At 71.3% G+C, this 57671-nt stretch carries 55 protein-coding genes (2 of these 55 cut by a window edge); 44 read left to right on the top strand and 11 right to left on the bottom strand.

The features are described from left to right. The 3 genes in view from JOD54_RS12680 to JOD54_RS12690 are tightly spaced (at most 51 nt apart) and all read left to right on the top strand, a layout consistent with a single transcriptional unit that may run on beyond the window. Window positions 1-498: the 3' portion of a metallophosphoesterase gene (locus JOD54_RS12680; RefSeq protein ID WP_204450727.1), read on the top strand. 1224 nt of this gene lie to the left of the window's left edge; only the last 498 of its 1722 coding nucleotides appear in the window; the start codon falls outside the window, past its left edge; its stop codon occupies window positions 496-498. Window positions 499-549: 51 nt separating this feature from the next. Further along, entirely contained in the window at window positions 550-1680 is a 1131-nt protein-coding gene (locus JOD54_RS12685) for an MFS transporter (RefSeq protein WP_204456241.1), read from the top strand. Continuing rightward, window positions 1677-2591, top strand: a complete 915-nt coding sequence (locus tag JOD54_RS12690) for a TolB family protein (protein WP_204450728.1) — start codon at window positions 1677-1679, stop codon at window positions 2589-2591. Before JOD54_RS12685 ends, JOD54_RS12690 begins: the two co-directional genes overlap by 4 nt. Here the strand turns inward: JOD54_RS12690 and JOD54_RS12695 are convergent. From JOD54_RS12695 to JOD54_RS12710, 4 genes are all read right to left on the bottom strand, one after another. Next, a complete protein-coding gene (locus JOD54_RS12695; protein ID WP_204450729.1) occupies window positions 2580-5000 on the bottom strand; it encodes an ABC transporter permease in 2421 nt (806 codons plus the stop codon). The genes JOD54_RS12690 and JOD54_RS12695 overlap by 12 nt on opposite strands. Then, the gene (locus tag JOD54_RS12700) at window positions 5000-5785 is read right to left on the bottom strand and encodes an ABC transporter ATP-binding protein (protein ID WP_204450730.1); all 786 of its coding nucleotides are present in this window, start codon (window positions 5783-5785) and stop codon (window positions 5000-5002) included. Before JOD54_RS12700 ends, JOD54_RS12695 begins: the two co-directional genes overlap by 1 nt. Before the next feature lie 79 nt (window positions 5786-5864). Then, window positions 5865-7067 (bottom strand): DUF6923 family protein, encoded by a 1203-nt coding sequence (locus JOD54_RS12705; RefSeq protein WP_204450731.1) that lies wholly within the window; start codon window positions 7065-7067, stop codon window positions 5865-5867. Then, window positions 7064-7825: a bestrophin-like domain gene (locus JOD54_RS12710; RefSeq protein ID WP_204450732.1), complete on the bottom strand. Its 762-nt coding sequence runs from the start codon at window positions 7823-7825 to the stop codon at window positions 7064-7066. The genes JOD54_RS12705 and JOD54_RS12710 overlap by 4 nt, the downstream gene beginning before the upstream one ends. Window positions 7826-8276: 451 nt before the next feature. Between JOD54_RS12710 and JOD54_RS12715 the strand changes: the two genes are divergently transcribed. The 4 genes from JOD54_RS12715 to JOD54_RS12730 are packed head-to-tail and all read left to right on the top strand — an operon-like array spanning window position 8277 to window position 12905. Next, complete coding sequence (locus JOD54_RS12715) at window positions 8277-9587, top strand: DUF2252 domain-containing protein (protein ID WP_204450733.1); 1311 nt, start codon at window positions 8277-8279, stop codon at window positions 9585-9587. A gap of 51 nt (window positions 9588-9638) precedes the next feature. After that, the gene (locus tag JOD54_RS12720) at window positions 9639-11270 is read left to right on the top strand and encodes an alkaline phosphatase D family protein (RefSeq protein ID WP_204450734.1); all 1632 of its coding nucleotides are present in this window, start codon (window positions 9639-9641) and stop codon (window positions 11268-11270) included. A 29-nt stretch (window positions 11271-11299) separates the two neighbouring features. Further along, window positions 11300-12355, top strand: coding sequence for a hypothetical protein (locus tag JOD54_RS12725; RefSeq protein ID WP_204450735.1), 1056 nt, complete (start codon window positions 11300-11302; stop codon window positions 12353-12355). 55 nt (window positions 12356-12410) lie between these two features. Continuing rightward, window positions 12411-12905 carry a winged helix-turn-helix domain-containing protein gene (locus JOD54_RS12730; RefSeq protein WP_307859977.1) on the top strand — a complete coding sequence of 165 codons (495 nt, stop codon included), beginning with the start codon at window positions 12411-12413 and terminating at the stop codon, window positions 12903-12905. A gap of 4 nt (window positions 12906-12909) precedes the next feature. Here the strand turns inward: JOD54_RS12730 and JOD54_RS12735 are convergent, their stop codons facing one another. Together JOD54_RS12735 and JOD54_RS12740 are read right to left on the bottom strand one after the other, a co-directional pair. After that, window positions 12910-13209: a DUF3467 domain-containing protein gene (locus tag JOD54_RS12735; protein WP_204450736.1), complete on the bottom strand. Its 300-nt coding sequence runs from the start codon at window positions 13207-13209 to the stop codon at window positions 12910-12912. Between the two features lie 33 nt (window positions 13210-13242). After that, complete coding sequence (locus JOD54_RS12740) at window positions 13243-14187, bottom strand: helix-turn-helix domain-containing protein (RefSeq protein ID WP_443602208.1); 945 nt, start codon at window positions 14185-14187, stop codon at window positions 13243-13245. Window positions 14188-14258: 71 nt separating this feature from the next. Here JOD54_RS12740 and JOD54_RS12745 point away from each other — a divergent pair, with 71 nt between their 5' ends. From JOD54_RS12745 to JOD54_RS12765, 5 genes are all read left to right on the top strand, one after another. After that, window positions 14259-14660 carry a rhodanese-like domain-containing protein gene (locus JOD54_RS12745; protein ID WP_204450738.1) on the top strand — a complete coding sequence of 134 codons (402 nt, stop codon included), beginning with the start codon at window positions 14259-14261 and terminating at the stop codon, window positions 14658-14660. Between the two features lie 115 nt (window positions 14661-14775). Continuing rightward, window positions 14776-15399, top strand: a complete 624-nt coding sequence (locus JOD54_RS12750; protein ID WP_204450739.1) for a hypothetical protein — start codon at window positions 14776-14778, stop codon at window positions 15397-15399. 41 nt (window positions 15400-15440) lie between these two features. Further along, window positions 15441-16052: a hypothetical protein gene (locus JOD54_RS12755; protein ID WP_204450740.1), complete on the top strand. Its 612-nt coding sequence runs from the start codon at window positions 15441-15443 to the stop codon at window positions 16050-16052. An 82-nt stretch (window positions 16053-16134) separates the two neighbouring features. Further along, window positions 16135-16662 carry a methylated-DNA--[protein]-cysteine S-methyltransferase gene (locus JOD54_RS12760; RefSeq protein WP_204450741.1) on the top strand — a complete coding sequence of 176 codons (528 nt, stop codon included), beginning with the start codon at window positions 16135-16137 and terminating at the stop codon, window positions 16660-16662. Between the two features lies 1 nt (window position 16663). Beyond that, window positions 16664-17578 (top strand): hypothetical protein, encoded by a 915-nt coding sequence (locus tag JOD54_RS12765; protein WP_204450742.1) that lies wholly within the window; start codon window positions 16664-16666, stop codon window positions 17576-17578. A 3-nt stretch (window positions 17579-17581) separates the two neighbouring features. Here the strand turns inward: JOD54_RS12765 and JOD54_RS12770 are convergent, their stop codons facing one another. Beyond that, window positions 17582-18274, bottom strand: a complete 693-nt coding sequence (locus JOD54_RS12770; protein WP_204450743.1) for a FadR/GntR family transcriptional regulator — start codon at window positions 18272-18274, stop codon at window positions 17582-17584. A gap of 251 nt (window positions 18275-18525) precedes the next feature. Here JOD54_RS12770 and edd point away from each other — a divergent pair, with 251 nt between their 5' ends. The 24 genes from edd (at window position 18526) to JOD54_RS12890 (ending at window position 44543) form a co-directional block, all read left to right on the top strand. Next, window positions 18526-20379, top strand: a complete 1854-nt coding sequence (gene edd, locus JOD54_RS12775) for a phosphogluconate dehydratase (RefSeq protein WP_204450744.1) — start codon at window positions 18526-18528, stop codon at window positions 20377-20379. A gap of 216 nt (window positions 20380-20595) precedes the next feature. Beyond that, a complete protein-coding gene (eda, locus tag JOD54_RS12780) occupies window positions 20596-21192 on the top strand; it encodes a bifunctional 4-hydroxy-2-oxoglutarate aldolase/2-dehydro-3-deoxy-phosphogluconate aldolase (RefSeq protein WP_204450745.1) in 597 nt (198 codons plus the stop codon). 95 nt (window positions 21193-21287) lie between these two features. Further along, complete coding sequence (locus tag JOD54_RS12785) at window positions 21288-22139, top strand: SIS domain-containing protein (protein WP_204450746.1); 852 nt, start codon at window positions 21288-21290, stop codon at window positions 22137-22139. Window position 22140: 1 nt separating this feature from the next. Next, window positions 22141-22995 carry a class II fructose-bisphosphate aldolase gene (locus JOD54_RS12790; RefSeq protein WP_204450747.1) on the top strand — a complete coding sequence of 285 codons (855 nt, stop codon included), beginning with the start codon at window positions 22141-22143 and terminating at the stop codon, window positions 22993-22995. Continuing rightward, window positions 22971-23897, top strand: coding sequence for a 1-phosphofructokinase family hexose kinase (locus JOD54_RS12795; RefSeq protein ID WP_307859978.1), 927 nt, complete (start codon window positions 22971-22973; stop codon window positions 23895-23897). The genes JOD54_RS12790 and JOD54_RS12795 overlap by 25 nt, the downstream gene beginning before the upstream one ends. A gap of 284 nt (window positions 23898-24181) precedes the next feature. Further along, window positions 24182-24526, top strand: a complete 345-nt coding sequence (locus JOD54_RS12800; protein ID WP_204450748.1) for a YidH family protein — start codon at window positions 24182-24184, stop codon at window positions 24524-24526. After that, the gene (locus JOD54_RS12805) at window positions 24523-24795 is read left to right on the top strand and encodes a DUF202 domain-containing protein (RefSeq protein WP_204450749.1); all 273 of its coding nucleotides are present in this window, start codon (window positions 24523-24525) and stop codon (window positions 24793-24795) included. Before JOD54_RS12800 ends, JOD54_RS12805 begins: the two co-directional genes overlap by 4 nt. A gap of 342 nt (window positions 24796-25137) precedes the next feature. After that, entirely contained in the window at window positions 25138-25614 is a 477-nt protein-coding gene (locus tag JOD54_RS12810; protein ID WP_204450750.1) for a helix-turn-helix domain-containing protein, read from the top strand. A 13-nt stretch (window positions 25615-25627) separates the two neighbouring features. Further along, complete coding sequence (locus JOD54_RS12815; protein ID WP_307859979.1) at window positions 25628-26833, top strand: Gfo/Idh/MocA family protein; 1206 nt, start codon at window positions 25628-25630, stop codon at window positions 26831-26833. 251 nt (window positions 26834-27084) lie between these two features. Beyond that, entirely contained in the window at window positions 27085-27438 is a 354-nt protein-coding gene (locus tag JOD54_RS12820; RefSeq protein ID WP_204450751.1) for a hypothetical protein, read from the top strand. A 157-nt stretch (window positions 27439-27595) separates the two neighbouring features. After that, a complete protein-coding gene (pstC, locus tag JOD54_RS12825) occupies window positions 27596-28618 on the top strand; it encodes a phosphate ABC transporter permease subunit PstC (RefSeq protein WP_204450752.1) in 1023 nt (340 codons plus the stop codon). Continuing rightward, entirely contained in the window at window positions 28618-29883 is a 1266-nt protein-coding gene (pstA, locus tag JOD54_RS12830) for a phosphate ABC transporter permease PstA (RefSeq protein WP_204450753.1), read from the top strand. The genes pstC and pstA overlap by 1 nt, the downstream gene beginning before the upstream one ends. Then, window positions 29880-31460, top strand: a complete 1581-nt coding sequence (gene pstS, locus JOD54_RS12835) for a phosphate ABC transporter substrate-binding protein PstS (RefSeq protein ID WP_204450754.1) — start codon at window positions 29880-29882, stop codon at window positions 31458-31460. The genes pstA and pstS overlap by 4 nt, the downstream gene beginning before the upstream one ends. Continuing rightward, entirely contained in the window at window positions 31457-33928 is a 2472-nt protein-coding gene (locus JOD54_RS12840) for a hypothetical protein (protein WP_239573364.1), read from the top strand. Before pstS ends, JOD54_RS12840 begins: the two co-directional genes overlap by 4 nt. Before the next feature lie 408 nt (window positions 33929-34336). Next, window positions 34337-35314 (top strand): substrate-binding domain-containing protein, encoded by a 978-nt coding sequence (locus JOD54_RS12845; RefSeq protein ID WP_204450755.1) that lies wholly within the window; start codon window positions 34337-34339, stop codon window positions 35312-35314. A 49-nt stretch (window positions 35315-35363) separates the two neighbouring features. Next, window positions 35364-36938 (top strand): Ig-like domain-containing protein, encoded by a 1575-nt coding sequence (locus JOD54_RS12850; protein WP_204450756.1) that lies wholly within the window; start codon window positions 35364-35366, stop codon window positions 36936-36938. Window positions 36939-37043: 105 nt separating this feature from the next. Further along, window positions 37044-38069 carry a WxL protein peptidoglycan domain-containing protein gene (locus JOD54_RS12855; RefSeq protein WP_204450757.1) on the top strand — a complete coding sequence of 342 codons (1026 nt, stop codon included), beginning with the start codon at window positions 37044-37046 and terminating at the stop codon, window positions 38067-38069. Continuing rightward, window positions 38059-38793 (top strand): hypothetical protein, encoded by a 735-nt coding sequence (locus JOD54_RS12860; protein ID WP_204450758.1) that lies wholly within the window; start codon window positions 38059-38061, stop codon window positions 38791-38793. Before JOD54_RS12855 ends, JOD54_RS12860 begins: the two co-directional genes overlap by 11 nt. 43 nt (window positions 38794-38836) lie before the next feature. After that, window positions 38837-40402: a hypothetical protein gene (locus tag JOD54_RS12865; RefSeq protein WP_204450759.1), complete on the top strand. Its 1566-nt coding sequence runs from the start codon at window positions 38837-38839 to the stop codon at window positions 40400-40402. A gap of 76 nt (window positions 40403-40478) precedes the next feature. Further along, window positions 40479-41414 carry a sortase gene (locus tag JOD54_RS12870; protein ID WP_204456246.1) on the top strand — a complete coding sequence of 312 codons (936 nt, stop codon included), beginning with the start codon at window positions 40479-40481 and terminating at the stop codon, window positions 41412-41414. A gap of 29 nt (window positions 41415-41443) precedes the next feature. Then, window positions 41444-42250, top strand: coding sequence for a phosphate ABC transporter ATP-binding protein (locus JOD54_RS12875; protein ID WP_372440401.1), 807 nt, complete (start codon window positions 41444-41446; stop codon window positions 42248-42250). A 79-nt stretch (window positions 42251-42329) separates the two neighbouring features. Continuing rightward, complete coding sequence (locus JOD54_RS12880; protein WP_204450761.1) at window positions 42330-42659, top strand: STAS domain-containing protein; 330 nt, start codon at window positions 42330-42332, stop codon at window positions 42657-42659. A gap of 2 nt (window positions 42660-42661) precedes the next feature. After that, window positions 42662-43486, top strand: coding sequence for a hypothetical protein (locus tag JOD54_RS12885; protein ID WP_204450762.1), 825 nt, complete (start codon window positions 42662-42664; stop codon window positions 43484-43486). Between the two features lie 154 nt (window positions 43487-43640). Continuing rightward, on the top strand, window positions 43641-44543 hold the full coding sequence (locus tag JOD54_RS12890; RefSeq protein ID WP_204450763.1) for an RNA polymerase sigma factor: 903 nt from the start codon (window positions 43641-43643) through the stop codon (window positions 44541-44543). Here the strand turns inward: JOD54_RS12890 and JOD54_RS12895 are convergent. Further along, window positions 44540-46873: a Tex family protein gene (locus tag JOD54_RS12895; RefSeq protein WP_204450764.1), complete on the bottom strand. Its 2334-nt coding sequence runs from the start codon at window positions 46871-46873 to the stop codon at window positions 44540-44542. The two genes, JOD54_RS12890 and JOD54_RS12895, sit on opposite strands and share 4 nt — an antisense overlap. 149 nt (window positions 46874-47022) lie before the next feature. Between JOD54_RS12895 and JOD54_RS12900 the strand changes: the two genes are divergently transcribed. From JOD54_RS12900 to JOD54_RS12915, 4 genes are all read left to right on the top strand, one after another. Then, window positions 47023-47712 carry a (Fe-S)-binding protein gene (locus JOD54_RS12900; protein ID WP_204450765.1) on the top strand — a complete coding sequence of 230 codons (690 nt, stop codon included), beginning with the start codon at window positions 47023-47025 and terminating at the stop codon, window positions 47710-47712. After that, complete coding sequence (locus JOD54_RS12905) at window positions 47709-49097, top strand: lactate utilization protein B (RefSeq protein WP_204450766.1); 1389 nt, start codon at window positions 47709-47711, stop codon at window positions 49095-49097. Before JOD54_RS12900 ends, JOD54_RS12905 begins: the two co-directional genes overlap by 4 nt. An 819-nt stretch (window positions 49098-49916) precedes the next feature. Beyond that, window positions 49917-50525 (top strand): LutC/YkgG family protein, encoded by a 609-nt coding sequence (locus JOD54_RS12910; RefSeq protein ID WP_307859980.1) that lies wholly within the window; start codon window positions 49917-49919, stop codon window positions 50523-50525. Between the two features lie 243 nt (window positions 50526-50768). Next, window positions 50769-52682: a Calx-beta domain-containing protein gene (locus tag JOD54_RS12915; protein WP_307859981.1), complete on the top strand. Its 1914-nt coding sequence runs from the start codon at window positions 50769-50771 to the stop codon at window positions 52680-52682. Window positions 52683-52737: 55 nt separating this feature from the next. Here the strand turns inward: JOD54_RS12915 and JOD54_RS12920 are convergent, their stop codons facing one another. The 3 genes from JOD54_RS12920 to JOD54_RS12930 form a co-directional block, all read right to left on the bottom strand. Next, window positions 52738-52941, bottom strand: coding sequence for a cold-shock protein (locus JOD54_RS12920; RefSeq protein ID WP_204450768.1), 204 nt, complete (start codon window positions 52939-52941; stop codon window positions 52738-52740). Between the two features lie 173 nt (window positions 52942-53114). Then, window positions 53115-53504 (bottom strand): hypothetical protein, encoded by a 390-nt coding sequence (locus JOD54_RS12925; RefSeq protein WP_204450769.1) that lies wholly within the window; start codon window positions 53502-53504, stop codon window positions 53115-53117. Between the two features lie 429 nt (window positions 53505-53933). Continuing rightward, window positions 53934-54497, bottom strand: a complete 564-nt coding sequence (locus tag JOD54_RS12930) for a TetR/AcrR family transcriptional regulator (protein ID WP_307859982.1) — start codon at window positions 54495-54497, stop codon at window positions 53934-53936. 47 nt (window positions 54498-54544) lie between these two features. Between JOD54_RS12930 and JOD54_RS12935 the strand changes: the two genes are divergently transcribed. The 4 genes from JOD54_RS12935 to JOD54_RS12950 all read left to right on the top strand — a co-directional run. Then, complete coding sequence (locus JOD54_RS12935; RefSeq protein ID WP_204450770.1) at window positions 54545-55615, top strand: FAD-dependent oxidoreductase; 1071 nt, start codon at window positions 54545-54547, stop codon at window positions 55613-55615. 83 nt (window positions 55616-55698) lie between these two features. Next, on the top strand, window positions 55699-56340 hold the full coding sequence (locus JOD54_RS12940) for a M50 family metallopeptidase (RefSeq protein WP_204456248.1): 642 nt from the start codon (window positions 55699-55701) through the stop codon (window positions 56338-56340). A 76-nt stretch (window positions 56341-56416) separates the two neighbouring features. Continuing rightward, entirely contained in the window at window positions 56417-57043 is a 627-nt protein-coding gene (locus JOD54_RS12945; protein ID WP_204450771.1) for a TetR/AcrR family transcriptional regulator, read from the top strand. 43 nt (window positions 57044-57086) lie between these two features. Next, window positions 57087-57671, top strand: the beginning of a protein-coding gene (locus JOD54_RS12950) for an aldehyde dehydrogenase family protein (protein ID WP_204450772.1). The gene runs 657 nt beyond the window's last position; 585 of the gene's 1242 nt are visible here — the first part of the coding sequence; its start codon is at window positions 57087-57089; its stop codon lies off the right edge, out of view.

A 57671-nucleotide genomic window follows, 5' to 3' on the forward strand; every position in this document is an offset into this window, starting at 1 on the left:
TTCGAGCGCGACACCGGGTGGACGGTCGACCCGGCGGGCACCGCGACGACCGGGGCGTGGGAACGCGGAGACCCGGAGGCGACGGCGGAGAACGGCGACAAGCAGCTCGGCACGACGACCAGCGGGACGAACAACCTGGTCACCGGCCGTCTCGCGGGGTCAGGCGCGGGCAGCTACGACGTCGACGGCGGGTGGACCGCGATGCGCTCGCCCGCGATCTCCCTGCCCAGCGGCGCGCTGCGGCTGTCGTTGCGGTGGAGTGCCGGGCTCGGCGCCAACGCGTCCACAGAGGACTACTTCCGGGTGAAGGTCGGCGACAAGGTGGTGCTGGAGCAGAAGGGGACCGGCGCGCACGTCAACGGGTCGTGGCGCACGGCGTCGGTAGACCTGTCCGCCTTCGCCGGGCAGAGCGTGCGCATCGTCGTCGAGGCGGCCGACGTCGGGGCGACGAGCCTGGTGGAGGCCCAGGTCGACGACGTCCGGATCACCCGGGGCTAGCTGGTGTACACGCGCGAAGTTCCGCGCGGGGGAGCACGGTCGGTGGCTGGCATGCCCTCGACCGTGCTCGCCCTCGGCGTGGTCAGCCTGCTCACCGACATCTCGGCGGAGATGGTCACCGCGTTCCTGCCGATGTACCTGGTCTACGGTCTGGGTGCCGGATACCTGCAGCTCGGCGTCGTCGACGGCGTCTACACCGGTGCCACCGCGCTGTTGCGCCTCGTGGGCGGTCACCTGGCCGACCGCACCGGTCGGCCCAAGTCGGTCGCCCTCGTCGGGTACGGGCTGTCCGCGGTGACCAAGCTCGGCTTCCCGGCGGCGGGGGCGTCGTTGCCGCTGATCGGCGGGTTGGTCGCGCTGGACCGGGCGGGCAAGGGCATCCGCACCGGCCCGCGCGACGCCATGATCACCCTCGTCAGCCCGCCCGCGGTGCTCGGCCGGGCCTTCGGCGTGCACCGGACGTTGGACACGATCGGCGCGCTGCTCGGTCCGGTGGTCGCGTTCGCCCTGATCGCGGCGGCCGCGCCGGGGTCGGTGTTCGTGGTGAGCTTCGCGTTCGCCGTGGCCGGGGTGATCGTGTTGGCCGTGTGGGTGCGGGATCCGGGGGTGCGGGTGCCCCGCGAGAAGGTCGACTTCCGGGTTTTGCTGCGACCGGAGTTCCGGCGCGCGGCGGTGGTGGCGACCGTGCTCGGGTTCGTCACGGTCAGCGACGCGTTCCTGCTTCTGGCGGCCCAGCAGCGCACCGGCGTCGACCCGAGGTGGTTGCCGCTGCTGCCGGTCGGCATCGCGGTGACCTTCCTGACCTGCGCGCTCCCGGTGGGTCGGCTGGCCGACCGGGTCGGCCGGTGGCGGGTGTTCCTCGGCGGCCACCTGCTGTTGCTCGCGGTGTACGCGCTGCTGCTGGTCGGCGGCAACTGGGTCGTGCTGGTTGCCGCCCTCGGTCTGCACGGCTTGTTCTACGCCGCCACCGACGGCGTCCTCATGGCCTGCGTCGGCCCGTTGGTGCCCGACGGCCAGCTCGCCAGCGGGCTGGCGGTGGTGCAGACCGCGCAAGCGCTTGCCAGGACGTGCGCGGCGGTCGTGTTCGGGGCCGTCGCCGCGTACGGCGGGCTCGGTGTGTCCTTTGTGTACTTCGGCATCGCCCTTCTCGGGGCGATCGCGGTCGCCTGGAGGTGGCGGTGAAGAAGCTCATCGGTGTCGGTGCCCTGGTCGCCCTGGTGGCGGCGACGGTGACCTACGTTGTCGTCGCCGCCGACCCCGGGGACCAGATCGACCTCACCGCGCCCGATTCCCTGCTGTACGTGGAGAACGGCCACGTGGGTCGCGCACCGATCGCCCAGCCCGGGTCTGGCCGCTCCAGCGGCATGTCCTGCCTGCGCGTCTACTCCGCCGCCTCCACCACCGTGTGCCTCCGCGCGGTGGCCGTCCCCCCGAGCTTCGAAGCCGCCGTCTACTCCGGTAACGAACTCGAGAAGACCCTGCCGCTGGACGGAACCCCGAGCCGCGCCCGGGTCTCCCCGTCCGGCCGCCTAGTAGCGTGGACGGTCTTCCGTGAAGGCGACTCGTACATGCCCGCGGGCTACTTCTCCACCACAGCGGGCATCTACGACCGTCAGACCGGCACCCTCTACGGCTCCATGGAGGACTTCACCGTCCAGGGCATCGACTCCCACGACCGCAACTTCTGGGGCATCACCTTCACCCCCGATGACAAGGGCTTCTACGCCACCCTCTCCACCAACAACACCACCTGGCTGGTCAAGGGCGACCTGGCCACCCGGACCATGACCCCCATCCGCGAGAACGTGGAGTGCCCGTCCCTTTCACCGGATGGCACCCGCATCGCCTACAAGAAGCGCATAGGCGACCACTGGCGCCTCCACGTCTTGACCCTCGCAACCAACACCGAAGCCCCACTAGGCGAACCTGAGGAGGTCGACGACCAAGCCGCCTGGCTCGACAACGACACCGTGGCGTACTCCCGTTCCTCCGGCGGCAACGGCCCACCCGCCATCTACCGGTTGCCTATAGGCCCCAACGCGACTCCGGTGCTGCTCAAGTCGAACGCCACATCCCCAGCGTTAGTCCGGTAGTCCTGCCGCGTCCACCGGGCGGGTCTTGGTGGCCCGCCAGGTGGGGATAAGAGTGGAGGCGAGGGTAAGAGCGGTCATCACACCCAGGATGGCGAGGTAGATCCAGGCCGGGCCCATGGGGAAGATCGAGTCCGAGACGACCAGGCTGAAGGGGACCAGGGTGCCCGCGGAGACCAAGGTGCCCAAGACCAAGCCGACCAAGGCGACCAGGACGCCTTCGGTGGCCATCATGCGCAAGACCTGGCCTCGGCTCGATCCGGTCAAGCGCTGGAGACCGAACTCGCGGCGGCGGGCGGCGGTGGCCATGACCAGGGTGTTCACCACGGAGATCACCGTGTACGCCATGATCATGCCGACCAGGGTGTAGTTGACCCAGGTACCCACTTCCTGGCCCTCGTTGAAGGCCGCCGTCACCGCCTCGCGGTCCCCGACCACCGCGCCGGGCACAGTCGCGACCGTGGCCGCGACCGCCGCCGGGTCGCCCCGGACGAGGATCTGCTGGGGGAGGCGGTCGGTGGTGTGGGGGAGGACCAGGTCGGCGGGCATGAGGAGGGTCTCGAACCCCGGGACGCCGACGAAAGTCGCGGTGACGGTGACGCCCACATCGGTGCCATCGCCTAGACGGAGGGTGATCCTGTCTCCGGTGCGGTAGCCCATGGACTCAGGGACCGCGATGGAGGTGCCGGACAGGTTGTCTATAGAGCCTGCGGTGACGGTGACCGCGGTTGTCGCCGCGATGTCACCGGAGACGGCGTGGGTGGGGAATCCGTCGTCGTCTTGGCCGTCGTGGAAGGGAGCGATCACGTAGACGTGCGTGCTGCTCAGGTTCGTCGCAGCGGTGATGCCCGGGGTGGCGCGTAGGCGGTCCGCGAGGTCTAGAGGGAGTCCGCCGGTGGTTGAGGTGACGATGGTGTCAGCGCGGAGGGTGGCTGCGTAGGCCTCCCGCGCGACCTCGTTCTGGGTGGTCTGCAGGTAGATGTTGGCGGTAGCGATGCCAGTCGCCAACATGATGGGTGTGACCGCGGCCGCCAAGCGGACCGTGCGGGCCCGGGCGTTAAGAAGGCCCAACTCGCCCGCGACACCGGTCACCGCGCGCAGCGGCCACCGCAGGATCGACACCAGGACGCGCGTGATCCCAGGCGAGAGCAAGGCAAGAGCGATCGCCCACAGGATCACCGACGGACCCGCCGTGCTCGCCGCGATCGGGCCCTCCATGACCGCGACGGTCACGATCGCCAAGGCGATGCCGCCGCCGGTGGCCAAGAACGCCAGGATCCCGCGCGGCACGCTCATCCACCGCGTGTCCAGCGCGGAGTCGGCCAACGCCTCCGTCGGCCGGGTCCGCGCCGCCCGCCTGGCCGCGATCAACGCCGCCCCCACGGTGGTCAGCACGCTCGCCCCGACCGCGACCACCAGCGGGATCCACCCCTGGTGGAACACCACCCCCTCGGCCACGACCCCCTTCTCCACCAACATGTCGAACAGCCACTCGCCGATCCACCGCCCCGGCAGGCACCCCAGCGCCGTCGCCACCACCCCGACCAGCAGCGCCTCGACCAACACCATCCGCCGCAGCTGACCCGGCGTCGTGCCGATCGCCCGCAGCAGGGCCAACTCCCTGGCCCGCTGCCGCACCGACAGCCCCAGCGTCGAGGCGACCACGAACATCGCGGTCATCGTCGCCAGCCCGCCGATCACCCCGGCCAGCGCGATCAGCCCATCCCCCTTGGCCTCCGCGTCCTGGTGCTCCACCAAGCCGCGGTCGTCACCGGTGAGCACCTGGCCGTACCGCCCAAGAGCGGCGGCGAGTGCCTCTATGTCCGTCCCCGGCGAAGCCACCACCGACACGCTGTCCACAGTGGACCTACCAGCGAGCTCGGCCACGTCCTGATCGGCGAACAACGGCACGTCCGAGGTCCCCGCGACCACGAACTCCCGTGACTTCCCGCGATAGGAAACGGTGACCGTCTCGCCCGCTGGAGCACGCAACCACACCTGCCCACGCGGAGTCGTCTTCCCAGCGGACGCGGACCCGTGCCCAGTAGCGGGAACACCGTCGATCGCGACCGGGAACGAGAAGTCCGCGCTGGCCGACTCCACGCCCCGCACGCCCTTGACCTGGTCCACGACGGTCGGCGCCAGCCGCACCCGCTCGGGCAGCAGCGCGGTGTCGGTGTGCTCCTTCCCGTTGTCCTCGTCCGGGTTGTCCCGGTACAGCTCGAACTTGTGCGGCGCGACGACCTGCAGGTCCGCGTGCGCCAACCGCTCCGGCGGGATCGCCGTGCGGATGCCCGTCTCCATCAGGCCCGCGCAGGCCAGGACCAGCGCGGCCCCGAAGAACAGGGCGATGAACGTCCCCAGGAACCCGCCCTTGCGGAACCGCAGGGTGCGCAGGGCCAGCCCGAGCATCACGCCACCGCCCAAGCGCCCAGGTGGGTCATCCGCTCGGCCACCGCGTCCGCCGTCGGCTGGTGCAGTTCCCCGACGAGACCGCCGTCGGCCAGGAACACCACGCGGTCGGCGAAGGACGCCGCCACCGGGTCGTGGGTGACCATCACGATCGTCTGCCCACCGGTGGACACCGCCTGGCGCAACAGGCCGAGCACCTCCCGAGCGGTCCGCGTGTCCAGGGCTCCGGTCGGCTCGTCAGCGAAGATCACCGCCGGTCGGGTGACCAGCGCCCGCGCGATCGCGACCCGCTGCTGCTGCCCGCCGGACAACTGCGCGGGTCGGTGACCCAGCCGGTTGTCCAACCCGACCCGGCGCACCACCTCCGCCATGGCGGCCCGGTTCGGCCGACGCCCGGCCAGCCGCAGCGGCAGCGCGATGTTCTGCGCGACCGTCAACGCGGGCAACAGGTTGAACGCCTGGAAGATGAACCCGATCTTGTCCCGCCGCAGCCGGGTCAGCTGCCGCTCGCCGAGCTTGGTGAGCTCGACACCGTCCAACTCCACAGAACCGCCGGTCGGCCTGTCGAGCCCGGCGGCGCAGTGCAGGAAGGTGCTCTTCCCCGAACCGGACGGCCCCATCACGGCCGTGAAGGTCCCGCGCTGGAACCGCGCGCTCACCCCCGCGAGCGCCTCGACCGCACCGCTGCCCTTCCCGTAGACCTTCCGGACTCCCGAAAGACGCACGGCAACCGCCTGGTCTTCCGCCGCCCACCCACTGACACCCACGCCCGCTCCCCACGCCATGTCGACTTGGGACAAACGCTATGGCCGTGAGCAGCCAGGACCCATGGCGCTGGCTTCAGTCTTGGGGGTGGGGCTAGCCCTACCGCCTACGCCGGTGACCCGCGGCTGCCGCGGCACCAGCGCCCACGATCAGCACGATGGCCGTCAAGCCCCAGCGCCGCTTCTCCTCGGTGCTGCTCCGCGCTCGCGCGCTCACCTGAGGCGCTTCGGTGGTCGGTTGCTGCCTATAGGGCCGCTTGGCCGTCGCAGCGGGTGCAGGTGCCGGCGCCGGTGTTGGAGCTGCCGTGGTGGGCGGCGGCGGTACGACAGGGACCGGCGTCGTGCTGATCACCGGGGACGTCGCGGGCGTCACCACCGGCGCGGGGGCGGGCCGCTGCGGCACGGGAGCCGGTGGTTGCGGCCGCGGCTGGGTCGTGGGCGGCGTCTGCGGTGTGGTGGCGGGCTCGACACCCGGCAGGCACGACGTGGCGTCGGCGGAGACCACAGCGGGCCACGCGGTGATCTCCTGCGCGGCACCGGTGGTCAGGTCGATCCGGAACAGCGGGGAGCGGTTGCCCGCCTGGTTCGCCGCCGCGTAGAGCGCGCCGTCGGGAGCCAGCACCGCGACCCCGAACGACGCCGACGCGGGCAGCGTCGGCGCGTCCACCTGGACCACCTGCCCGGTGGTGATGTTGATCTGGACGACGTGGCTGTGGTCGAACCCCGGCGCCACCCCGTAGGCGTTGCCCGACCGCACGTCGAAGTCGTCGACGTCGTCGACCTGCCCCCTCGGGTGGGTCATCACCGCGTCGACCACGCCGAGGTAGGTCCGGTTCGCCGGGTCGAGGTCGATCCGGTAGATCGCGGACCCGTCCCGCACGAGGAGGGTGGTGCCGACGATCGTGCCCGCGGTCACCGAGGTGAAGTTGTCGTTGGGGAAGTGCAGTTCGTTGACCCGCCGCACCGGGCCGTGGTCGATGACGTCGCCCTCCGTGCCGATGGACACCACGTGCGCGCCGTCGCCGAACACGCCCTCGGTGGACCGCGTCGACAGCCCCCACAACGAGTTCGTGTCCGCGGAGTACGCGATCGCGTTGACCCGGTACCGCAGGGTGGCGATCCGCTGCATGGTGAAATCGCCCAGGCTCACCCGGCTCAGCACCGACATCCCCATGTCCGGGCTGTGCACCCGGAAGAACGTGCACGCCACCGCGGGCGCCGCCTCACCCTCGGCCAGGCCGAGGACAGCGCCCCCGGCCAGCACGACCCCGACAGCGCTGGCGGTCGCCAGAGCGCGTCTCATTGCAGTCGCGCCTGAGCGCTCTCGAATGCCGACGGCTCCACCTTCGCCCCGCCGCTGTACGGGTTCTGCAACTGGTGGGTCGCGAACAACAGCAGGGACAACGTGCCTGCCAGGATCGAGACGATGACGATGTGGGTCACCGGGCGGGGGCCGCCGAACAACAGCGGCAGCGCCACCGACATGACACTTCCGGCCACCAGCGCGAACCACAGCACATCGCTGATGCCGTTGCCCGCCGCGTTCAGCCTTTCCTGCCGCGCCTGGTAGACGTCCCACAGCTTGTTGGCGGCATCGATCTTCTGGTTGTTCTGCCAGTCGTCATTGGCGGGGGCCTTCGCCACGGCCGCCCGCATCCGCTCCAACATCGACCACCCGTTGCCGGAGACGTCGTCGTTGCCCGCGGCCATGTCCGGCCACTCCTGCTCCGCCACGGTGGTCACGTAGTCCGCGCTGAGCGTGCGCACCTCGGCCGCGGTCTCCTCGCCGAGCGAATCCGCCGCCCACCGCGCCGCGATCAGGTTCTCCGCCTCGCGGTAGGAGGTGTCCTCCGCGGCGCTGGTGGCGTCGAACAGCGAGATCAGCACGAAGGCGAGCAGCACCGCGTGCAGGCCGCCCACGATCGTGAACACCTGGCCGGCGGCCTCGTTGTTGTCCACCGTGCCCTGCGTCTCGCCGATGCGGCGGATCAGGTACGCCACCCCCGCGGTGACGATGGCCGCGCCGAAGACCCAGATCAGCCCGGTGAGGTAGATGTTCATCGCTGCTTCAGGTGCCCTTTCCGCAACAACATTCGCGAAATGCCCGCCGAACGGGTCCGTGCCGGTGCAACTGTGCCGGATGGACGGTCACCGATGCGCGTCGAGCGTGACCGATCTACTCGATCGGATTACCTGCCATCGTGATTTCCGAGTTACCCGCGAGTCCACAAGGTAGTGACCCGGTCGTTATTGCCACAAGAGCGGCCACCGAAAGCCCTCATTCGTAGCTCCTGAATGACCGAATAGCGGCATCCGGGCCGCCGCGGGCGCACGCAGGCGAGATCGCCGCCACCCGACCCGGGACTTGATCGGCCGACGGGGTGATGGGAACCTCTGCCGGGGTGACCACGCGTGCTCGCCGGGGCGGTCGGCGATCCCTCCACTGTGGAGTAGCTGCCCGGTTGGGCGCGTCGGTGCTCACCCGCGGCAGTTCACCCGACGAGGAGCACCCATGAGCGACGACCGTCGCCAGCGCATCGTGTCCGTCCTGCACGCGGCCTTCGCCGACCTGATGGCCGCCGACCCCACCGCCTTCCGCAGCAAGTTCCGCAAGATGGCCGCCGAGCCGTTCGCCTTCTACCGGGGCAGCGCCTGCCTGTTCTACGCCGACATGGTGGACGAACCGGACGAATGGGCCGACCCGCGCACCGCCAGGGTCTGGATCCAGGGCGACCTGCACGCGGAGAACTTCGGCACCTACATGGACGCCGAGGGCACCCTGGTCTTCGACGTCAACGACTTCGACGAGGCCTACCTGGGCGCCTTCACCTGGGACGTGCGCCGCTTCGCCGCGAGCATGGCGCTGCTGGGCTGGCGCAAGGCATTCCCGGACGAGGCGATCACCCGGCTGGTGCGCGGCTACACCGAGGCCTACGTGCACCAGGTCCGCGAGTTCGCCTCCAAGTCCGGCGACGAGCTGTTCAGCCTGCGCCTGGACAACACCGATGGCGCCATCAACCAGGTGCTGCTGCAGGCCAAGCTCGCGACCAGGGTCGCACTGCTCAACGAGACCACCAGCGTGCGCGACTTCGACCGAGTGTTCCGCGTCGGCCCCGGCGTGCGCGAGCTCGAAGACGAGGAGCGCGCCAAGGTCGAGGCCGCCTTCGAGAGCTACCTCGACACCATCCCCAGCGGCAAGCGCGCCGCGAGCAGCCTCAGCTACAAGGTGAAGGACGTGGTGGGGCGCAGCGGGTTCGGCATCGGCTCCGCGGGTCTGCCCGCGTACAACGTGCTGGTCGAAGGCCGTTCGCAGGCGCTGGAGAACGACGTCGTGCTGTCGATGAAGCAGGCCAACGTCGCCGCCCCCAGCCGGGTGGTCGACGACGAGGGCGTCCGCTCGTACTTCCACCACCACGGCCACCGGACCGCGGTCTCGCAGCGCGCGCTGCAGGCGCACGCCGACCCGTGGCTCGGCTACACCGAGCTCGACGGCACCGGCTTCGTGGTCGCCGAGCTCTCGCCGTACGTCACCGACCTCGACTGGTCCGACCTCACCGAACCGGCCGACATCCTGCCGGTCGTGACCTACCTCGGCCGGGCGAGCGCCAAGGCGCACTGCGTGTCGGACTCCGACTCCGAGCAGACCCTGGTCGACTTCCAGGTCGAGGAGGCCATCGCGGGGGCGATCGGCGACCGCGAGGGCCCGTTCGTCGACTCGGTGGTCGAGTTCGCGCACCGCTACGCCGAGCAGACCCGCCTCGACCACCGGCTCTTCGTGGAGGCCTTCCGCGGTGGTGAGATCAAGGGCGTGGAATCCGTGTGACGCCGTAGCCGGATCGGGGTACGTAGCGCCGGGCGGAGACGAGGAGGATTCATGCCTGATCTGCTGCTCGGTCCGGTGCTGCGGCACGTGGACTCGACTTCGGCGACGGTGTGGGTGGAGACCGACGCGGCCTGCGATGTCGCCATCGCGGGCCGCGTGGCCAGCACCTTCGAGGTGGCCGGGCACCACTACGCGCTGGTGGTGATCACCGACCTGGAGCCGGGGTCGGTCACCGAGTACGACGTGCGCCTCGACGGCGCCGTGCGCTGGCCAGAACCCGGCGACGACCTGCCGCCGAGCCGGATCCGGACGCTGCCCGACGGCGGCGACTCGGACTTCCTGCTGCTGTTCGGCTCCTGCCGCAAGCCCGAGAGCGACGACCCCAAGGAGCACGCGCTCTGGGGCACCGACGCGCTCGCCGCCTACGCGCTGCGCATGGCCACCCAGGAGGAGATCCGCTGGCCCGACTCGCTGGTGCTGCTCGGTGACCAGGTCTACGCCGACGAGACCAGCAAGGCGACCCAGGAGTGGATCAGGGGCAGGCGCGACACCAGCAGGCCGCCGGGCACCGAGGTCATCGACTTCACCGAGTACGTCCGGCTCTACCACGAGTCCTGGTCGACCCGGCTGGTGCGCTGGCTGTTCGCCACCGTCCCGGTGTCGATGATCTTCGACGACCACGACGTGCGTGACGACTGGAACACCTCGCAGACCTGGCGCGACGAGATCGAGCGCACCGACTGGTGGGCGGGCCGCGAACGCGCCGCCATCGTCACGTACTGGATCTACCAGCACATCGGCAACCTCTCGCCTGCGGAACTGGCCGAGGACGAGACCTTCCGCAAGGTCACCGCCGCAGGCGGCGACGCGACCCCGGTGCTCAGCGACTTCGCCGACGTGGCCACCCAGGAGTTCAACGGCCGCAAGGGCACCAGGTGGAGCTACCGGCGCGACTTCGGCAACGTGCGGCTGCTGGTCATCGACACCCGGTCCGGCCGCATCCTCAAGGACGGCCACCGGTCCATGGTCGGCGACGGCGAGTTCGAGTGGATCGAGGACAACGCCGACGGCGACTACGACCACCTGCTCATCGGCTCGTCGCTGCCCTGGCTCATGCCGCACGTGATCTCGCACGTGCAGTCCATGAACGAGGTCGCCTGCAGGCGCACCGACTGGCGCGGTCGGCTGGCGGAGAAGCTGCGCCAGGCCGCCGACCTGGAGCACTGGCCCTCGTTCCGCAAGTCCTCCGACCGGCTCACCCGGCTGATCCGGCGGATCGCCGAGGGCGACGCGGCCACCGTCTGCGTGCTCTCCGGCGACGTCCACCACGTCTACGCCGCCGAGGCCACCTTCGACCGCCCGGTCAACGCCCGGGTCTACCAGCTGACCTGCTCGCCGCTGCACAACGCCGTCGAGCGGTTCATGCGACCGCTGTTCCGGGTCGGGTGGTCGCGGACCCTCGCCGGGCTCCTGCGGCGGTGGATGTACCGGTCGCCCGAGATCGAGCCGCTGCCGGTGGACTGGCGCAAGGTGGCCGGACCGTACTTCGGCAACGCCGTGGCCACGCTGCGGGTGCGCGGCCGGGACGCGGATGTGGTGATCGAACAGGCGGGCGACGGCCCCGACGGGCCGTGGCTGCGGCCGCTGCCCAACGTCGCCCTCACGGCGGGGCGCCCGCGCTGAGCCGGGCGGTCGCTCCTAGACTTCCCGGTGTGGAATACCAGCTCACCGCCGATGTGAACCCGCCGTCGAACACCGACCTCGACCCGCTGCAGCGGCACGGTGTCGCCGCCCTGCTCGACGAGCAGTTGGACCTGCTGGCGGGCATCGAGGGGCCCGACGGCGTCGAGGTCGAGCCGCTGGACCACCGGGTCGTCGTGCACCCCACCGGGGCGGTCATCACCTGGGTGCTCGACGCGCCCGCGCTCTCGTTCGCCGAGGAGGCGGCCAGGCACGTGCTCACCGAGCTGCTGGCCACCAGCGAGCTGCTCGAGGGCTGGACGGTCGGCCGCTGCGAGGTCATCGCCTCCGACGACGACCTCGCCGCCGCGCTCGGCGAGGAGCGGCCCGAGCTGGAGGACGAGGACGACGACGGCGAGCTGACCGAGGAGGAGATCGCCGCGCTGCGCGACGAGCTGCTGGTCTCGGCAGACGCACTGCGCGCCTTCGGCCCCGAGGCGTTCGGCCACAACCCGGCCGACCCGGACTCGCCGGTCTCCGCCGAGGCCGCTCGCCTGGTCGCCGGTGCCCTGGTGCAGGCCATGGAGATCCTCACCGACGAGCTGTTCGCCGACGTGCAGGAACTGGAGGACGCCGAGGGCGCCGCCAGCGACGTCGAGGCGCTCAGCGTGCTCAACCAGCTCCCGCTGCGCTACGCCGAGCACTACGGCGCCCTGTTCGCCAAGCAGTTCCTGGTGGTCAGCGCGATCCTGGGCTACCGGCTGGCCCAGCCGGGCTGGACCCCGCCGCTGTGCACCGCCGAGGCGCTGGCCCTGCACGTGCTCAAGGCCGAGGCGGGCGTCCAGCTCGACCTGGCCGGTCTGCTCGACGAACTGCCGGTCAAGCAGATCTTCGCCGCCTTCGACGAGCACGCCTTCGCCGACCACGACCACGAGCGCCTCTACGACCTCGACGAGGAGACCGGCGAGGACGAGATCGACCTCCTGGGCACCCCCGGCCTCGACATCGACGAGTGGTTCCTGCCCAAGGGCACCGACGTGCTGCACCCCTACCTGGCGGCGGAGCCCTCGGCCAGTCACGCCGAGTAGTCCCACCCTCCGGACGCCGTTGACCAGCCACCCCCCGGCTGGTCGACTGATCGCCGTGCGTCCCTCACCGGTCACCGCGGGTACCGAACCGGCCCGCGTCACCCTCACCGTCCACGTGACCGCCGAGGCCGACCGCATCCCGGAACTGACCGCGGGCCTGGTCAACGCGCTCACCACGCTGGGCCGCGACGAGCTCGCCGTGACGGTCGACGGGCCGGTCGCCCCGGTGGTCTCGCTGCCCCGCCGCAGCGCCCCGCTGGTCGTGCAGGCCGACGCCAGGCGCGTCCTGTGGCAGGGCCGCGAGGTGGTCCTCACCCGGCTGGAGTTCGACCTGCTGCTCTACCTGGCGACCCACCCGAGCCGGGTGCACCGCCGGCGGGCGCTGATGACCCAGGTCTGGCGGACGACCTACGTCAGCGAACGCACCGTCGACGTCCACGTGCGGCGGCTGCGCGGGAAGATCGGCTTGGGCGAGGACCTGATCCGGACCGTGCGCGGCGTCGGCTACCAGTTCGCCGACGCCGGGCTCGTCGCGGTGGAGCGCGGTTAGTCCGCTACTGGCCCTGCTTGCGCCCGGTCTCCTCTTCCCACTTCGACAGCTGCTGCTCCAGCGCCTTCATGATCTCGAAGACCTGCGACGGCGGGATCCGCACGCGCGAGACGATCCGGGCCGGGGTGGCGATGAAGGCGGCGCCGTTGTCGTCCTGGCTGGGGTGGTTGGGGCCGACGACGGTGGCGAAGTCCAGCACGAAGGACTCCTTGTCGTGCCAGACCACGGCGAACGAGGCGTAGTGGCCGACCTCCTGCTCCGGGGGCAGGTTGACCATGAAGCGGGCGTCGAGCGGCTGGTTCATCTGGCGATCCTCCCGGGGTGCGTGGCCCCGATGCTAACCACGTTCGTGGAAAGCGCGGCGGTAGGCCGAAGGGGAGGTGCGCATCGCCCTGGTGAAGTGGTGCCGGTAGGTCACCGGCGACTCGAACCCGACGGCGGCGGCGATCTCCGGGATCGGGTGTCCGCCGGTCTCCAGCAGCGCCAGGCTGGCCTGCACCCGCTGGGTGATCAACCAGCGGATCGGGCTGGTGCCGGTGGCCTGCTTGAACCGGCGCAGGTAGGTGCGCGGCGACAGGTGCGACCGGCGGGCCAGCGACTCGACGGTGATCGGTTCGGCCAGGTTCGCCAGCGCCCAGGTCATGCTGTCGGCCACCGCGTCCACCGACACCGCGGGCACCGGTGCCTCGATGAACTGCGCCTGCCCGCCGTCGCGGTGCGGGGCGACCACCAGTCGGCGGGCGACGGCGTTGGCGACGGTGGCGCCGTGGTCGGTGCGCACCAGGTGCACGCACAGGTCGATGCCCGCCGCGCTCCCCGCGCTGGTGAGGATGTCGCCGTCATCGACGTAGAGCACTTCGGCGTCCACCTCCACCCGCGGGTGGCGTTCGGCGAGCAGCGGTGCGTAGCGCCAGTGCGTCGCCGCGCGCCGACCGTCCAGCAGGCCCGCGGCGGCGAGCGCGAACGCGCCGCTGCAGATGGAGACCAGGCGCGCGCCGCGGGAGTGGGCCGATCGCAGCGCCGCGACCACCGGCTCCGGCACCGGGGCGCGCACGTCGGAGACACCGGGGACGATCACCGTGTCGGCCGCCGCGAGGGCCGTCAGGTCGTTCTCCGCGTGCATCGTCGCGCCGCCGACCACCCGCACCGGGCCGTCCGCGCAGATCAGCAGCCGGTACCAGTCGATGTCGAGTTCGGGCCGGTGCAGGCCGAAGACCTCGGTCACGATGCCGAGTTCGAACGGTGACATGCCGTCGTAGGCCAAGACGCTCACGGTGTGGATGGCGAGATATTAGCGCATGGCGGCGTTGGCGCCACTTCCTCGACGTCCGGCCTGGCCGCAGGATCACAGCCATGGACGCCATCACCCACTTCAGCACCCGCCTCACCTTCGAGACCGACGCCAGCGACGTGCACGCCGCCATGGGCACCGGGGCGCTGACCCTGGTCGACACCCGCTCCACCGAGGCGTGGGCGCAGGGCCACGTGCTCGGCGCGATCCACCTGCCGACCCGCGACATCGCCGCCCGCGCGGCCGAGGTCGTGCCCGAGGGCGCCGCGGTCGTCACCTACTGCTGGGGTCCTGGGTGTAACGGGGCGACCAAGGCCGCCCTGGAGTTCGCCAAGCTCGGCTACTCGGTGCGCGAGATGCTCGGCGGCTTCGAGTACTGGGCCCGCGAGGGGTTCCCGGTCGAGGGCCGCTCGGTGCCGGTCGACCCGCTCACCACGGTGGTCACCGGCGGCTGCGGCTGCTGACACTCCACAGTGGACGCGTTGGGCCCAATGGCCCAACGCGCACCGGAAACCGTTTCACGCCCCGACGGCCAGGGTATCTACCCGGCATCACGCGATGTCCGGGAAGGAGAACCCGATGTCAACAGGCGCGATCATCGGCATCGTCGTCGCGGTCGTCGTTGTAGTTGCCCTGGTAGCGGTGGCACTGCGCGCCCAAGCGCGCAGCAAGCACCTGCGGGAGCGGTTCGGCGGGGAGTACGAGCGCGCGGTGCACGCCAGCTCCAAGCGCGAAGCCGAGCGCGAGCTGCTGCAGCGCGAACGCCGCCACGCCGAGCTCGACATCCAGCCGCTGTCAGCGGCCGAGCGGGAGAGCTACACGGCGCGCTGGTCGTTGGTGCAGGCCAAGTTCGTCGACCAGCCGGGTGCCGCCGTCGAGGAGGCCGACCAGCTGGTCAGCGCCGTGATGGCCAAGCGCGGCTACCCCGTCGACGGCGACCAGGACCAGCGCGTCGCCGACCTGTCGGTCCGCCACTCGTCCACTGTGGAGCACTACCGGCTGGCCCGTTCGGTGCGCGGCAAGCACACCGGCGACGGTGACGCCTCGACCGAGGAGCTGCGCGAGGCGATCGTGCGCTACCGCGCGCTGTTCGACGAGCTGCTCGCCGACGGCGCCGATGAGTCCCGTGTAGACGGTCAGGCCGACGGGCGGGCGCACCACGCACCCCGGCGCGACACCGCCACCCGCCCGGCCACCCAGTGACCCGAGCGAGCCAACCCCCAGTCCCCACGGAAGGCCCAGTCGTGACCAAGCCGCAAGACGACCGCAGGCTGCAGACCGAGGACCTGCTCGTCGCCCCCGACAACGACCCCGCCACCAACTCGCCCTACCACGACACCACCCACGACTCGGGCTACCACGACAGCGGCACCGCCCGGACCGACCAGGACACCGCGCCCGCCGCCGACGAGCCGTTCGACCAGGACCGCGACGTGGACCGGCAGCCGGTGGACCAGGAACCCGCGGACCAGGAGCCCAGAGGCGCCGACCCCGACTACACCGAGAACGCGCCGACCGAGGCGATCCCGGAGCAGCAGGTCGTCCGCGAGTCCGGTGTCCCGGTCGCGACCGACGCCGAGGAGCCCGCCGCGCAGCTGTTCACCGAGGCGGAGGTCGAGCGCTTCCGCGAGCAGTGGCAGGCGATCCAGGGCACCTTCGTCGACGACCCGCGCGACGCCGTGCGCGGTGCCGACCACCTGGTGGCCGAGGTGATGCAGGTGCTGGCGGCGACCTTCACCGAGCACAAGCGCGGCCTCGAGGAGCAGTGGCAGCACGGCGAGGACGCGCAGACCGAAGACCTGCGCCAGGCGCTGCGCCGCTACCGGTCGTTCTTCAACCAACTGCTGCACACCTGAGCTGTTCCGAGGTCCCCGCGTCCGGCACACTTGCTGGTCGCGGGGATTTCGGCGTCCCCGGAGGTGGACGGAGGCGTTCGGTTTGGGCGGGTACGCACTGTTCGACACGGCGATCGGCCGCTGCGGCGTCGCCTGGGGCGACAACGGGATCACCGCGGTCCAACTCCCCGAGCGCACCGAGGCCGCGACCGTCGCCCGCCTTGGCCGCTACGGCAGCGCCGCCGAACCACCCGCCGCCGTGACCGCCGCGATCACCCGGATGACCGCCCTGCTGCGCGGCGACCACGACGACCTCACCGACATCGCCGTCGACCCCGAGGGCATCCCCGAGTTCGACGGCCGGGTCTACGCGATCGCCCGCGCGATCCCGCCGGGCGAGACCCTCACCTACGGCGAGGTCGCCACCCGCCTCGGCCTCCCCGGTTCGGCCCAAGCGGTCGGCCAAGCCCTGGGCAGGAACCCGTACCCGATCGTCGTCCCCTGCCACCGGGTGCTGGGCGCGAACGGCAGGGTCGGCGGTTTCTCGGCGGGCGACGGCGCGGTGACCAAGCTGCGCATCCTGGGCATCGAGGGCGCCGCCCCCGGCGGTCAACCGTCCCTCTTCGACTGAGATGACCGACCAAGCCCGACTGCGGGAGGCCCTGGCGACGGGGCCGTTCAGCCTCGCTTTGCGCTTGGCGTTGCGGGCCAGCGGGCTCAGCCTGGACCGGGTGCAGTACCGGCTGCGCGAGCGCGACGTCCCGATCAGCAAGACCGCGTTGAGCAACTGGCAGAGCGGCCGCACCCGTCCCGAGCGCCCGGAGTCGTTGCGCGCCTTGGCAGTCCTGGAGGACGTCCTCGGTCTGCCGGAGGCCGCGCTGTCGGCGTTGCTCGGCCCGCCGCGCCCCCGGGGCCGGTGGTTGACCAGGGCGCCGAACGACATGCGGGCCGACCAGGCCTGGGCCCGACCCGACGGTCTCCTGCGCACCCTCGACAGCCTCGGCACGACGTTGTCCGCCGTCGACCGCTTGTCCAAGGTGGCCTTGCAGATCACCGGCGACGTCGGACCCGACCGGGTGCTGCGCCGCATCGAACACCTCGTCGTCCTGCGCGCCGAACACGAGGGCGTCGACCGCTACACCGTCGCCTACCGCAGCGACCTCGGACCGCCCGAGATCACCGAGACCATGGGCTGCCGACCGGGACGCCGCCGCGGCGACCGGGAAACCGGGTTCTCCACCTTCGAGTTGCTGCTCGACCGCGGCCTGGCGGCCGGTGAGCTGGTCACCCTGCGGTACACGATCACGCCGGGCTCACCCGAGGTCTACCACTCGCAGCGGCTCGGCGCCTCGACCCGGGTGTTCGGGGTGCAGGTCCAGTTCCACGCGGAAGCATTGCCCGTCCGCGTGTACCGCCGCTTCCAGTCCTCCGTGAGCGAGACCGGCTCCGCGGAGGTCGACGTCCGACTCGGCACGACCCGCACCGCCCAGTACGCCGCGACCGACCCGCCGCCGGGGATCTACCGCATCGGCTGGGACTGGGACTAGCGACTAGCCCCGCGCCGCCGCGATCCGGTGCCGGATCGGCGCGTAGTGCGCCGCCACCGCCTTGGTGAAACCAGGCAGGTCTTCCGCGCGCGCCGCGTCGACGATCCCCCGGTGCAGCGCGACGGTGTCGTGCTCGTCGGTCGGCAGCCCGAGGTGCGGCGCGAGGGTGGTGTAGACGTCCCAGAAGGCGTCGGTGAACTGGCGCACCAGTTCGTTGCCCAGCGGGTGCACCAGCAGTGCGTGGAACGCCCGATCGGCGCCCACGGTGTCCTCGCCCCGGTCCATCCGGTCCACGAGCTCGTCGAGGCACGCGAGGTGCTCGCCGTCCAACGCGTCCAGGATGCGCTCGGCGTTGCCCCGCTCGAACAGCTCCCGGACCTCGACCAGCTCCGAGAGCACCGCGAACTCGTCGTCCGGGCTCAGCAGCCCGCGGAAGGTCAGCCCCTCCACCAGGGCGGACAGGCTGAGCTCGCCGACGTAGGTGCCGTGCCCGTGCCGGACCTCGACGATGTCGAGCGCGTCCAGGGTCTTGATCGCCTCGCGGACGCTGGAGCGGGAGGCGCCCAGCGCCGCGCACAGCTCGTTCTCCGTGGGCAGCGGGGCACCCGGGCGCAGGCGGTTGTCGAGGATGTAGCGCTTGATGCGCTCGCTGACCTCCTCGCGCAGCAGCGACCGGCCGACCCGTTCGTTGGACACCAACTCCGGCAACCCCTTCCCTCGACTGCGACACCCTCTCACGATCGGCGGTGCGCCCGCCCCACGGTCGCCGGGCGGTGGCAGGCCCACCGCCGGTGGCCCCCGGTTGGCCGGGGCGTGACCGGCGGGTGGCCGGTGCTGAATCGATTTTGACACCCGCTCCGGCCGGTCTGTAGCGTCGGAACCACGGTGCGCGCCAGTGTCGTCGTTCGCCCTGGGGAAGATCATCGACGATGCCGGAGAGAGTGACCATGAGCGTGCCGTTGAACCCGGTCGTGGCCGAGGTGACCGCCAGGATCGCCACCCGCAGCGCCGCGACCCGCTCCGCCTACCTCAGCCGCATGGCCGCCGCGGCGACCCCGCGGCCGATGCGCGCCGGTCTCGGCTGCAGCAACCTCGCGCACGGCTTCGCCGCCTGCGCGGGCCCGGACCGCTTGGCCGTCAAGGGCGCCAGCGTCCCCGGCGTGGCCATCGTGTCCGCCTACAACGACATGCTCTCGGCGCACCAGCCGTTCCTCGAGTTCCCCGCCTGGATCAAGGACGCCACCCGCCAGGCGGGCGGGGTCGCCCAGTTCGCGGGCGGCGTGCCCGCCATGTGCGACGGCATCACCCAGGGCAGGCCGGGCATGGAGCTGTCGCTGTTCAGCCGCGAGGTCATCGCCATGGCGACCGGCGTCGCCCTGGCCCACGACATGTTCGACGGCGCCCTGCTGCTCGGCGTCTGCGACAAGATCGTCCCCGGCCTGCTGATCGGCGCGCTGGCCTTCGGCCACCTGCCCACGATCCTGGTGCCAGCGGGCCCGATGGCCTCCGGTCTGCCCAACGCCGAGAAGGCCAGGGTCCGCCAGGCCTTCGCCGAGGGCAAGGCCTCCCGCGACGACCTGCTCGCCGCCGAGTCGGCCTCCTACCACTCGCCGGGCACCTGCACCTTCTACGGCACCGCGAACTCCAACCAGCTCGTCGTCGAGGTCATGGGCCTGCACCTGCCGGGGGCGAGCTTCATCCCCCCGGGCACCCCACTGCGCCGCGCGGTCACCGAGGCGGCCGCCCGCCGGGTCGTGGAGATCACCGCCCAGGGTGACCAGTACACCCCGATCGCCCAGGTCGTCGACGAGAAGTCGGTGGTCAACGGCGTGATCGCGCTGCTGGCCACCGGCGGGTCGACCAACCACACGCTGCACCTGGTCGCCATCGCCGCCGCTGCGGGCATCCAGCTCACCTGGGACGACTTCTCCGACCTGTCGGCCGCGGTGCCGCTGCTGACCAGGGTCTACCCCAACGGCACAGCCGACATCAACCACTTCGTCGCCGCAGGCGGCGTCCAGCTGCTCATCTCCGAGCTGCTCGACGCGGGCCTGCTGCACGCCGATGTGTCCACTGTGGCCGGACCGGGATTGGACCGGTACCGGCAGGAGCCGGTGCTCGACAACGGCGTCCTGCGCTGGCGGGACGGCCTGAGCCAGTCCGGTGACCTGGACGTGCTCAGGCCGTTCGCCGACCCGTTCGCCCCCGATGGTGGGCTGCGGATGCTCACGGGCAACCTCGGCCGCGCGGTGGTCAAGGTGTCGGCCGTGGCTGCGGAACACCGCGTCGTCGAGGCGCCCGCCAGGGTGTTCACCACCCAGGAGGCCGTCGTCGAGGCGTTCCGCGCAGGCGAACTGGACCGCGATGTGGTGATCGTGCTGCGCCAGCAGGGGCCGCGGGCGAACGGCATGCCGGAGCTGCACGGCCTCACCCCGTCGCTGAGCGCGGTGATGAGTCGGGGGTACCGCGTCGCCCTGGTCACCGACGGCCGGATGTCAGGCGCCTCCGGCAAGATCCCGGCCGCCATCCACTGCACCCCCGAGGCCGCCGCGGGCGGCCCCATCGCGCTCATCCACGACGGCGATCTGGTCCGCCTGGATGCCGAAGCGGGACGGGTCGACGTGCTGGTCGACGCCGATGTCCTGGCCGCGCGCCTCCCGGTTGACGCGCCACCGCTGGACTCCGAGTGGACCGGCACCGGCCGTGACCTCTTCGCCGCGCTCCGCAGGTCGGTGGGCCCCGCCGACCACGGTGCGAGCGTTTTCGGCCCGGCCTTCCCCGACCTGGTGCCCGCTTCGTAGGTTGTCTCGTTCCTGGTTGTCCCCTTTCCGGTCCTGCCCGCGGCTGCGCCCCACCGCGCGCCGTGGGGCGGGACCACTACCGTTCGTTCCGCCATTTGTCCGCGCACAGCAAAGGTACGACCGATCCAGGCGGGTCAAAGCGGGCACTTGTCGGCTGTGGATGGTCACAGGGGTTGTGGATAACTTCGGTGGGCCGGAACGGATGTGGAGTTCGACATGAGCTTGCTTGACCTGTCGCCGGTGGTGCCGGTCGTCGTCCTCGACGACGCGGCGGACGCCGTGCCGCTCGCGCTGGCACTGGTGCGGGGCGGGGTGCGGATCATCGAGGTCACCCTGCGCACCCCGGCCGCGCTGGAGTCGATCAAGCGGATCGCGGCGGAGGTGCCGGACGCCGTCGTGGGCGCGGGAACGGTGACCGCCCCGGAACACGCCGTAGCCGCCCAGGCCGCGGGTGCTCAGTTCCTCGTCACCCCCGGCACCACCGACCGCGTCCTGTCCGCCGCCGCGGACACCGGCCTGCCCGTCCTCCCCGGCGCCGCGACCGTCTCCGAGGCCATGCGGCTGGCCGAGGCGGGCTACACGGAGCTGAAGTTCTTCCCCGCCGAGGCCTCCGGAGGCATCGGGTTCCTCAAGTCGATCGCGGGTCCGCTGCCCGGCCTGCGCTTCTGCCCGACCGGCGGCATCAGCGCCGCCACCGCCCCCGGCTACCTCGCGCTGCCCAACGTCGGCTGCGTCGGCGGCAGCTGGCTCACCGCCGACCCGACCGACCTGGCGGGCGTCGAGCGGCTCGCGCTGGCGGCCGCCAGCCTCTAAATTGGTAGAGACCACTTGGTGGGCCGACTGCTACTCTTGCGCACAGCTGCATCATGGATGCTGTTAGCGCGCAGGTGTGAGCAGGAGGTTGGTCCATGTCGTTCGTCACCGCGGAGATCGCGGGCCAGCCCGCGTGTTGGGAACGGGCGGTCGGCCAGCCGATCGCGCCGGGGGAGCGGGTCGCGGTCGTCGGCTGCGGCACGTCCTGGTTCATCGCTATGGCCTACGCGGCGTTGCGTCAGGCCACCGGCCAATGGACCGACGCGTTCCCCGCGTCCGAGGCTCTTGTCGACCGCGGCTATGACCGGGTTGTCGCCATCACGCGTTCCGGCACCACGACCGAGGTGATCGACCTCTTAGCGCGAGCAGCGGTACCGACCACTGTGATCACAGGCGTGGCTGGGTCACCGGCGACCCAGCACGCTACTGAGACTGTGCTGCTCGCCTACGCAGACGAACGTTCCGTAGTGCAGACCCAGTTCGCCACTACGGCTCTGGCCTACCTGCGGACCTCTCTAGGCGAAGATCTCACTCAAGCGATCGCCGATGCGCGCACTGTCTTGGACCAAGACCTGGGCGACCTCGCTTCCGCTGAGCAGTTCACCTTCCTCGGTCAGGGGTGGACGGTCGGGCTGGCTCACGAGGCCGCTCTTAAGCTGCGCGAAGCGGCTGGCCTGTGGACCGAGTCTTACCCCGCCATGGAGTACCGGCACGGCCCGATCAGCATCGCTCAACCCGGGCGCGTCACGTGGGTCTTAGGCCAAGCGCCCCACGGGCTGCGAAAAGATGTGGAAAGCACCGGCGCGCAGTACCTCGACAGCGGCACACTCGACCCCATGGCGCACTTAGTGCTCGCTCAACGCGTCGCCGTCGCGGCAGCGCTGCGGCGCGGGCTCGACCCGGACCAGCCGCGCAACCTCACCCGTTCCGTCATCCTCGGCGCCTGACATGCCCCTGGTCCCCACCGCCGCCATCCTCGACGCAGCCGCCGGGCACGGCGTCGGCGCGTTCAACGTGATCCAGATCGAGCACGCCCAAGCCGCCGTCGCGGGTGCCGAGGCAGCCGGAGCCGCGGTGGTGCTGCAGATCAGCGAGAACTGCGTCCGCTACCACGGCGACCTCGAACCGATCACCGCCGCGACGCTCGCTGTGGCGCGCAGGGCGGCCGTTCCGGTGGCCGTCCACCTGGACCACATCGAGACCGCCGAGTTGGTCGACGAGGGCCTCCGCCTGGGCGTCGGCTCGATCATGTTCGACGCGTCCGCGCTGCCGTACGACTCGAACGTGGAGCGGACCGCGGCCGTGGTCCGCCGCTGCCACGACGCGGGCGTCCTGGTGGAGGCTGAACTGGGGGAGATCGGCGGCAAGGACGGCGTCCACGCCCCCGGCGCGCGCACGGACCCCGGCGAGGCGGCCGACTTCGTCGCGGCGACCGGGGTCGACGCGCTGGCCGTCGCGGTCGGGACCTCGCACGCCATGCTGACCAGGGACGCGCGCCTGGACCTCGACCTGATCGCCGCCATCCGCGCCGCGGTCCCGGTCCCGCTGGTGCTGCACGGGTCCTCTGGCGTCCCGGACGACTCGCTCGCCGCCGCCGTGCGCGCGGGCATCACCAAGGTCAACATCGCCACCCACCTCAACGCCGTGTTCACCGCGGCGGTGCGGGCCGGGTTGGTCGACGCGTCCCTCGTGGACACCAGGAAGTACCTCGGACCGGCCCGCGCCGCGGTCGCCGTCGAGGTGGCCAGGCTGCTGGGCGTGCTGCGCGCGATCCCGGCGTGGAAGATCGGGACACCGGCATGATCCTCACCGTCACCGCCAACCCCGCGCTCGACGTCAGCTACAGCGTCGACCGGCTGCGCCCCGGCCAGACCCACCGCATCGGCGCGGTCTTCGAACGCGCGGGCGGCAAGGGCTTCAACGTCAGCCGGGTTCTGCACGACCAAGGCATCTCAACTCGCGCTCTAGGCCCGGTCGGCGGCATCTTGGGCGATTCGCTGCGCGCCGATCTTTTGGACGCGGGTCTCCCGCACGACCTGCTCCCGGTCGCCGCCGCCACGCGCATGACCATCGCGGTCCTCGCGGACGAGGCCACGATGTTCAACGAGCCCGGCGGGCCCTTGTCGGCATTCGACTGGTCACGGCTTCAGGACCTCGTCGATTCCTACCTGCCTCGCACCGAGGTCCTTGTCTGTTCTGGGAGTTTGCCTCTTGACGCTCCCGAGTCCTCTTACGCGGACTTCGTTACCTTGGCCGCCTCGCACGGGGTTCCTACTGTCGTTGATGTAGGCGGGGCTCCTCTTCGCGCCGCTGCGGAGGCGGGCGTGGCCATAGTCAAGCCGAACGCGGAGGAACTGGCTGCGGCGGTGGGGGAGGGCGATCCTCTTATTGGAGCGCGGTCGCTTCATTCTCTTGGCGCAAGAGCAGTGGTCGTGTCTCTTGGCGCTGACGGTCTCCTCGCGGTTACCTCCGAGGGTGAGTGGCGCGCGACCCTGCCCGATCCCGTCGTGGGCAACCCCACGGGCGCGGGAGACGCCGCTGTGGCCGCCCTGGCCGACGGTCTTCGCCGCGACCTCCCGTGGCCCGACCGGCTCCGGCTGGCGGTCACCTGGGCGGGCGCGGCGGTGGCGGCCCCGGTGGCGGGCAGCGTTGACCACGACGTGCTGGCGGAGTTGTTCGACCAGGTGACCGTCGCCGCGCTCTAGATCAACTGGATCAAGCGCCCCCGATTCACAGCCTAGAGACGAGGTACGACAGAACGGACTGGCTGGCTGGCGCCCGGTGAGAGCCCCTCACCCTAGTGGCACGACCCAGAATGTCGACCATGTCTCGACCCGCCCACGACGCGCCTGGCGGCGTTGCCGAAACGACCGAGTACGCCCAGTACGAGGCCGTTCCGGCGCCTTGCCAGCCACGCCGTGGACGGGCCGATACACGGCCAACATTCTGGGTCGCACCACTAGCATGCGCACGAAAGGCGGTGGCCTCCATGTCCGACGCTCCCGGAGACGAGCCCGACTACCGGTTCACCCTCGCCAACGAGCGCACTTTCCTCGCCTGGGTCCGTACCGCACTCGCGTTGGTCGCCGGTGGGGTGGCTGTCTGGCAGTACCTCCCCGACATGGGCCTACCGGTGCTGCGATCGGCTATAGGCATCGGCTTGGTCGTCCTTGGCACGGTCTTGGCGGGTCTTAGTCATCACCGCTGGCGGATCACGCAGCGGGCCATGCGACTGGGGCTGCCGTTGCCCGCGGGGCCGCAGGTGCCACTTGTGGCGGTCGGGGTCACCGCAGTGGCCGTCGCGGTGCTCGTGTTGGTTGTGGTCGGTCGGTGACCACTCAGGACCGGGGGCTGCAGTCCGAGCGGACGCGGTTGGCCTGGGGGCGGACCGCGTTGGCCTGTGCTGCGGTCGGGGCCTTGTTGCTGCACGGAGCCGAGGGAGCGGTGGGGCTGGCCGCGGGAGCGGTGACCTTGCTGTGCGCGGTGGCGATGGTCCTGTGTGGAGCGCGCCGCTACGGCGGGGTCCAGGATCTGCCCTGGTGGGTGGGGGTACTGGCCGTCACCCCGGGTTTGGTGGCCGCGGTCGCGCTCGTGCTGAGGTGACCCGGGGCCGGTGCGGCACCACCGGCCCCGGGTTCGCACTCGCTCGGACCCGCCCCACCGCAGGAGGGGGGCGGAGGGCCTCGACGCGGATCCGTGAGCCTGGTGCTCGGGGCAGTATCCGCCGCTGCCCGGCGGGCGGTCCAGCCCTACCGGTCGGTAGTCGAACGGCGCAGCGCGGGCACGCACGGTGTAGTTCACCCGGTGTGGGCTCACTCGATGGTGGCACAGTCCGCTCGCGCGGGGTGCGCCGAAACCAAATGTGCGTAACGTGACAGCAATCGGGGAAACCCCAGGTCAGCGCGCTGTCACCGACAGGGCCTCCACACGGGACGGGGGAACGGCATGGACGGTGTCGCCTACCAGCGCGCACTCGGTCGCGAGTTGCAGCAGCTGCGCATGCGACGCAGGTGGACGCGCGCCCAGTTGGTGCAACGACTGCCCAACGAACTCTCCGCGCAGGCGCTGGCCTCCTACGAGACCGGCACCCGGTCCTGCACCGTTGTCCGGTTCGTCCAGTTGTGCACCGCGCTGGAAGCCTCGCCGCACGACCTGCTGGAGCGGGTGCACGACCAGGTCAGCCACGAGGAGTACCCGGCGTCGCTGAAGGTCGACCTGACCGAGTTGGCCACCGACCCCCGGCCCGAGCTCGCCCCGGCCCGGCGGTGGGCGGCCACCGAGGTCGCCAGACACGCGGCCAGCACCCGCGACCTCGACATCGGCGCCCTCGAGTCGCTGGCCGCCCTGTGTGGACTGTCCACAGTCGAGCTCGTCAGGATGCTGCGCTCCGGCGGCAAGGTCGAGCAGGAGCAGGTCCAGTAGCAGACTGGGCCCCGTGGAACTGCGCATCGGGGTCATCGGGTTCGGACTGCGGTCGACGTTGATCGACTACGCCCACCGGCCGGGCGGCGGAAGCCGGGTGGTCGCCGTGTGCGACCCCCGACCGGCGCGCCGGTCCGAGGCCGCGAGGCGGTACGGGGCCGCCACCTGCGCCACCGCGGCGGAACTGCTGCGGCACGAGCTCGATGCCGTGTTCGTGCTCTCCCCCGACCACCTGCACGCCGAACACGCCGTCGCCGTGCTGGAGTCCGGGCGGGCGGCGTACGTGGAGAAGCCGCTGGCCACCACCGTCGAGGACTGCGACCGGATCCTGGCTGCGGCCGTGCGCACCGGCAGCAGGCTCTACGTCGGCCACAACATGCGGCACATGCCCGTTGTCACCGCCATGCGCGATCTGATCGCCGAGGGGGCCGTCGGGCGGGTCACGGCGATCTGGTGCAGGCACTTCGTCGGGCACGGCGGGGACTACTACTTCAAGGACTGGCACGCCGAACGCGCCAAGGGCACCGGCCTGCTGCTGCAGAAGGGCGCCCACGACATCGACGTCATCCACTGGCTGGCGGGCGGGTACTCGCGCACCGTCTCCGCCATGGGCGCGCTGACCGTCTACGGCGACATTGCCGACAGGCGAACGGAGTCCGACTACAAGGCGGCCTTCGACTACGACACCTGGCCGCCCGCCGCGCACACCGGGCTCAACCCGGTGGTGGACGTCGAAGACCTGTCCATGGTCACCATGGCGCTCGACAACGGCGTCTTCGCCACTTATCAGCAGTGCCATTACACGCCGGACTACTGGCGGAACTACACCGTGATCGGTACAGAAGGCAGGGTGGAGAACTTCGGCGACGGTCCCGGGGCGCTCGTGCGGGTGTGGAACCGGCGCCACCGCGGATACGCCGCCGAGGGCGACCTGGTGCGCCCGATCGTCGAATCCGACGCCCGGGAAGCGGGCCACGGCGGCGCGGACCCGGCGATTGTCGCCGAATTCGTCCGCTTCGCCCACGCCGGTGGACCAACCGCCACCTCGCCCGTCGCCGCCCGCAACGCCGTGGCCACCGCCTGTGCCGCAACGGATTCGCTGCGTGCCGGGGGCGCGCTCGCCGAGGTGCCCCGGTTGGCCGACGGGCTGAGCGGGTACTTCGAGGCAAATGCGGACCCAGGTCCAAGCGGAAACGTTGCCTGCGGTCCGCGACCGTGACCGGATCGGCACGCAGCGTTCCGGTTTACGGCCTTTACCGGGGCCCGAGGTGGTGATTTTCCGCCAACTACCGTGATCTATAGCGGCTAAAGCGTTACGCGTGGTTTCCGAGTTGTGACAATTCGTTGCCCGTCGTCCGGCGTGAGCGTGATCGCAACCGGGCCGTCGCGCTGGATTTTTCTCCCGTACACCCGTGAACCAGACGATTCGCACTACACGTCGGGGTGTACCAGTTTGATGGGAGAAACCCGATGGCGATCGCCCGCTTCCAGATCTACAGATCCGCCGACGACGCGGTGACGTGGCGGTTCCTCTCCGCCAACAACCGCAGCCTCGGTCAGGCGGCTGACCGCTTCGTCGACGCCGACGCCTGTTCCCGCGCACTGCTGGAACTGCGCACCCGGCTCACCGAGATGTCCGCCACAACGGCGCGGGAGACCCCTTCGCAGTTGTGGTCGTGGCGGGTTCGCCTGGCGGGAACCGATCTCGCGGTGTCCAGCCGCAAGTACCACCGCCGGGTGCAGGCCCAGTACGCGTGCCGCAGTTTTCTCGGCTTGGTCGCCAACTCCACGGTCGCGGACCTCCCGCGAGTGGTGCATTTCTGATGCTTCCATCCGCCTATTCCAGGCGCAGCCATTCGGCCCATGCCTGCAGCGGAAAGCAAACCCGTTCGTTCGTTGTTCACACCGGCATCCGGCCTCGGTCAACTGGTCCGGCTTGGCTTGCGCGCGTAACGCAACCGTGGATCCGGAGCAACCCCAGATGACCCAGTTGATGAGCGCGCCCGACCCGGTCGCCGCCGGTCGACCGGACGTGCCGCGCAGGCGGGTGTCCCCGCCGGGCGGGATGGACCGGGTCTTCCGGGCGGTGCTGCGCGGCGCGGGGCTCACCGTGCTGGCGCTGATGGTGACCGTCGGCGTCTTCCTGCTCATCCGCGGGCTCAGCGCCTTCTCCGTCGCCGGGTTCGGCTTCTTCACCACCGAGACCTGGCAGCCGGACTCCAAGAACTTCGGCATCGCCGCGGTGCTGGTGGGCACGCTGCTGATCGCCTCGGTCGCCCTGGTGGTCGCCTTCCCGCTGGCGCTGGGCATGTCGCTCTACATCTCCGAGTACGCGCCGCGGCGGCTCAAGCGGGCGCTCACCAGCATGATCGACCTGATGGCCGCGGTGCCCAGCGTGGTCTACGGCCTGTTCGGGTCGACCCTGCTGCAGTGGGAGGGCACCGACATCCCGCGCTGGTTGTCCATCCAGTTCGGCTGGATCCCGTTCCTGTCGGTGCCCGAGGCCGATCCGGACAACCCGCTCTCGCCCAACGGGGTCTACATGACCTCGACCTTCTGGGCCGGTCTCGTCGTCGGGTTCATGATCATGCCGTTCATCTGCTCGGTGATGCGCGAGTCGTTCACCCAGGCGCCGCAGGGCGAGCGCGAGGGCGCCTACGCGCTGGGATCCACCCGCTGGGGCATGATCCGCAGCGTCGTGCTGCCCTTCGGCCGCTCCGGCATGATCGGCGGCACCATGCTCGGCCTCGGCCGGGCGCTCGGCGAGACGATCGCCGTCGCGATGATCATCTCGCCGGTCTTCGTCATCCAGCCGCACATCCTCGGCTCCGGCGCCAACTCGGTGTCCGCGCTGATCGCCCAGCAGTGGGGCTCGGCGAGCCCCTTCGGCCTCGGCGCGCTGATGGCGGCGGGCCTGGCCCTGTTCACGCTCACCCTGGTGGTCAACTTCGCCGCCTCCGCGGTGATCGCCCGCAGTCGATCCGGCCAGGGGAGTGACGCCTGATGTCCACTGTGGAAGCCCAGCCCGTGCCCGCGTACCCGCAACCGACCCAGCGGGTGCCGCAGCCCGTCCCCGGTCGCCACCGCGCGCCCCTGGCGCCCGAGGTCCGCCGCGACACCCGCTCCATCCGCCGCGCCGACATCGTCGCGCTGATCGGCGCGCTGGTGGCCGCGGTGGCGCTGACCGGGGTGCTCTTCGACCAGATCGCCCCGTTCTCCGGCGTGGTCGGCTTCGTCGCCATCGCCTACCCGCTGTTCCTGGGGATCTACGCGCTGCTGGTGTCGCTGGAGGAGAGCGCGCTGACGGTGCGCGACAAGCTGGTCTCCGCGCTGGTGCACAGCATCGCCGTGCTGGCCGTCGCGGCGCTGATCGTGATCATCGCATACCCCGTGGTCAAGGGCTGGCCCGCGCTGACCCACCTCAACTTCTTCACCGAGGACATGGCCGACGCGGGCACCCTGGACCCGCTGGAGTTCGGCGGGATCCTGCACGCCATCGTCGGCACGCTCGAGCAGATCAGCATCGCGCTGGTGGTCACCGTCCCGCTCGGACTGGCCACCGCGGTGTTCCTCAACGAGACCAGGGGCGTGTTCACCCGGCTGGTGCGCACCGTCGTCGAGGCGATGACCGCGCTGCCCTCGATCGTGGCCGGTCTGTTCATCTACGCCTCGCTGATCCTGCTGCTGGGCTTCCAGCGCTCCGGGTTCGCCGCGGGCTGCGCGATCAGCATCATGATGCTGCCGATCATGATCCGCGCCGCCGACGTGGTGCTGCGGTTGGTGCCCAGTTCGCTGCGCGAGGCCTCGCTGGCCCTGGGCGCGGGCCAGTTGCGCACGGTGTGGCACGTGGTGCTGCCGACCGCGCGCTCCGGTCTGACCACCAGCGTCCTGCTGGCCACCGCGCGCGGTGTCGGCGAGACCTCGCCGGTGCTCATCGCCGCGGGCTTCACCCCGTACCTCAACGCCAACCCGTTCGTCGACGCGCAGGTCTCCCTGCCGCTGGCCACCTACCAGATGGTGGCCTCGTCCGAGGAGACCATGCAGACCCGCGCGTTCGGCGCCGCCTCGGTGCTGATCCTGCTGGTGCTCATCCTGTTCGTCCTCGCCCGGGTGCTCGGCGGGCGCGAGGCGGGCGCCCTGTCGGCCGGTCAGCAGCGCCGCAGGGCCAAGGCGTCGGTGCGCGACCGCGAGCGGTTCATCGCCGCGGCCAACCACCGCCCCGGTTCCGGTTCCCCCCTCCCCGACCCGCAGCAAGGAGCTCAGTCATGACCCCCCAGGGACGCGCGCGCGGGGTCGGCCTGCTGGCCGCCCTCGTCGTGCTCGCCGCCGCCGTGGTCGGGTTCGCCCCGACCGCCGCCGCCCAGGGCTACGTGCCGATCAGCGGATCGGGGTCGACCTGGAGCTTCAACGCGCTCGACCAGTGGCGCAAGAACGTCCAGCAGTTCGGCATCCGGGTCAACTTCTCCGGCACCGGCTCCACCGACGGCCGCAACCAGTTCAAGGCCGGTCAGGTGGACTTCGCGGTGTCGGAGATCCCCTACGGCCTGACCGACGCCGGGGTCCGCGACGTGCCGCCGCCGGACGGCAAGTTCGCCTACATGCCGATCGTCGCCGGTGGCACCTCGCTGATGTACAACCTCAACATCGCGGGCAAGCGGGTGACCAACCTGCGGCTCTCCGGCGACACGGTCACCAAGATCTTCACCCGCAAGATCACCATGTGGAACGACGCGGCGATCGCGGCCGACAACCCGGCGCTGACCCTGCCCGCCCGCCAGATCGTGCCGGTGGTGCGCAGCGACGGCTCCGGCTCGACCGCGCAGTTCACCAGCTACCTCGCCGACCAGCACGGCGCGGACTGGGACGAGTTCTGCCACAAGGCGGGCCGCGTCCAGACCCCGTGCGGTTTCACCTCCGCCTTCCCCTCCTACCAGGGGATCGTCGGCCAGGTCGGCTCGATCGGCGTGGCCAACTACGTGCGGCAGGCGCAGAGCGACGGCGCCATCACCTACGTCGAGTACTCCTACGCCAAGAACGCCGGGTTCCCGGTCGCCAAGCTGCTCAACAAGAGCGGCTTCTACATCGGTCCGACCGCCCAGGCCGTCGCCGTCGGGTTGCTCAAGGCCGAGATCGACCCCAACGACCTGACCCAGAAGCTGCAGGGCGTCTACAACTCGACCGACGACCGCACCTACCCGATGTCGAGCTACAGCTACATGATCCTGCCCACCGCCATCAAGGGCACCTTCAACGAGCTCAAGGGCAAGACGCTCTCGGACTTCTCGTACTACTTCCTGTGCGAGGGCCAGCAGCAGGCCGAGCGGCTGGGGTTCTCGCCGCTGCCGATCAACCTGGTGCAGGCCGGGCTCAAGCAGGTGGAGCGGATCCCCGGCTCGACAAAGAAGCCGACCGACATCAGCAAGTGCAACAACCCGACCTTCTCCACCAACGGCACCAACACCCTCGCCCAGACCGCGCCGCACCCGCAGGAGTGCGACAAGAAGGGCTCGACGGTCCAGTGCGACGCCACCGGCAAGGCGACGTCGAAGAAGGGCACCACCACCAAGACCACCGGCGCCGCCAAGCCCGGTGAGACCGCCCCCGGCGCCGGGGAAACCCCGGGGACCGACCCGGGTGCGACCGGCACCGAGGGCGACGGGGCCGCGACGGGGGACACCGGCGAGGGGGAGAGCACCGAGGGCGGCCTGTCCGCCGTCCCGGTCTCGGTGGACCTGCCGCAGGACGACGGCACGTTGCTCGTCGTGGTCGCCGCCGTGCTGATGGTCGTGCTCGTCGCGGGTCCGCCGCTGGTGGCCCGGCTGATGCGGGGCAAGGGGGGATCATGATCAACGATCGGGTGCGGGGCCTGCTGCTGGTGGTCCTGCTGCTGGCCACCGGCGGGGTGCTGCTGGTACCGAGCGCGGCCACCGCGGCGGTGCCCGAGACCTCGGCGGTGACGGTGCGCGGCGCTGGCGAGTTCGCGAGCACGCAGTTCACCGTCGCCCAGACCAGGGGGCTGATCAACCAGACCGTCCACCTGAGCTGGTCGGGTGCCGCCCCGACCGACTCCGGCCGCGGCTACAACTACCTGCAGATCATGCAGTGCTGGGGCGACGACGCGACCGGACCGCGGCGCGAGCAGTGCCAGTACGGCACGCCGCTGCAGGGCTCCTACAACTCCGACGCGCTGTGGTCGCGCTCGCTGCCGGTGAAGCCAGCCAAGCTGCCCAACGGCGAGGACCCCGCGCCCGACGGCAGGCTCATCGACCCGCTCGAGACCACGCCGATACAGACCGAGAAGCCCGGCGCGGCGACCTACCTGCCGTTCGTCCCGGTGCCTGCCTCCGGCCCGCCAACCACCTCCAGCGAGCCGGGCTACGGCCTGTACTTCGACGCCAGCACCACCAACGAGGTGCAGGTCGGGGTCACCCGCGAGGACGGCAAGGGCGACCTCGACTTCGAGGTCCAGACCACCCTGGAGGCGCCGGGCCTGGACTGCGGCCGGGTCCGCACCAGCGGCGCCGACGCGGGCAAGGCGCGCAACTGCTGGCTGGTCGTGGTGCCGCGCGGCACCAAGGAGGTCAACGGCAAGAGCGTCGTCGTGCCGACCGACCAGGGCGGGCACATCCACGGCTACCTCGACTCGTCCCCGCTGAGCCAGAGCAACTGGGACAAGCGGCTGCCGCCGATCCGCCTCGACTTCGAGCCCGTCGGCGACGCCTGCCCGCTGGGCAAGGCCGAGCGCGCGCTCAGCGGCAACGAGTTCGTCGCCGACGCGGTGCAGCGCTGGCAGCCCGCGCTGTGCGCCAACAACGGCCCGGTGTTCGGGTTCGTCCAGGTGCCCGACCGCCAGGCCCGCGACCTGCTCGGCGGCGAGGACCCCGGCATGGTCTTCCTGGCCAAGCCCGCCGCCAAGGGATCGATGATCGACGACCGGGCGCTGGTGTACGCGCCGGTGTCGGTCTCGGCCTACACGGTGGCGTTCATCATGGAGCGCCAACCGAAGATCGACGCCCCGGACAGCATCAGGGTCAAGGACGGCCAGCCGATCGACGAGCTCAAGCTCACCCCCCGGCTGGTGGCCAAGCTGCTCACCCAGTCCTACTCGGCCGCGGTCCCCGGGCTGCCGGACTACCTCAAGGACAACCCGACCCGGCTCAGCCAGGACGAGGAGTTCCTCCAGCTCAACCCCGAGTTCCGCGACCACGCCTCGCTGAGCATGCTCACCGTGGACGCGTTGGCGTCCTCCGTGGACATGGACGCGACCGAGTCGCTGTGGGAGTGGATCCTCGCCGACGCCGAGGCGAAGGCCTGGCTGGGCGGCACCCCCGACCAGTACGGGATGAAGGTCAACAAGAACTTCATCGGGCTGCCGATGCCCGCGCAGAACTTCCCCAAGGCCGACCTGACCTGCATCCAGCAGAAGATCCTGAACATGATCGCCGAGCTGTGCGCGGGCACCAGGCGGCCGCTGGCCACCGACCTGCACGAGGCGGGCCGCGCGGTCAACCGCGGCGACAGCCTCGGCCGCGAGCCCAACGGCCAGCGCGACCCGCTCGACCAGAACAAGCCCGCCTTCTCCAGGGTCGGCCGCTCGGTGGTCGGCAAGCGCGCGATGCTGGCCGTGGTCGACACCGCGACCGCCAAGCGCTACGGCCTCACCACGGCCAAGCTGCGCAACGCGGCCGGGCAGTTCGTCGCCCCCACCGACGAGACGGTCCTCGCGGGCGTCGCCGAGATGACCGCGACCGACACCCCCGGGGTGAAGGTCACCAACCCCAAGGCGACCGCCGCCAACGCCTACCCGCTGCCCGCGCTCACCTACGCGGCCACCGCGCCGTCGATGCTGACCAAGGACTCGGGCAAGGACTACGCGAGTTTCCTGCGCTACGTCAGCACCCTGGGCCAGGCCAGCGGCGAGGGCGTCGGCAAGCTCCCGGCCGGGTACGTCCCGCTGCCGCAGTCGATGCGCGAGCAGACCGAGGCCAACGCGAAGGTGATCGAGCGCGACGCGGGCATCAAGCCCCCCGTCGTTGCCGAGCCGGTCGAGCCGCAGGACAGCGCCACCGAGGACGAGACCCCGGCGGAGGTCCCCGCGCCCGAGCCCGCTCCGCAGCCCGCCCCCGCGCCCGCCCCGGCCACCACCCCGGCTCCGGTGCAGAGCACCCCGGTCGCCCAGAGCAAGACGACCCAGGCCACCCCGGTCGCATGGGTGTTGCGCTACCTGCTGGCCGGACTGCTCGTCGCCGGTGGTCTCGCCACCGCCGCGGGCCCCGTGCTGACCCGGCTCGGCACGCGGGCGAGGATTCGATGACCCCTGCCCGCACGCACGGCGCCGCAGGTATGCCCCACCGGGGCGGCGCTGCCGAAGGCCCCGTTGTCCGCGCGGTGTGTAGTCCGACCGTCACTGTCCAGACAGGACAGTCTGTTGCGAACGCCCTGTTCGCCGTCCGGTCATGTACCGGTGCCGGGACCGACAACTTCGCCGCGATACACCCGGTGAGCGGTACTTCCGGCGGCGGGTCCGAGCCGCTGGGACGCCCGCGCGACGGGTCGGACGAGGGGGTGATGCGCCCGACCGGCCTGTGAGGGGGAGTCGCCACTCCCCGCCACAGACCGGACGGACAGATGCGTGGCCCGGTGGTCACGGCGTGGACCAGCCCACCGGGGGCGTGCTCGGACAACCAGTCCGCGCACCACTGCGAAGAAAAGGATACAGGTAGTGAGCAAGAAGCAGCGTTTGATCGTTGTGGCCTCCGCCGCGCTCGCCCTGGCGGGCGTGTTCGCCGGTACCGCCCAGGCGGACCCGACCGGTGCGCCGACCTACCGCGAGCTGGCCGGTACCGGCTCCGACACCACCCAGACGGTGATGAACGGCCTCGCCGACGCCATCACCATCAACGGCACCAAGGTGCTCGGTTCGTACGACGCCCGCGGCACCGCCCAGATCACGACGAAGGACGGCATCCCCGCCTGCACCTTCAACCGCCCGGAGAACTCCGGCGGTGGCGTGGCCGCCCTGAAGAACAGCATGACCACCGGTGACGGTTGCGTCCAGTTCGCGCGCTCCTCCTCGAACTCGGCGGCCGCCAACGCGGACATGAAGTTCATCCCGTTCGCGATCGACGCGCTGACCTACGCGGTCCGCAGCGACAGCGCGGTGCCCAAGAAGCTGACCAAGGCCCAGCTGACCGCGATCTACACCTGCACCAACACCGCGTTCAAGCCGCTGGCCCCGCAGTTCGGTTCCGGCACCCGCGCGTTCTTCATCCGCTCGGTCATGCCGACCGGCACCGTCGACTCGACGAACCTGTTCGGCACCAACGGCCAGTACTCCTGCGTCAACGACAAGGACGCGGCCAACGAGCCGATCCAGGAGCACGTCGGCACCTACCTGACCGACACCCGCCACCTGCTGCCCTACTCGATCGCGGTCTACAACTCGCAGGTCTACGGCAACGCCCCGGCCGCCCAGGGCAAGGCTGTTCTCGGCACCGTCGACAACATCCAGCCGACCAACCTGAACACCTCCTCGGTGTTCAAGCGCGACGTCTACAACGTGATCCCGGCCAACAAGCTCGAGGTCGCCCCGTACAACACCGTGTTCGTCGGCGCCAACTCGGCGATCTGCACCCGCGGCGACGTCATCACCCGCTACGGCTTCGGTGTCGCGCCCAACTGCGGCGTCCCGGTCCAGTAGTCCTCCCCCTCTTCTTCGCGCTACCTGATCACGGAAGGTTTGCACAACAGTGCGTACGAACGTCTTCACCCGCAGGCTGGTCGGCGGGGCCATCGCCTTCGCGGCAGCGACCGCTGCCACCCTCGGCGCGGCGGGCATCGCCGCCGCGGCGGCGCCCCCCGGAAACCTGGGCACCCTGAGCATCAACAAGACCTCCGGTCTTGACACCGACGCCCCCACCTTCACCACGTCCGCGGGCTGCACCCCGGACTCCGACGGCTACAGCCTGTTCGTCTACGGGCCGGGTGCGTGGGACGCGGGCTTCACCGCGACCCCCGTCACCGACGTCGGCTTCTCGCAGAGCGGCGGCTTCCCGATCGTCCAGGGCCTGTCCTTCAAGGACATCGCGGTGGACAACGCCACCACGATCGTCCCGGGCAAGTACACCGTCGCCGCCTACTGCGTCGACCAGTTCGCCGCCGAGAACAAGGGCGCGTTCACCCGCGACATCTGGTTCACCTCCGCCACCGCGTGGCGCGACAGCGACCCGGCCGTGCAGAACCCCAGCACCACCGCGCTCTCGGTCACCCCGGCCGCCCCGGTCGTCTCGGGCACCAACGTGACCCTGACCGCCAACGTCACCCCGGCCACCGCCGCGGGCACCGTCCAGTTCAAGGACGGCGCAGGCGACCTCGGTGCCCCGGTGACCGTGGTCGGCGGTGTCGCGACCCTCTCCACCACCGCGCTGCCCACCGGTGCGCGTTCGCTGACCGCCTCCTTCTCGGGCGCGGGCTACGTCACCTCCACCTCGTCGGCCGTGACCTACCAGGTCAACGCCCCCGCGGCCGTCTCCACCACGACCGCCCTCGCGGTCACCCCGAGCGGTACCGCCGCCGCGTACTCGCCCGTCACCCTCTCCGCCACCGTGAACCCGGGTGCGGCCGCCGGTGCGGTGCAGTTCTTCGACGGTGCCAACGCCCTGGGCAACCCGGTCGCCGTGTCCGCCGGTGCGGCCTCGCTGACCACCTCCACCCTCGCGGTGGGCGCGCACAACTTCACCGCGCGCTTCGTCCCCACCAACGCCGCCGCCTACGAGCCCTCGGTCTCGCTGGGCGTCGCCCTCGAGGTCACCCCGTTCGCCGGTGTGACCGCGTCGCAGAACATCACCACCACCGTGCTCGCCGGTGAGCTGCTCATCAGCGTCGCCAACCAGAACGTGGTCCTGCCCTCCCCGGTCATGGCCGCCGACGGTTCGCTGCTGACCACCGCTGGCTCGCTCAACCCGATCAAGGTCACCGACACCCGCGCGGGCAACCCGGGCTGGAACGTCTCCGGCCAGGTGTCCGACTTCGTCAACGGCGCCAACTCCATCAACGGCGCGAACCTGGGCTGGACCCCGAAGCTCGTCGACAAGTCCGCCCCCCAGGTGATCGCCGTCGGTGCGCAGGTCAACCCGGCCAACGCCATCGCCCCGGGTGCCACCGCGCCCAACGGCCTCGGCCTGGCCGCCGCCCGCGTTCTCGCCACCGCCGCCGCCCTCGGCGGCAACGGCACCGCGAACCTGTCGGCCGACCTCGCCCTCAACGTCCCCACCTCCACCGTGGCGGGCACCTACTCGGCGCTGCTGACCCTCACCGCCATCTGAGGTAAGCCCGAGACCGGCTGATCGACCTCGATCGAGCCAGTGGGGCGGACCGGGCCAGGTACCCGGTCCGCCCCACACCCCTTGACCCTCTACTAAGGACTGACCATGAAGCGGATCTGGCGCCGTGCGGTGCTCTCCGGTCTGCTGGCGCTGCTGGGCACCGGGCTGACCGGACTGGTCCCGGCGCACGCCACCACCGCCGCCGCGGCAGCACCCGCCACCTTCGGCGTGCGCCCGGCGACCGCCCAGGCGCCGGACAACCGCCCGAACTTCAGCTACAGCGCGACACCCGGCGCGGTCGTGGTCGACCACGTCGCGGTGTCGAACGTGTCCAACGACCCGCTCTCGCTCAAGCTCTACCCCAACGACGCGTTCAACACCCCCGACGGCGGATTCGACCTGCTGGCTTCCAATGCCAAGTCGGTCGACGTCGGCGCCTGGGTCACCGTGGACTCCGGCCAGGTCGAGGTCCCCGGTCGCACCACCAAGATCGTGCCGTTCCGGCTGAGCATCCCGCAGAACGCCACCCCCGGCGACCACGTCGGCGGCATCGTGGCCGCGCTGGTCACGGAGGCCACCAACGCCGAGGGGCAGCGGGTCGCCGTCGAGCAGCGCGTGGGCGCCCGGGTGTACCTGCGCGTCTCCGGTGACCTCATGCCCAAGCTGAGCATCGAGGACCTCTCCGCCGACTACGAGCACTCGCTGTTCGGCCGCGGCGACACCGTCGTCGAGTACACCGTGCGCAACTCCGGCAACGTCCGCCTCGGCGGCAAGCAGACGGTCACCGTCGAGACCCCCTGGGGCTCCGGGACCGCCGCGCAGAACCTGGCGGACCTGCCGGAACTGCTGCCCGGCAACACCTTCCGCGTGCGCACCGTCGTGTCCGGCGTGCTGCCCGCGGGCTGGCTCGACGCGCTGGTGCACATCGATCCGGTCGCGCCGCCAGGCCCGCAGCCCCAGGCGCAGGCGGTCGACGCGAGCGTCACCGCCGTCGCCGTTCCGTGGCTGCTGCTCATCCTCGTGCTCCTGGTCGTCGCACTGGTGCTGTTCCTGTTGTGGCGCAGGCGCCAACGCCGCGCGCGGCCCGTGGTCGAGCCGGAACCGCTGCCGGAGGTGGAACATGCGGTCTAGTCGCGTCCTGTTCGCCGCGCTCGTCGCGGTGGTACTCGGGTTGTTCCTGCCGGGCACGGCGTCGGCGGAGCGCATCGGCGGGCTGCTGGTCACCCCCGGCGAGAGCGTCGACCAGGTCCCCGTGCGGCTCAAGACCGAGAAGGGCTGCCCGCAGGGCGCCACCGGCTACATCGCGACCATGAAGGGCCACGGCCTGGACAACGTCGTCGTGGTGCCGACCTCGGACGTGCTGATGTCGCACGACAAGGAGTTCATGGTCCCGGTCGCCAACACCTTCAGCGACTACGCCAAGGACAACAACACCACGCTGCAGGGCCGCTACGAGATCACGCTCAGCTGCGTCGACGCGTTCTCCCAGCAGAACTTCGGCGACTTCACCGCCTCGATCGACATCCCGGCCGCCGGGCGCTACGCGGCCGTCGGCGCGGCCAAGGGCCCGGCGCGCAACACCGACCCGATCGTCCCGCCGGAGCTCGGGCTGGGTGCCGAGGAGCCCGGCGCCGCACCCGCGCCGCAGGCCGGTGACCCGGGGCAGCAGCCCTCCGACGTCGCGCAGCCGGGGGCCGCCCCTGCCGACGTCGCCGAGCCCGACCGCTCCGGGTCGAGCTCCAACACCTTCCTCTACCTGGGTGGTGGCGTGGCGGTGCTGGTCGTGGCAGCGGCCATCGGCGCCCGAATCCGCAGGCGGGGACCCGCGACCACCACCGAGTCCGAAACCGAGTGACGCCGAACCCGGCCGCAGCTCACGAACTGGAGGCAGTGAACTCATGCGTAAGCGCCAACTGATCGCGGCAGGCGCGGCGGTCCTCACCACGGCCGCGGTGGGCATCGTGCTCGCCGCGGGCACCAGCCAGGCCGAACCGCCCGCGGCGACCTTAGGGACGCTGACCGTCAGCAAGCAGCTCGGTCTGGACACCGACGCGCCGACCTGGACGACCGAGGGCCCGTGCACCCCGGACTCCGACGGCTACACGCTGTGGATCTACGGGCCGGGCGGGTTCGCCAAGGGCCTGGTCGGTTCCCCGATCTCGGACGTCGGCTTCTCCACCACCGACCCGATCAGCGTCACCCAGGGCCTGACCTTCAAGGACATCGCGCTGGAGAACAGCACCACGATCCAGGCGGGCGAGTTCACTGCGGTCGTGTTCTGCCGCGACGGCTTCGGCGGCGTCGACACCGGCACGTTCACCAAGAAGTTCTACTTCGTCGACCCGACGCACTGGCAGGTGCGCAACCCGGCGGACCCCACCACCACGTCGTCGACCACCACCACCACCACGACCATCCCGCCGACCACCACGTCGACCACCACCGTGGTGCCGACGACCACGACCACGACGGTCGAGCCGACCACGACGACCACCACGGTCGAGCCGACCACGACGACGACCACGGTCGAGCCCACGACGACGACCACGACCGTCGAGCCGACCACCACCACGACCACGGTCGAGCCCACCACCACCACCACCACCACGACCACGACCGTCGAGCCGACGACCACCACGACGACCGTCGCGCCCACGACGACGACCACCACGGTGCAGCCGACGACGACCACCACCACCACGGTCAAGCCGACGACGACCACCACCACGACCACGACGGTCAAGCCGACGACCACCACGACCACGGGTGGGGCGACCACCACGACCCCGTCCGGCCCGGTCCGGCTCGGCGCGCTGACCCCCAGCAAGACCAGCGGAGCCGCCAACGAGACCCCGCCGACCTACTTCACCGACGGCCCGTGCCCGAAGTCGACCAAGGAATACCTGATCAACGTCAAGGGCCCGGGTGACTGGCTCAAGGGCTTCCCCGGCGCGGTCGCCACCGAGACCGACATGTCCATGAGCGACCCCTTCACCGGCACCCAGACCTGGGGCTTCGCCGACATCGCCAAGGACAACAACGTCACCATCGCGCCGGGCACCTACACCGTCGAACTGCGCTGCGTCGACGCCTTCGGCCAGCTCGACCTCGGCTGGTACGACGTCAAGCTGGAGTTCTTCGCCGCGGCGGACGGGGTGCGCTGGAAGCTCGCGCCGGGCACCGGCACGACGACCACCAACCCGTCGTCCACCACGACCACCCTGCCCGGCGGTGGCACCACCACCACGACCGCGCCCGGTGGCGGCACCACCACGACCACCGACCCCGCCCCGCAGGGCAGCTCCGGCACCAGCGGCACCGGTGGCCTCGCCAGCACCGGTGCGTCCGTGGGCCTCAGCCTGCTTGCCGGTACCGCGCTGATCGGGTTCGGCGCCCTCGCGCTCGTCGCCGCCCGTCGTCGTCGCGCCGCCGGTGCGCCCAGCGAGTGGCCGACCGAGAGCTGATGACCGCCGACCGGTGCGCGCCGCGGGGTGACCCGCGGCGCGCACCGGCCGCCCGAGAGAGGACACCAGGGTGACCATGCTCGACACACCCCCGCCTGCCCCGCCGCCACCGGGCCTGCCGCCATCGGGCCTGCCGGAGCTGGGCCTGCTGGAAGGGAAGTACCGGCCGGAACGGCCCGCACTGCTGCTGGCCGGGCAGATGGTGGCCATCCTCGGCGCGGTGCTGCTGTGCTTCGTCGCCCAGCTCGTCTTCCTCGGCGCGCTCAAGCACGAGCGCGACCAGAACTCCGCCTACAACGCCCTGCGCACCGACCTGGCCAAGGCGACCGCGCCGGTGTCCGGGCTGACCGAGGACGGCAGGCTGCTCGACAGCGGCACCCCGGTCGCGATCATCGAGATCCCGCGGCTGCGGCTGCAGGAGGTCGTCCTCGAGGGCACCTCCGCGCGCACCCTGAAGTCCGGGCCGGGGCACGTGCGCAACACGCCGCTGCCCGGCCAGTCCGGCACGAGCCTGATCTACGGCCGCAAGGCGGCATACGGCGGACCGTTCGCCCAGATCGACAAGCTGCGCCAGGGCGACGAGATCGTGGTCACCACCGGCCAGGGCGAGCACCGCTACATGGTGCAGGGCGTGCGCCGCGTCAACGACAAGGAGCGGGTCGCCCCCGCTGGCGAGGGGCGGCTGACCCTGGCCACCGCGGACGGGTCCTACTTCCTGCCGACCGACGTCATCCGGGTCGACGCCAAGCTGGTGTCGGAGGTGCAGGCCAAGACCAGGCAGCTGCCCGCGTTCGCGGTGCCCGACAACGAGCGCGCCATGGTCGGCGACCGCTCCGCGCTGGTACCGGTCGCGCTGTGGACGCTGATCCTCGCCGCCGCGGGGGTCGGCGCGGTGTACGTGCGCCAGCGGGTCGGCCGGTGGCAGGCCTGGGTGATCGGGGTGCCGGTGGTCGGCGCCGTCGCGCTCACCCTCGCCGACCACACCGCCGCCCTGCTGCCCAACCTGATGTGACCGGAGAGGACCCCCGAATGACCAGCGTGATGACCAGCCCCCTGCCCGTGCCCGGCGCCGAGCGGGCCAGCATCGACGCGCGCGAGGTGTCCGCCTGGTTCGGCGACCGCAAGGTCCTCGACCGGGTGTCGCTGCTGATGCCCGGCGGGTCGGTGACCGCGCTGATCGGCCCCTCCGGCTGCGGCAAGTCGACGTTCCTGCGCACCCTCAACCGGATGCACGAGCTGATCCCCGGCGCCTCGCTGGCGGGCGAGGTCCTGCTCTCCGGGGTCGACATCTACGACCCGGGCCGCAAGCTCACCGACGCCCGCAAGCAGATCGGGATGGTGTTCCAGAAGCCCAACCCGTTCCCGGCGATGTCCATCTACGACAACGTGATCGCGGGCCTGAAGCTGACCGGGCTCAAGGTCGCCCGCTCCGAGCGCGACGACCTGGTCGAGCAGTGCCTGACCAAGGCGGGCCTGTGGGTCGAGGTCCGCGACCGGCTCCGCCAGCCGGGTGGCGCGCTCTCCGGCGGGCAGCAGCAGCGGCTGTGCATCGCCCGCTCGCTCGCGGTGCGGCCCAAGGTGCTGCTCATGGACGAGCCGTGCTCGGCGCTGGACCCGACCTCGACCAGGCGCATCGAGCAGACGATCGCCGAGCTCGGCCACGAGGTGACGATCATCATCGTGACGCACAACATGCAGCAGGCGGCCCGGGTTTCGCAGCAGTGCGCGTTCTTCCTCGCCGAGCAGGGCACCCCGGGTGTGATCGTCGAGGCAGGGCCGACGCAGCAGATCTTCACCTCGCCCAACGACCAGCGCACCTCCGACTACGTCAACGGCCGGTTCGGCTGATCAACCCGATCGTGGGGTCGTCGCGGGCCGGTCGGCGCGGGTAGCGTGGGTGTCCGGCACGGTTCGCGGTGGGGGTGTGGTGGATCTTCGGTTGGACCCGGCTCCGGCCCCCGGGGTGGTGCTGGTCGCGATCGGCGGCGAGGTGGACCTGGTCGCGGCGGGCATCCTGGAGCGGTTCCTGCTCGGTGCGGTCGCCGAGCAGCGCAGCAGCAAACCGGGCCTGATCGTCGACCTGTCGGACGCGCAGTTCTTCGGCTGCGCGGGCCTCAACGCCCTGCTGGCCGCCCAGCGCAGGCTCGAGCGCACGGGCGGCTGGCTGCGCTTGGTCGACGTCTCCGCCGCGGTGTCGCGCGTGCTCGACGCCAACGGCATGAACACCCACCTCAAAGTCACCACCTCCGGAGCCTGACCGTGCCGACCGCAGCCGATCCCGGATCCCGTTCCCCGCACCGGATCACGGCTTTCGCCGACCCCGCCGCCGAGTTCCTCGCGCACGCCTGCCTGACCTACGGCGCCGATGGTCCGGAGCGGATCGCGCACGCGTCGCGGCTGCTGGTCGACCACCCGTCGATCGTCGACGCCTCGTTCGCGGTCCCGGTGGTGCTGGGCGACCCGGAGCGGGTGCGGGAGTGGCTGGCCGCGGACCCGGCGGTGGCGGTCGCGCAGACCGGTCCTTTCGACTGGGAACCGTTGCTGTACCTGACCTACGGCCGTCTCGGGGTGGGTGATCCGGTCGGGGTGGCGCAGCAGTTGCTCAACGCGGGGGCGGACCCGAACTCCGGGTACCTGTGGGAGGGGCTCTCGTCGCCGTTCACCGCGGTGACCGGCTGCTTCGGCCGTGGCGAAGGGGATCAGCCACCGCACCCGGCCGGTCTGGCGCTGGCGCGCCTGCTGCTGGCCGCAGGCGCCAGCCCCAACGACAGCCAGGCGCTCTACAACTGCCAGTTCCGCTCCGACGACGCGCACCTGCGGCTGCTGTTCGAGTTCGGCCTCGGGCGGGGCGAGCCGCCGTGGACCATGGCGCCGTCGACCCGGCGGATGCTGCACGACGTGCTGCTGTGGGCGGCGTCCACCGGGCAGCGGGACCGGGTGGCGCTGCTGCTCGAGCACGGGGTCGAGGCCGATCCGGGGATCGAGGGGCACCCGATCCACGGCGGCCGCTCGCCGGTCGAGGTGGCCAGGCACCACGGGCACACGGCGGTGGCCGAGCTGCTCGCGTCCTCTGTGGATGGTTGACCGAGGGTTCGAACTCGATCACCCTGAGTCGCGGTTTCACCCTCGGTAGCCCCTTCGGGTGGTCCCGGTATCCGCCGATCGGCCGGAGGGGTTGCGCTAGGGACTACGGTCTGAGCCCGACCCCAACGCGAAAACCCTTCCGCGGAGGCCAGCCGTGCGCCCGACCGACCCCACCGACGCACCCCCCGGCGTGCGCGCGAGCGCTGGTGATCCGGCGGTGTCCGCCCAGCTCGCGGCCTTCCTGGAGCGGTTCGTCGGCGACCGGGACCTGGCCGAGCGGCTGGCCGGGCGCGCGGGCTCCGGGCGCACCAGGGCCCGGGTGTTCAGCGCGGGCTTCCGCAGTGCGCTGAATCACATCCGCCGCGATGTCCCCATGGTCGAGTTGCCCGACCTGTTCGCCGACGACCACCAGGCCGACCACACCACCGCCGTCCAAGCCACCCAGCTCGTCTGGGACGCCGCGGCGACCATGGACCCGCGCACCCTGGCCATCCTCGAACTGACCCTGCGCGATGGCCTCACCACCCGGGACCTGGCCCACGCCTTGGACGTCAGCCCCGTCCAAGCCGCCCGCCTGGCCCGCCGCGCCCGCACCACCTTCACCGACGCCGTCCACACGCACCTGGTCGCCCACGCCTACTGCCCCGGCCTGTCGACCACAGCGCCCACCGCGGTCGACCGCCACTTCCGCCGCTGCCCGCACTGCCGCGAACTGTCCAGCCGCCTCACCGCGCCGCTGGCCGTGCTCGCGGTGCTGCTCTCCGACCCGCAGCCCTCCACCGACGACCCCGCCTGGGCGCCGGTGGACCCGCGCCGCCACCTGCTCCTCAAGACCGCCATGACCCTGGCGCTCACCCTCGGTCTCACCGCGGTCCTGTCGCTGGTCCCGCACGACGCCATCCCGCCCGAATCAGCGGTTCCCGCCACGACCATCGAACTCCCGGCCGTCACCACCTCCGGGTCCGCCACCCCGACCACCACCGCGCCCAAGGGCTCGATCGCGGTGGACCCGCTGGTCGGCGGCGACGGCCCGCACTCGATCTCAGTCGACCGCTAGCCCTTGTACCCCGCGCGGCGCAGGGCGTCCGCCAGGGAACCGCTGGCCGGGGCGGCGGCGGGCTTGGGGCGCCCGCCCTGGGACCGGTCGCCCTGGGCGCGGTTGGGGCGCGGCTTGTCGCGGCGCTGACCGGGATCACCCGGCGTGGGTAGTTCGTCGTCGAGGCGCAGGGTCAGGGAGATCCGCTTGCGCGGGATGTCGACCTCCAAGACCTTCACCCGGACCACGTCACCGGACTTGACCACCTCGCGGGGGTCCTTGACGAAGTTCTTGGACAGCGCCGAGACGTGCACCAAGCCGTCCTGGTGCACGCCGATGTCGACGAAGGCACCGAAGGCGGCGACGTTGGTGACCACGCCCTCCAGGGTCATGCCGGGGCGCAGGTCGCCGAGCTTCTCCACCCCGTCGGCGAAGGTCGCGGTCTTGAACTCCGGGCGCGGGTCGCGGCCCGGCTTGTCCAGCTCCGCGATGATGTCGGTGACCGTCGGCAGGCCGAAGGTGTCGTCGATGAAGTCCTGCGCGCGCAATGCCCGCAGCTTCGGCGAGTTGCCGATCAGCGCGGTCAGGTCGCCACCGGTGCTGGCCAGGATGCGGCGGACCACCGGGTACGCCTCGGGGTGCACGCTCGAGGAGTCCAGCGGGTCGTCGCCGGAGGGGATCCGCAGGAAGCCCGCGCACTGCTCGAACGCCTTCGCCCCCAACCGGGCCACGTCCTTGAGCCCCTTGCGGCTGCGGAACGGACCGTTGGCGTCGCGGTGGGACACGATGTTCTCCGCCAGCGTCGCCCCGATGCCCGACACCCGGGTCAGCAGCGGCGCGGACGCGGTGTTGACGTCGACACCGACGCCGTTCACGCAGTCCTCGACCACCGCGTCCAGCGAGCGCGACAGCTTCACCTCGGACAGGTCGTGCTGGTACTGCCCGACGCCGATCGACTTGGGGTCGATCTTCACCAGCTCGGCCAGCGGGTCCTGCAGCCGCCGCGCGATGGACACCGCGCCGCGCAGCGACACGTCCATCCCGGGCAGCTCCTGCGCCGCGTACGCCGACGCCGAGTACACCGACGCGCCCGCCTCCGACACCACGACCTTGGTCAGCCGCAGCTCGGCGTGCTTCTTGATCAGCTCGCCCGCCAGCTTGTCGGTCTCGCGCGAGGCGGTGCCGTTGCCGATCGCGACCAGCTCGACCCGGTGCTCGGCGGCCAACCGGGCCAGCTTCGCCAGCGACTCGTCCCAGCGCTGCTGCGGCACGTGCGGGTAGATCACGTCCGTGGCCACGACCTTGCCCGTCGCGTCGACGACCGCGACCTTCACGCCGGTGCGGAAACCGGGGTCGAGCCCCATGGTCGCCCGGGTACCGGCCGGCGCGGCGAGCAGCAGGTCGCGCAGGTTCATCGCGAACACCCGCACCGCCTCGTCCTCGGCGTTCTGCCGCAACCGCGAGCGCAGGTCGATGCCCAGGTGCACCAGGATCCGCGTGCGCCAGGCCCAGCGCACCGCGTCCGAGAGCCACTTGTCACCGGGGCGGCCCTGGTCCGACACCCGGAACCGGGCGGCGATGGCGATCTCGTAGTCGCTGCGCACCAGCGGCGACGGGTCCGCGTCGGGGTCCGGCTCCAGGTTGAGGTCGAGCACCTCTTCCTTCTCACCGCGCAGCATCGCCAGGATCCGGTGCGAGGGCAGCCGCTCGAACGGCTCGGAGAACTCGAAGTAGTCGGAGAACTTCGCGCCCTCCTCTTCCTTGCCCTCGCGGACCTTCGACGCCAGCACGCCCCGCTGCCACATCCGCTCGCGCAGCTCGCCGATCAGGTCCGCGTCCTCGGCGAAGCGCTCGACCAGGATCGACCGCGCCCCCTCCAGCGCCGCCGCCACATCGGCCACACCCTTGTCCGCGTCCACGAACCCGGCCGCCACCTCGCGCGGGTCGTGCGCCGGGTCGCCGAGCAGCTGGTCGGCCAGCGGCTCGAGGCCCGCCTCGCGGGCGATCTGCGCCTTGGTGCGCCGCTTCGGCTTGTACGGCAGGTAGATGTCCTCCAGCCGCGCCTTGGAGTCGGCCGCCATGATCTGCGCGGTCAGCGCGTCGTCGAGCTTGCCCTGCTCGCGGATCGAGTCCAGGACCGCGGTCCGCCGCTCCTCCAGCTCGCGCAGGTACCGCAGCCGCTCCTCCAGGGTGCGCAGCTGCGTGTCGTCGAGCGCGCCGGTGACCTCCTTGCGGTAGCGGGCGATGAACGGCACCGTCGCGCCCCCGTCGAGCAGCTCGACGGCGGCGGTCACCTGCCGGTCGCGCACCCCGAGTTCCTCGGCGATGCGCTGGTGGATTGGTGCGGTCATCGCGTCTCGCTCCCACGTGTTGCCGGTCACTGCCCGTACCCATTCTTGCGGACCGGCACCGGGCGCGGGTGGCAGGGGCGCGCCCTGTGGACAACTCGGCGCGGCCGCGGCCCGGTCGTGGGATAAAGGTCCCGACGAGAGGAGGAGGTATGCGGGTCGGGTTGTTCCTCACCTGCCTCAACGACGCGCTGTTCCCGGCCGCGGGCAAGGCCGTGGTGCGGGTGTTGGAGCGGCTCGGGCACGAGGTCGTGTTCCCGGCCGGGCAGACCTGTTGCGGCCAGGCGCACTTCAACACCGGGTACCGCCGCGAGTGCGTCCCCCTGGCGCGCAAGTTCCTCGGCGACTTCGCCGGTCTGGACCACGTGGTGTCCCCGTCTGCCTCCTGCGTCGCCATGGTCCGGGAGAACTACCCGGAGTTGGTCGGCCAGTCACCGCCGGTGTTCGAGCTGACCGAGTTCCTGGTCGACGTCCTCGGCGTGACCGATGTCGGCGCCGCCTTCCCGCACCGCGTCACCTACCACCCCACCTGCCACGGCCTGCGCCTGCTCGACCTGGGCGACCGGCCGACGGCCCTGCTGCGCGCGGTCCGGGGCCTGCGGCTGATCGACCTCCCGGACGCCACGCACTGCTGCGGGTTCGGCGGCACGTTCGCGGTGAAGAACGCGGACACCTCGGTGGCCATGGGCACGGACAAGGCCAGGAACGTGCTGGCCACCGGGGCCGAGGTCGTGGCAGCGGTGGACAACTCCTGCCTCATGCACGTGGGCGGCCTGCTCTCGCGGTGGCGCTCGGGCACCCGCGTCATGCACGTCGCCGAGATCCTTGCGAGCGCCCCATGAGCGTCTGGCTGGGGATGCCGCCGTTCCCCGAAGCGGCGCGCGAAGCGTTGGCGGACACGCAGTTGCGGGCGAACCTGCGGGCCGCGACAGCGACGATCCGGGCGAAACGGGCCGCGGTCGTGGCCGAGCGGTCGGACTGGGAACAGCTGCGCGAGGCCGGTCGGGCGATCAAGGACCGGGCGCTGCGCGACCTCGACACGTACCTGCTCCAACTGGAGGAGCGGGTGACGGCGGCGGGCGGCACCGTGCACTGGGCGCGCGACGCGGCGGAGGCGAACCGGATCGTCATCGGACTGGTGCGCGCGGCGGGGGCAGACGGGGTCGTCAAGGTCAAGTCCATGGCGACCCAGGAGATCGAGCTCAACGAGGCGCTCGCCGCCGCCGGGATCACCGCCGTGGAAACCGATCTCGCCGAGTTGATCGTCCAACTGGGACACGACAGGCCGTCGCACATCCTGGTGCCCGCCATCCACCGCAACCGCGCCCAGATCCGCGACCTGTTCCGCCGCGAGATGCCCGGCGCGGGCGAAGACCTGACCGACGACCCGGTCGCGCTCGCCTCGGCCGCCCGCGCGCACCTGCGCCGCGAGTTCCTCACCGCCCGGGTCGCGGTCTCCGGCGCGAACTTCGCCGTCGCCGAGACCGGGTCGCTGGTGGTCGTGGAGTCCGAGGGCAACGGGCGGATGTGCCTGACCCTGCCGGAGGTCCTGATCAGCGTGGTCGGCATCGAGAAGGTCATCCCCACCGAGGCGGACCTGGAGGTCATGCTGCAGTTGCTGCCGCGCTCGGCCACCGGCGAACGCATGAACCCGTACACGTCCATCTGGCGCGGCACCACCCCCGGCGACGGTCCCCGCGAGTTCCACCTGGTGCTGCTCGACAACGGCCGCACCACCGCCCTCGCCGACGAGATCGGCCGAGACGCCCTGCGCTGCATCCGCTGCTCCGCCTGCCTCAACGTCTGCCCCGTCTACGAACGCACCGGCGGCCACGCCTACGGCTCGGTGTACCCCGGACCGATCGGCGCTATCCTCACCCCCCAACTCCGAGGCCCCGACCCGGTGGCCGACAGCCTCCCCTACGCCTCCACCTTGTGCGGCGCCTGCTTCGACGCCTGCCCCGTGAAGATCGACATCCCCCGCGCCCTGGTGCACCTGCGGACCAAGGTCGCCCACCCCGCCACCGAACAATCCACCATGCGCGCCGCCGCCTGGACCCTGACCACCCCCCGAAGATTCGCCCTAGCCCGCCGCCTCGTCCCGTTGGCCACCCGCTTCGCCCGGCTCCCCGGCCCCTGGCGCAAGTGGACCCACACCCGCGACCTGCCCGCGCCGGAGGGCGAGTCGTTCCGTGAGTGGTGGCGGAGAAGGGAGGGCAGCCCATGAGGAAGTGCTGGCTCGGCCCCGGCCCGCGCCAGACCCACATCGGGCGATCTCGGTTCGCCGCCGAATCGCTCGCGGTCCTCCGTACGGCGCCTTGGGCGACGGTGACCGTATCGGGAGGGGCGTGCTGTGGGCACCTGCGCGGCGTGAACGAGTCGGGAGGAGGCGTGCTGCGGATGCTCGTGAGGAGTTCTTGGCGCGGCTCCGTTTCCGCACCGAGCCAGCCCCGCCAGCCCAACCACTGGACACTCGGAAGCCGCCCACCCACTGCTCGATGGGGCGGACCTGTTTTGCGTGGGGTGGCGGCGTCCGTAGCGTTGTGCGCTGCAGGGCCATGCTTTTCGGCCCCAGCTTTGCGGTCCTGCCACGGGCGGCGCAGGGGCCCCGCGCAAAACAGGTTCGCCCCATCGAGCCCACCGCACCACCGCAGACCCGGTCGCAAGGCGCGAAGCGACGAGCCGCCTGGGGCGGCCAACGGGCGCCCGTGAGGAGGCCCAGGCTCGGTCGGCGCTGGGATCGCGCCGGGCGGAGGTCGGCCGGAGCGTGGATTTTGATGCTGGGCGGGTTTCGATAGCAGGGAGGCTGTGGAGGCTCGTGAGGGGATCTTGGCGCGGGCCTGGTCCGCGCTGGGCCCTTGGCCCACGGGTCGGGCTCGCTGCCTGGGCGGCCAATGGGCGCCCGTGAAGAGGCCCGGGCTCGGGCGGCGCTGGGTTCGCGCCGGTTGGGTCGTGGGCGTCGATGCGGTGGCGGTGGTGACCAAGCAGGCCGCCGTCGGTGCGGGGCAGTGTGGCTGGGCGGGTTTCGGGAGCAAGGAGGTGTGTTGTGGACGCTCGTGAGGAGGTCCTGGCGCGGATCCGGTCCGCGCTGGGTCCGCGCCGTGAGCGGGTCGATGTCCCGCGCGACTACCGCCGCGAGTTGCCCGAGGGAACCGACGTCGTGGGGTTGTTCGCGGGGCGGGTGGCGGACTACCGGGCTGATGTCCGCCGGGTCCCCGGTGGCGCTGATGTCGCCGGGGAGGTGGGGCGGGTGGTCCGGGAGTGGGGGATCCGGTCGCTGGTCGTGCCGCCGGGGTTACCGGGGGAGTACCTGTCCGGGGTGGACGTCGAGTTCCGGGGTGACAGCCCGCCGTTGACCACCGCTGAGCTCGACGACTGCGATGCCGTGATCACCGAGTGCGCCGCGGCGGTGGCGGAGACCGGGTCGTTGGTGCTCGGCCGCGACCAGGGGCGGCGGGCGTTGACGCTCATCCCCGACCGGCACATCTGCGTCGTGCGGGCCGAGCGGGTCGTCGGCACCGTGCCCCAGGTCCTCTCGGTGCCGCCGCCGGTCACCTGGGTCAGCGGGCCGTCGGCCACCAGCGACATCGAACTCCACCGGGTGGAAGGGGTGCACGGGCCGCGCACCCTGCTGGTGCTCATCGTGGGTTCGTGAGCCACTGACGTGACTGCGCGTCGCAGTGTCCACAGTGGTGCAGCCCGCGCGCCCGATCGGTGTGGTCCACTCTCGACACTGTCGCGCCGGACAGCACGGGCTGTGGTCCACAGTGGCCACCGCGTCACCCGTTGGTATGCGGGGTGATACCCGGATTAGTGGTCTGCCCGTCGACCCATTGGCGAGTTGGCTGCGCCGCGCCCACGATCGGATGGGGGGAACCGCCATCCGATAGGAGGACCTGTGCGCCTACTGCGAAATCCGGCCGGGACGCCGCTCGCTCTCGCTCTCGCCGTTTCCCTTGCGACAGTCGGCTTGGCCCCCACCCCGGCGACAGCGGCGCCACCGGGTGTCGTGCCCTCCACGGTGGACGTCGTGCTCACCCCGGGCGCGTCGACGACCATCACCAAGGTCGTGACCACCCCGACCATCCCCAACAACCCGGACGTGGTGTTCCTCGCCGACACCACCGGCAGCATGGGCGCGGCCATCGCCAACGTGCGGGCCAACATCGGCAGCATCACCGGCTCCGTGCTCAGCGAACAGCCGACCGCGCGCTTCGGCGTCGCGGAGTTCAAGGACATGAAGGACGCCGTCCCGTTCCGGGTCAACCAGCAGCTCACCGCGGACGTCGGCCTCGTGCAGACCGCCACCACCCAGTGGGTGGCCGGTGGCGGCTACGACTTCCCCGAGGACCAGATCAACGCCCTCTACCAACTGGCCAACGGGGCGGTGAACTTCCGCGCGGGCAGCACCCGGGTGATCGCCATGTTCGGTGACGCGCCCTCGCACGACCCCAGCGGCGGCTACACCCTCGACGACGCCATCGCCGTGCTGCAGGCCGCCAGGGTCCGGGTGATCGCGGTGAACGCCGCGGGCCTCGACAGCAAGAAACAGGCCACCGCCCTGGTCAACGCCACCGGCGGCAGCCTGATCAACAACGTCTCCTCGGCGGGCGTGCCGCAGGCCCTGGTCGACGGCCTGCGCGGGATCAAGGCGACCGTCAGCCCGACCGTCACCTCCTGCGCGCCGGAGCTGTCGGTCAGCACCACCCCGGTCGGCAGCGCCTCGGTCGCGGGCGGGCAGGCGGCCACCTTCACCGAGACCATCACGGTCAGCCCGAGCGCGGCCCCCGGCAACTACACCTGCGTTGTCGACTACCTCGTCGACGGCGTCTCGCTCGGCTACGTGCAGACCAGCACCATCCGGGTGCTCGGCCTGTCCATCAACGACGTCACGGTGCAGGAACCGACCCTGCTCACCGTCGGCTCCGCGGTGTTCACGGTGACGCTGAACGCGGCGTCCACCTCGCCGGTCACCGTCAACTACGCGACCGTCGCGGGCACCGCCACCCTCGCCGACTTCACCCCGGTCTCCGGCACGCTCACCTTCGCGCCGGGGGAGACGACCAAGACCATCGCGGTGCCGGTCTTGCCGGACCTGCTCGACGAACCGACCGAGACCTTCCAAGTCGTGCTCTCCGCCGCGACCGGGGCCGGGATCGTCAGGGCCACCGGCACCGCGACCATCGCCGACGGCAACCGCAACGGCAGCTACACCTGCCAGGCGACCGCGGCCAAGCTGATCATCCTCAACGCCATCGGCGCGTCGGCGGCGGTGGCCAACTCGGCCAACGACCCGTGCGCGGAGGACACGAAGACGCTGATCAACGCCAGCCTGCCCAACGGCATCCTGACCGTGATCACCGGTGACGTGGACGCCACCACCGACCTCATCCCGGACAACCAGGCCTCCGTGCCGGCCGCGGGTGACGGGGCGCGGTCGACGGCCAACGTCAGCAGCACCACGATCAGCCTGCTCGGCCTGGCCAACATCCAGGTCGGCGCGGTGACCGCCACCGCGGGCTTCACCTGCACCGCCGGTGCGGGCGGGGTGCTCACCCCGGTGTTCAGCGCCTCGTCGAACGTGGCGTCGCTGCGGGTCAACGGGCTCACCGTGGCCGTCGGCAGCGGCACCCTGGTGATCCCGCTGGTCGTCGGTCAGCTGCGGATCAACGCGACCACGACCGTCAACGGCGAGTACACCCGCCAGGCGTTCGCCCTGGACACCACGCTGGGCACGGTCGTGCTCGGTGAGGCGAAGGTCGGGGTGAAGGGCACGACGCTCAACAGCACCGGCAACCCCTGCGCGGCCTGACGTGCGCGGGCCCCGCTCCGGATCTCCGGAGCGGGGCCCGTTCGGTCGTGATCGCTCAGACCGCGGTCACGCCGGTGGCTTGCGGGCCCTTGGAGCCCTGACCGACCTCGTAGCGCACCTTCTGGTTCTCCTCCAGCGTCCGGAAACCGGTCGTCTGAATCTCCGAGTAGTGCACGAACACGTCGGCGCCGCCGTCGTCGGGGGCGATGAATCCGTACCCCTTCTCCGAGTTGAACCACTTGACGGTGCCCTGGGCCATGCTGATCTCCTAGCCGTCCTGCTGGAGGGTGACCGCTGGTGCGGACATCCCGGCCGCGCCACCACCGCCGCGGTGACGACCCCGGACACCCCGGTGGGCCCACCGGAGCGTCACCGGCGCGATGCGGGCGACCACAGCCAGTCAACCACAACGGACCGACAACGGGGAGCGGCTCATCTACCCCGGTCCGGTGCTCCCGCGGTCAGCGCCGAGAGCGCGCACAGCCCCGCCCACACCCCGGCCACCACCGCCGACTTCCGCCGAGCCTCGGCGTCGGGCAACCCGGTCCCGAACCCCACCGCATCCGCCACGTCCGCGGCCACCCGCACCGCGATCGCCGTACGAAGCGGTTTGCCAGCCGGGGCGACCGCCATCGCCAGCCCCGTGGCCACATCCCGCACCCCGATGCTCCTGGTCAGCACCGCCACCCCACGCGCGGGCTCCCCAGTAGAAGTCACCAACCCCGTCGGCCGCGCCATCAGGGCGGGCCGCACCGCCACCGCGGCCCCGTACAGCGCGGTCGCGATCCCCAGCACCCGCGGCACCCAACTCAACTTCACCATGGCGGCGAGGCTACCCACGGTGGCCCCCGATCACCGCCCGAGAACGCGGCAGGCCCAGCGCCAGCCGCCTGGTAGGCCTCTGCGTGCAGGGGCGCCTGCGCGGCGATGCGTCGAAGTTGCCCCGTCGGGACGCGGCCGTTGTGGCGGCGAGCCTTCCTGTGGCGGCTGCCGATCACCGCCCGAGAGTGCCGTGCAAGGTCTCGGCGAAGGATTCCCGGGACGGCCCAGGCGTCGAGTGGTGGGCACCGCTGCGGCGATGCGGCTAAGGGTGATCCTGTCAAGGCGTGCGGCTAGGGCACTGCGTAGGTGGCGGCGAGCCTTCCCAAAGTGGGCACCGCCCGCGAACTCCCGCAGCGCCTCTGAGTTGGACGCCTTCGGTGCCCAGCGACATGGCGCCCGCGCAGGCGGCCTCTCCGCAGCGGCCGCCGATCACCGCTCGAGGATGCCGTGCAGGGCCTCGGTGAAGGACTCTCGGAACCCCTCGGCGTCCAGCGGCATCGCGCCTGCTCCGGCGATGCGGTCGAAGATCATTCCGTCGAGGAAGGCGACCAGGGCTCGGCCCTGGCGTTGTGGGTCCTTGGCGCCTGCGGCCGCGAGTAGGTCCGCGGCCAAGACCCGGTAGCGCTCGCCGACCGCCACCAGGGCCTCGCGCAGTTCTGGGCGGCGGGTTGCCTCTATGGACAGCTCGTACCTGGCGACCATGCGGTCTCGGTTCACCGTCGCAGATCTCTCCGCCATGCCTGCCATCAGGGCGGCCAGGTGTTCGGCGGTGATCCGGGCGGGTACCGGGGTGACCGGGGCGAGTTCGTCGGCGTCCAGGTCGGCCAGTCGCTGGACGGTCGCGGCCAACAGGGCGTGGCGGGTGCGGAAGTAGTACGAGCAGGAACCCTCGGGCAGGCCCGCCGCCCGGTCCACGGCGCGGTGGGTCAGTCCTCGGAGGCCTTCGCGGGCGAGTGTGGCGATCGCCGCATCGGTGAGCTCGGTTCGTCGCACTCTACAAGTGTAGAGTGCTCTACAGATGTAGAGCACGGGGAGGGGATATGCGGACAGCGGCGGTGGTGGGCGGCGGGATCGCGGGCCTGGCGACGGCGATCGGGCTCGCCGGGCGGGGTTGGCGGCCGACAGTGTTCGAGCGGGCGGCGGAGTTCGGCGAGGTCGGGGCCGGGATCTCGCTGTGGCGCAACGCGCTGCGGGCGCTGGACGCGATCGGTGTCGGCGACCAGGTGCGGGCCAGGGGGTCCAACCCGGGCAACGGCGGACTGCGGGACAAGAACGGCCGCTGGTTGGCGCGGAGTTCGGCCGCGGACCTCGCGATGGTCCACCGCGCGGACCTGCTGGAGGTGCTGCTCAGCGCGGTCCCGCCGGATGTCCTGCGCCCTGGGACGCCGGTGGACGACCTGGCCGTCGTCGACGGCAAGCCTGTGGTCAACGGCTCGCGGTTCGACCTGCTCGTTGGCGCCGACGGCCTCCGCAGCACCGTTCGTGCCGCCTTCTGGCCAGACGCGCAACCACCGCGCCCCACGGGGCACACCGCGTGGCGCATGGTCCTACCAGCGCGAGACGTATCTGCCAGCGAGACCTGGGGTGACCGCCAGGTCTTCGGGATCTTCCCCATGAGCGACGACCGGGTCTATGCCTACGCGGCCGCCGTAGTCCCGCCGAACACCGCCTTCCCCGACGGCGACCTGGCCGAACTCCGGCGCCGTTTCGGCGACTGGCACGACCCCATCCCGGACTTGGTCAACCGCGCCGAGACCGTCTTAAGGCATGACCTCTACTACCTGCCCGAATTGCCCACATATGTACGTGGTCCCGTCGCTCTAGTAGGCGACGCGGCGCATGCAATGACCCCCAACATGGGCCAGGGCGGCTGTCAGGCGTTGGAGGACGCGGTCACCTTGGCGGCTCTAGCCGACGACCTGGCGCAGTACGACGCGGTGCGTAGGCCACGCTCGCAAGCCATAGCCCGCCGCTCCCTCACCACCGGCAAGCTCGTCCACAGCGGGGCGCCGTGGCGCAACACCCTGGTCCGCCTGCTCCCGACCGGCCTGCTCAACCGCGCCGTCGAGCGGACACTCGACTGGTACCCGCCGGTCACGCCGCTCGGGTAGGGGAAGATCGGGGGGTGCACCCAGCCGCGACCAACGACCTCTGGCAACAGATCTTCGGCGACCAGTGGGAGCCGCCGAACACGATGGTGCTGGTCACCGCCGGTATCGCCCTGGTCCTGGTAGCGGTCAACGCGTTCTGGCGCCCCGCGCGCAACGTGATCACCATCGTGCACGAGGCGGGCCACGCCCTCATCGCCGTCCTGGCCGGTCGCCGCCTGGCCGGGATCCGCCTGCACTCCGACACCTCGGGTGTCACGGTCTCCCGGGGCAAGCCGGAGGGCCCCGGGATGATCTGCACCGCCCTGGCGGGCTACGTCGCGCCATCCCTGCTGGGGCTGGCCTTCGCCGCGCTGCTGGGCACCGACCGCGTGACCGCCGTGCTGGTGATCTGCGCCGTCCTCCTCTTCGCCGTCCTGGTCATGATCCGCAACGCCTACGGCGTGTTCACCGTGGTCGCCACCGGCGCGGTCCTCTTCGCCGTGTCCTGGCTGGCCACCGACGAGGTCCAGGGCGCCTTCGCGTACCTGATCGCCTGGTTCCTCCTGCTCGGCGGCCTGCGCCCCGTGTTCGAACTCCAGGGCAAACGCCGCCAGGGCCAGGCCCAGGACTCCGACGCCGACCAGCTGGCCCGCCTCACCGGCGCTCCCGCGTTCTTCTGGGTGGGCACCTTCGCCATGGTCAACTTCGGCTCGGTCCTGCTGGCGGCGGGCTGGCTCCTGCTCTAGACCGGGATCCACCCGTGTCCTGCCCACCCCCCGACCCGTTGTGCTCACTGAGACCCCCACCCGAAAGGTCGGCACCATGACCGAGGCACAAGGGCGGCCCCAGCGACGCACCCAACGCGAGCGCCGCGAGGCCACTGTCGGCAAGCTTGTCGACGCGACGATCACCGCGATCTCCGAGGTGGGCTACGCCAGGGCCTCCGTCCAGGAGATCTGCGGTCGCGCGGGGGTCTCCCACGGTGGGCTCTTCCGGCACTTCGAGACCCGCCTGGACCTCATCGTCACCGTGGCCGAGGAGGTGGGGCGGCGGCAGATCGAGAACTTCCTGGCCCGCGTGCACCCCTTCTTCGAAGCCGAGGGCAGCGACTTCCTCGAGGTCCTGCGCGCCATCCGCGAGGCGTCCCGCTCCCCGCTCAACATCGTCTGGTTCGAGCTGCTGCTGGCCGCCCGCACCGACGAAGAGCTGCGGACCCGGCTCGCGCCGACCATCGAGTCCTACTCCAAGGACATCTACCTGACCGCGCTGCGCATCCCGGCGATCGCCGCCCAGCCGGACGAGATCCGGCAGGTCGCGGTGTTCACCGGCCTGCACATGTTCGACGGCGAGACCTTCGTCAACGCCGTCTACCCGAGGCCGGACCTCGACGAGAAGCGGCTCCAGCTCGTCGCCGCCTTCTACGCCTCGACGGTCCAACCGCACCACTAGGGCAGACTGCACGCCTAGCGCGACCTAGGCGAAAGGATCGACCGTGACCGACCAGACCACCATCGGCGAACTCGTTTCCGCGTGCGCGACCAGGGCGTTCGCCGCGGCGCCGTCGTTGGCGGGGGCGGACGACGAGACGATCGACAACGCCATCGCCGAGATGGCGGCCCGGCTGTCCTCGGCGCGGGCCAAGGTGCTGGCCGCCAACGCCGAGGACGTCGCCGCCGCTGAGGCGTCGGGGATGAGCGGTGGTCTGCTCGACCGGCTGCGCATCACCGACCAGCGGCTCACCGACATGGCCGAGCAGTTGCGCCTGCTCGCCTCCGTGGCCCACCCGCAGCGGTCCCGCCAGATCGGCACCCTCGACGGCGGACTCAAGCTCGTCGAGCTGCGCAGGCCCGTCGGCGTCATCGGCGCCAACTACGAGGCCCGACCCAACGTCACCGTGGACGTCGCCTCCCAGCTGGTGAAGTCCCGCAACGGGGGCGTCCTGCGCACCGGTTCCGCCGCCCTGCGCTCCGCGACCACCCTCATCGAGCACGTCGTGGCCCCCGCCCTGTCCGACGCGGGCCTGGACCCCGACGCGATCCAGCTCGTCCCCAGCCCGGACCGCGAAGCCGCCGGTGCG

The organism is Actinokineospora baliensis (assembly GCF_016907695.1).
GTDB lineage: Bacteria > Actinomycetota > Actinomycetes > Mycobacteriales > Pseudonocardiaceae > Actinokineospora > Actinokineospora baliensis.

Excerpts from the sequence above, each read along its gene's own strand:
- JOD54_RS12840 (WP_239573364.1), top strand. The coding sequence starts at position 31,457 with ATGATCAACGATCGGGTGCGGGGCCTGCTGCTGGTGGTCCTGCTGCTG.
- pstC (WP_204450752.1), top strand. The coding sequence starts at position 27,596 with ATGACCCAGTTGATGAGCGCGCCCGACCCGGTCGCCGCCGGTCGACCG.
- JOD54_RS12695 (WP_204450729.1), bottom strand. The coding sequence starts at position 5,000 with ATGCTCGGGCTGGCCCTGCGCACCCTGCGGTTCCGCAAGGGCGGGTTC.
- pstS (WP_204450754.1), top strand. The coding sequence starts at position 29,880 with ATGACCCCCCAGGGACGCGCGCGCGGGGTCGGCCTGCTGGCCGCCCTC.
- JOD54_RS12905 (WP_204450766.1), top strand. The coding sequence starts at position 47,709 with ATGAGCGTCTGGCTGGGGATGCCGCCGTTCCCCGAAGCGGCGCGCGAA.
- JOD54_RS12720 (WP_204450734.1), top strand. The coding sequence starts at position 9,639 with ATGCCTGATCTGCTGCTCGGTCCGGTGCTGCGGCACGTGGACTCGACT.
- JOD54_RS12865 (WP_204450759.1), top strand. The coding sequence starts at position 38,837 with ATGCGTAAGCGCCAACTGATCGCGGCAGGCGCGGCGGTCCTCACCACG.
- JOD54_RS12875 (WP_372440401.1), top strand. The coding sequence starts at position 41,444 with ATGACCAGCCCCCTGCCCGTGCCCGGCGCCGAGCGGGCCAGCATCGAC.
- JOD54_RS12945 (WP_204450771.1), top strand. The coding sequence starts at position 56,417 with ATGACCGAGGCACAAGGGCGGCCCCAGCGACGCACCCAACGCGAGCGC.
- eda (WP_204450745.1), top strand. The coding sequence starts at position 20,596 with ATGAGCTTGCTTGACCTGTCGCCGGTGGTGCCGGTCGTCGTCCTCGAC.
- JOD54_RS12735 (WP_204450736.1), bottom strand. The coding sequence starts at position 13,209 with ATGAACCAGCCGCTCGACGCCCGCTTCATGGTCAACCTGCCCCCGGAG.
- edd (WP_204450744.1), top strand. The coding sequence starts at position 18,526 with ATGAGCGTGCCGTTGAACCCGGTCGTGGCCGAGGTGACCGCCAGGATC.
- JOD54_RS12685 (WP_204456241.1), top strand. The coding sequence starts at position 550 with ATGCCCTCGACCGTGCTCGCCCTCGGCGTGGTCAGCCTGCTCACCGAC.
- JOD54_RS12800 (WP_204450748.1), top strand. The coding sequence starts at position 24,182 with ATGTCCGACGCTCCCGGAGACGAGCCCGACTACCGGTTCACCCTCGCC.
- JOD54_RS12705 (WP_204450731.1), bottom strand. The coding sequence starts at position 7,067 with ATGAGACGCGCTCTGGCGACCGCCAGCGCTGTCGGGGTCGTGCTGGCC.
- JOD54_RS12935 (WP_204450770.1), top strand. The coding sequence starts at position 54,545 with ATGCGGACAGCGGCGGTGGTGGGCGGCGGGATCGCGGGCCTGGCGACG.
- JOD54_RS12900 (WP_204450765.1), top strand. The coding sequence starts at position 47,023 with ATGCGGGTCGGGTTGTTCCTCACCTGCCTCAACGACGCGCTGTTCCCG.
- JOD54_RS12785 (WP_204450746.1), top strand. The coding sequence starts at position 21,288 with ATGTCGTTCGTCACCGCGGAGATCGCGGGCCAGCCCGCGTGTTGGGAA.
- JOD54_RS12820 (WP_204450751.1), top strand. The coding sequence starts at position 27,085 with ATGGCGATCGCCCGCTTCCAGATCTACAGATCCGCCGACGACGCGGTG.
- JOD54_RS12750 (WP_204450739.1), top strand. The coding sequence starts at position 14,776 with ATGTCAACAGGCGCGATCATCGGCATCGTCGTCGCGGTCGTCGTTGTA.
- JOD54_RS12810 (WP_204450750.1), top strand. The coding sequence starts at position 25,138 with ATGGACGGTGTCGCCTACCAGCGCGCACTCGGTCGCGAGTTGCAGCAG.
- JOD54_RS12710 (WP_204450732.1), bottom strand. The coding sequence starts at position 7,825 with ATGAACATCTACCTCACCGGGCTGATCTGGGTCTTCGGCGCGGCCATC.
- JOD54_RS12860 (WP_204450758.1), top strand. The coding sequence starts at position 38,059 with ATGCGGTCTAGTCGCGTCCTGTTCGCCGCGCTCGTCGCGGTGGTACTC.
- JOD54_RS12790 (WP_204450747.1), top strand. The coding sequence starts at position 22,141 with ATGCCCCTGGTCCCCACCGCCGCCATCCTCGACGCAGCCGCCGGGCAC.
- JOD54_RS12745 (WP_204450738.1), top strand. The coding sequence starts at position 14,259 with ATGGACGCCATCACCCACTTCAGCACCCGCCTCACCTTCGAGACCGAC.
- JOD54_RS12715 (WP_204450733.1), top strand. The coding sequence starts at position 8,277 with ATGAGCGACGACCGTCGCCAGCGCATCGTGTCCGTCCTGCACGCGGCC.
- JOD54_RS12920 (WP_204450768.1), bottom strand. The coding sequence starts at position 52,941 with ATGGCCCAGGGCACCGTCAAGTGGTTCAACTCGGAGAAGGGGTACGGA.
- JOD54_RS12855 (WP_204450757.1), top strand. The coding sequence starts at position 37,044 with ATGAAGCGGATCTGGCGCCGTGCGGTGCTCTCCGGTCTGCTGGCGCTG.
- JOD54_RS12700 (WP_204450730.1), bottom strand. The coding sequence starts at position 5,785 with ATGGCGTGGGGAGCGGGCGTGGGTGTCAGTGGGTGGGCGGCGGAAGAC.
- pstA (WP_204450753.1), top strand. The coding sequence starts at position 28,618 with ATGTCCACTGTGGAAGCCCAGCCCGTGCCCGCGTACCCGCAACCGACC.
- JOD54_RS12895 (WP_204450764.1), bottom strand. The coding sequence starts at position 46,873 with ATGACCGCACCAATCCACCAGCGCATCGCCGAGGAACTCGGGGTGCGC.
- JOD54_RS12765 (WP_204450742.1), top strand. The coding sequence starts at position 16,664 with ATGACCGACCAAGCCCGACTGCGGGAGGCCCTGGCGACGGGGCCGTTC.
- JOD54_RS12925 (WP_204450769.1), bottom strand. The coding sequence starts at position 53,504 with ATGGTGAAGTTGAGTTGGGTGCCGCGGGTGCTGGGGATCGCGACCGCG.
- JOD54_RS12870 (WP_204456246.1), top strand. The coding sequence starts at position 40,479 with ATGCTCGACACACCCCCGCCTGCCCCGCCGCCACCGGGCCTGCCGCCA.
- JOD54_RS12940 (WP_204456248.1), top strand. The coding sequence starts at position 55,699 with ATGGTGCTGGTCACCGCCGGTATCGCCCTGGTCCTGGTAGCGGTCAAC.